General features: G+C 52.9%; 42 protein-coding genes and 1 tRNA gene (1 of these 43 cut by a window edge). 35 read left to right on the top strand and 8 right to left on the bottom strand.

Translation table 11 applies throughout. The features are described from left to right. Positions 1 to 298: 298 nt before the first annotated feature. The 5 genes from FYJ64_RS02330 to FYJ64_RS02310 all read right to left on the bottom strand — a co-directional run bounded on the left by FYJ64_RS02330 (position 299) and on the right by FYJ64_RS02310 (position 4,769). A tRNA-Arg gene (locus FYJ64_RS02330) sits at positions 299 to 375 on the bottom strand. 314 nt (positions 376 to 689) lie between these two features. After that, positions 690 to 2,207 carry a Na+/H+ antiporter NhaC family protein gene (locus FYJ64_RS02325; RefSeq protein ID WP_206045506.1) on the bottom strand — a complete coding sequence of 506 codons (1,518 nt, stop codon included), beginning with the start codon at positions 2,205 to 2,207 and terminating at the stop codon, positions 690 to 692. Between the two features lie 365 nt (positions 2,208 to 2,572). Continuing rightward, a complete protein-coding gene (locus tag FYJ64_RS02320) occupies positions 2,573 to 2,713 on the bottom strand; it encodes a hypothetical protein (RefSeq protein ID WP_154573623.1) in 141 nt (46 codons plus the stop codon). A gap of 42 nt (positions 2,714 to 2,755) precedes the next feature. Continuing rightward, a complete protein-coding gene (locus FYJ64_RS02315) occupies positions 2,756 to 4,318 on the bottom strand; it encodes an APC family permease (protein ID WP_154573622.1) in 1,563 nt (520 codons plus the stop codon). Positions 4,319 to 4,394: 76 nt separating this feature from the next. Continuing rightward, complete coding sequence (locus tag FYJ64_RS02310) at positions 4,395 to 4,769, bottom strand: hypothetical protein (protein WP_154573621.1); 375 nt, start codon at positions 4,767 to 4,769, stop codon at positions 4,395 to 4,397. A 314-nt stretch (positions 4,770 to 5,083) separates the two neighbouring features. Between FYJ64_RS02310 and FYJ64_RS02305 the strand changes: the two genes are divergently transcribed. The 6 genes from FYJ64_RS02305 to FYJ64_RS02280 all read left to right on the top strand — a co-directional run bounded on the left by FYJ64_RS02305 (position 5,084) and on the right by FYJ64_RS02280 (position 12,736). Next, on the top strand, positions 5,084 to 5,956 hold the full coding sequence (locus FYJ64_RS02305) for a helix-turn-helix transcriptional regulator (RefSeq protein ID WP_154573620.1): 873 nt from the start codon (positions 5,084 to 5,086) through the stop codon (positions 5,954 to 5,956). A gap of 18 nt (positions 5,957 to 5,974) precedes the next feature. Further along, positions 5,975 to 7,471 (top strand): glycerol kinase GlpK, encoded by a 1,497-nt coding sequence (glpK, locus tag FYJ64_RS02300; protein WP_154573619.1) that lies wholly within the window; start codon positions 5,975 to 5,977, stop codon positions 7,469 to 7,471. A gap of 113 nt (positions 7,472 to 7,584) precedes the next feature. After that, the gene (locus tag FYJ64_RS02295) at positions 7,585 to 8,670 is read left to right on the top strand and encodes a pyridoxal-phosphate-dependent aminotransferase family protein (RefSeq protein WP_154573618.1); all 1,086 of its coding nucleotides are present in this window, start codon (positions 7,585 to 7,587) and stop codon (positions 8,668 to 8,670) included. 90 nt (positions 8,671 to 8,760) lie between these two features. Beyond that, positions 8,761 to 9,348 carry a DUF3267 domain-containing protein gene (locus FYJ64_RS02290; protein WP_154573617.1) on the top strand — a complete coding sequence of 196 codons (588 nt, stop codon included), beginning with the start codon at positions 8,761 to 8,763 and terminating at the stop codon, positions 9,346 to 9,348. 216 nt (positions 9,349 to 9,564) lie between these two features. Further along, a complete protein-coding gene (locus FYJ64_RS02285; protein ID WP_154573616.1) occupies positions 9,565 to 10,971 on the top strand; it encodes an amidophosphoribosyltransferase in 1,407 nt (468 codons plus the stop codon). 76 nt (positions 10,972 to 11,047) lie between these two features. Further along, a complete protein-coding gene (locus FYJ64_RS02280) occupies positions 11,048 to 12,736 on the top strand; it encodes a putative manganese-dependent inorganic diphosphatase (RefSeq protein WP_154573615.1) in 1,689 nt (562 codons plus the stop codon). Here FYJ64_RS02280 and FYJ64_RS02275 read toward each other — a convergent pair. Continuing rightward, complete coding sequence (locus FYJ64_RS02275; protein WP_154573614.1) at positions 12,708 to 13,880, bottom strand: glycerate kinase; 1,173 nt, start codon at positions 13,878 to 13,880, stop codon at positions 12,708 to 12,710. The two genes, FYJ64_RS02280 and FYJ64_RS02275, sit on opposite strands and share 29 nt — an antisense overlap. A 379-nt stretch (positions 13,881 to 14,259) precedes the next feature. Here FYJ64_RS02275 and FYJ64_RS02270 point away from each other — a divergent pair, with 379 nt between their 5' ends. The 15 genes from FYJ64_RS02270 (at position 14,260) to FYJ64_RS02200 (ending at position 37,896) form a co-directional block, all read left to right on the top strand. Beyond that, positions 14,260 to 14,934, top strand: a complete 675-nt coding sequence (locus tag FYJ64_RS02270; protein WP_235897085.1) for a biotin transporter BioY — start codon at positions 14,260 to 14,262, stop codon at positions 14,932 to 14,934. A gap of 432 nt (positions 14,935 to 15,366) precedes the next feature. Then, positions 15,367 to 16,482: a 4Fe-4S dicluster domain-containing protein gene (locus FYJ64_RS02265; protein ID WP_154573613.1), complete on the top strand. Its 1,116-nt coding sequence runs from the start codon at positions 15,367 to 15,369 to the stop codon at positions 16,480 to 16,482. Positions 16,483 to 16,505: 23 nt separating this feature from the next. Next, complete coding sequence (gene nifJ / locus FYJ64_RS02260; RefSeq protein ID WP_154573652.1) at positions 16,506 to 20,012, top strand: pyruvate:ferredoxin (flavodoxin) oxidoreductase; 3,507 nt, start codon at positions 16,506 to 16,508, stop codon at positions 20,010 to 20,012. An 18-nt stretch (positions 20,013 to 20,030) separates the two neighbouring features. Next, positions 20,031 to 20,885 (top strand): sulfide/dihydroorotate dehydrogenase-like FAD/NAD-binding protein, encoded by an 855-nt coding sequence (locus FYJ64_RS02255; RefSeq protein WP_154573612.1) that lies wholly within the window; start codon positions 20,031 to 20,033, stop codon positions 20,883 to 20,885. Continuing rightward, positions 20,878 to 22,266 carry an NADPH-dependent glutamate synthase gene (gltA, locus tag FYJ64_RS02250; protein ID WP_154573611.1) on the top strand — a complete coding sequence of 463 codons (1,389 nt, stop codon included), beginning with the start codon at positions 20,878 to 20,880 and terminating at the stop codon, positions 22,264 to 22,266. Before FYJ64_RS02255 ends, gltA begins: the two co-directional genes overlap by 8 nt. Before the next feature lie 251 nt (positions 22,267 to 22,517). Further along, on the top strand, positions 22,518 to 24,221 hold the full coding sequence (locus FYJ64_RS02245) for a C69 family dipeptidase (RefSeq protein ID WP_154573610.1): 1,704 nt from the start codon (positions 22,518 to 22,520) through the stop codon (positions 24,219 to 24,221). 359 nt (positions 24,222 to 24,580) lie between these two features. After that, positions 24,581 to 25,474, top strand: coding sequence for a substrate-binding domain-containing protein (locus tag FYJ64_RS02240; protein WP_235897084.1), 894 nt, complete (start codon positions 24,581 to 24,583; stop codon positions 25,472 to 25,474). Positions 25,475 to 25,500: 26 nt separating this feature from the next. Beyond that, complete coding sequence (gene pstC, locus FYJ64_RS02235) at positions 25,501 to 26,361, top strand: phosphate ABC transporter permease subunit PstC (protein WP_154573609.1); 861 nt, start codon at positions 25,501 to 25,503, stop codon at positions 26,359 to 26,361. After that, a complete protein-coding gene (pstA, locus tag FYJ64_RS02230) occupies positions 26,354 to 27,202 on the top strand; it encodes a phosphate ABC transporter permease PstA (RefSeq protein WP_154573608.1) in 849 nt (282 codons plus the stop codon). The genes pstC and pstA overlap by 8 nt, the downstream gene beginning before the upstream one ends. Before the next feature lie 2 nt (positions 27,203 to 27,204). Beyond that, positions 27,205 to 27,957 (top strand): phosphate ABC transporter ATP-binding protein PstB, encoded by a 753-nt coding sequence (gene pstB, locus FYJ64_RS02225; protein WP_154573607.1) that lies wholly within the window; start codon positions 27,205 to 27,207, stop codon positions 27,955 to 27,957. After that, positions 27,957 to 28,643, top strand: coding sequence for a phosphate signaling complex protein PhoU (gene phoU / locus FYJ64_RS02220; protein WP_154573606.1), 687 nt, complete (start codon positions 27,957 to 27,959; stop codon positions 28,641 to 28,643). Before pstB ends, phoU begins: the two co-directional genes overlap by 1 nt. Positions 28,644 to 28,830: 187 nt before the next feature. Continuing rightward, positions 28,831 to 30,918 carry a sigma-54 interaction domain-containing protein gene (locus FYJ64_RS11490; protein WP_235897083.1) on the top strand — a complete coding sequence of 696 codons (2,088 nt, stop codon included), beginning with the start codon at positions 28,831 to 28,833 and terminating at the stop codon, positions 30,916 to 30,918. Positions 30,919 to 30,935: 17 nt separating this feature from the next. Further along, positions 30,936 to 35,732: a nicotinate-nicotinamide nucleotide adenylyltransferase gene (locus FYJ64_RS02210; RefSeq protein WP_154573604.1), complete on the top strand. Its 4,797-nt coding sequence runs from the start codon at positions 30,936 to 30,938 to the stop codon at positions 35,730 to 35,732. Beyond that, positions 35,729 to 36,781, top strand: coding sequence for a Rossmann-fold NAD(P)-binding domain-containing protein (locus tag FYJ64_RS02205; RefSeq protein WP_154573603.1), 1,053 nt, complete (start codon positions 35,729 to 35,731; stop codon positions 36,779 to 36,781). Before FYJ64_RS02210 ends, FYJ64_RS02205 begins: the two co-directional genes overlap by 4 nt. 20 nt (positions 36,782 to 36,801) lie before the next feature. Then, complete coding sequence (locus tag FYJ64_RS02200) at positions 36,802 to 37,896, top strand: flavodoxin family protein (protein ID WP_154573602.1); 1,095 nt, start codon at positions 36,802 to 36,804, stop codon at positions 37,894 to 37,896. Here FYJ64_RS02200 and FYJ64_RS02195 read toward each other — a convergent pair. Then, a complete protein-coding gene (locus FYJ64_RS02195; protein WP_154573601.1) occupies positions 37,878 to 38,450 on the bottom strand; it encodes a YfcE family phosphodiesterase in 573 nt (190 codons plus the stop codon). The two genes, FYJ64_RS02200 and FYJ64_RS02195, sit on opposite strands and share 19 nt — an antisense overlap. A gap of 144 nt (positions 38,451 to 38,594) precedes the next feature. Between FYJ64_RS02195 and FYJ64_RS02190 the strand changes: the two genes are divergently transcribed. The 6 genes from FYJ64_RS02190 (at position 38,595) to whiA (ending at position 44,237) form a co-directional block, all read left to right on the top strand. Continuing rightward, the gene (locus tag FYJ64_RS02190) at positions 38,595 to 39,848 is read left to right on the top strand and encodes an AI-2E family transporter (RefSeq protein WP_154573600.1); all 1,254 of its coding nucleotides are present in this window, start codon (positions 38,595 to 38,597) and stop codon (positions 39,846 to 39,848) included. Next, positions 39,845 to 40,711, top strand: coding sequence for a UDP-N-acetylmuramate dehydrogenase (murB, locus tag FYJ64_RS02185; protein ID WP_235897082.1), 867 nt, complete (start codon positions 39,845 to 39,847; stop codon positions 40,709 to 40,711). The genes FYJ64_RS02190 and murB overlap by 4 nt, the downstream gene beginning before the upstream one ends. A gap of 16 nt (positions 40,712 to 40,727) precedes the next feature. Next, positions 40,728 to 41,465 (top strand): PHP domain-containing protein, encoded by a 738-nt coding sequence (locus tag FYJ64_RS02180; RefSeq protein ID WP_206045505.1) that lies wholly within the window; start codon positions 40,728 to 40,730, stop codon positions 41,463 to 41,465. Between the two features lie 3 nt (positions 41,466 to 41,468). Continuing rightward, complete coding sequence (rapZ, locus tag FYJ64_RS02175; protein WP_235897081.1) at positions 41,469 to 42,341, top strand: RNase adapter RapZ; 873 nt, start codon at positions 41,469 to 41,471, stop codon at positions 42,339 to 42,341. A gap of 65 nt (positions 42,342 to 42,406) precedes the next feature. Next, positions 42,407 to 43,237, top strand: a complete 831-nt coding sequence (gene kce / locus FYJ64_RS02170) for a 3-keto-5-aminohexanoate cleavage enzyme (RefSeq protein WP_154573598.1) — start codon at positions 42,407 to 42,409, stop codon at positions 43,235 to 43,237. 58 nt (positions 43,238 to 43,295) lie between these two features. Next, positions 43,296 to 44,237, top strand: coding sequence for a DNA-binding protein WhiA (gene whiA / locus FYJ64_RS02165; protein ID WP_154573597.1), 942 nt, complete (start codon positions 43,296 to 43,298; stop codon positions 44,235 to 44,237). A gap of 120 nt (positions 44,238 to 44,357) precedes the next feature. Here whiA and FYJ64_RS02160 read toward each other — a convergent pair whose 3' ends face one another. Beyond that, positions 44,358 to 44,966: a TetR/AcrR family transcriptional regulator gene (locus FYJ64_RS02160; RefSeq protein WP_154573596.1), complete on the bottom strand. Its 609-nt coding sequence runs from the start codon at positions 44,964 to 44,966 to the stop codon at positions 44,358 to 44,360. A gap of 384 nt (positions 44,967 to 45,350) precedes the next feature. Here FYJ64_RS02160 and FYJ64_RS02155 point away from each other — a divergent pair, with 384 nt between their 5' ends. From FYJ64_RS02155 to FYJ64_RS02115, 8 genes are all read left to right on the top strand, one after another. After that, positions 45,351 to 47,480: an efflux RND transporter permease subunit gene (locus FYJ64_RS02155; RefSeq protein ID WP_154573595.1), complete on the top strand. Its 2,130-nt coding sequence runs from the start codon at positions 45,351 to 45,353 to the stop codon at positions 47,478 to 47,480. Positions 47,481 to 47,600: 120 nt separating this feature from the next. Beyond that, on the top strand, positions 47,601 to 49,619 hold the full coding sequence (locus FYJ64_RS02150; protein ID WP_154573594.1) for a YhgE/Pip domain-containing protein: 2,019 nt from the start codon (positions 47,601 to 47,603) through the stop codon (positions 49,617 to 49,619). Positions 49,620 to 49,935: 316 nt separating this feature from the next. Then, positions 49,936 to 50,211, top strand: a complete 276-nt coding sequence (locus FYJ64_RS02145; protein ID WP_154573593.1) for a hypothetical protein — start codon at positions 49,936 to 49,938, stop codon at positions 50,209 to 50,211. A gap of 288 nt (positions 50,212 to 50,499) precedes the next feature. Continuing rightward, positions 50,500 to 50,892, top strand: coding sequence for a V-type ATPase subunit subunit G family protein (locus tag FYJ64_RS02135; protein WP_154573592.1), 393 nt, complete (start codon positions 50,500 to 50,502; stop codon positions 50,890 to 50,892). Continuing rightward, positions 50,879 to 52,870 (top strand): V-type ATP synthase subunit I, encoded by a 1,992-nt coding sequence (locus tag FYJ64_RS11705; protein WP_206045504.1) that lies wholly within the window; start codon positions 50,879 to 50,881, stop codon positions 52,868 to 52,870. The genes FYJ64_RS02135 and FYJ64_RS11705 overlap by 14 nt, the downstream gene beginning before the upstream one ends. Next, a complete protein-coding gene (locus tag FYJ64_RS02125; protein WP_154573590.1) occupies positions 52,867 to 53,337 on the top strand; it encodes a V-type ATP synthase subunit K in 471 nt (156 codons plus the stop codon). Before FYJ64_RS11705 ends, FYJ64_RS02125 begins: the two co-directional genes overlap by 4 nt. Before the next feature lie 21 nt (positions 53,338 to 53,358). After that, the gene (locus tag FYJ64_RS02120) at positions 53,359 to 53,943 is read left to right on the top strand and encodes a V-type ATP synthase subunit E (RefSeq protein WP_154573589.1); all 585 of its coding nucleotides are present in this window, start codon (positions 53,359 to 53,361) and stop codon (positions 53,941 to 53,943) included. Between the two features lie 12 nt (positions 53,944 to 53,955). After that, positions 53,956 to 54,359 carry the 5' end (the start) of a V-type ATPase subunit gene (locus tag FYJ64_RS02115; protein WP_154573588.1) on the top strand. The gene runs 604 nt beyond the window's last position, so 404 of the gene's 1,008 nt are visible here — the first part of the coding sequence; the start codon lies at positions 53,956 to 53,958; its stop codon lies beyond the right edge, outside the window.

Below are 54,359 nucleotides of genomic sequence, written 5' to 3'. Positions count from 1 at the left end.
AACTGAATACATCAAAAGACCACTTGAGCTACGGTGCTACACTTGAATATTGTTTTAGTGTCCGGAAAACCGATCGAAAAGAATAGATGAATTCTACAGGAAACAAATCTTGCGGGATGCTCGGTAGGAGCCAGTGAAAACAGTCATTTTTTCAAAAAATAAAGAGGCTCTGAAATACTTAGAGTATCCTCCACCCCAACATATTTAACAGAGCCAGAATTCCCGCCCTGTAAACTGGTAAACCGTAAAATGCCGAGGAAATGAAACAACCCCTCAGCATATTGCAAGGGGTTGTTTCTGGTGCGCCACGGGAGACTCGAACTCCCAACCTACTGATTCGTAGTCAGGTACTCTATCCAATTGAGCTAGTGGCGCTTACGCATCTCACGTACCTTTTAATTATAGCGTGTTTAATGGCATTTGTCAAAGGGTTTTTCCATAAGTTCAGGATGTTTTTCATAAATTTACGATGATTTAAGAGCCTGCCTTTTTGGTTTGCCATACAGAGTTCTGGCTGATTCTTGGAACGATCATGAGATCGTTGACTGATGCCTGTGCCCAGGGATTCGGCCGATTTTGAATCCCGCTGCCGCAGGGTCCCGGACGAAACGCCTGAAAAGACCGCACCCCGTATCGTTGTCGTACAATACGGGGTGCGGCGCGTGTTTAAGGATAAACGATATGAGTTGTTATGCAGTGATAGCGTCTTCTTTCTTTACGTTCTTTTTCAGCTGTACGTCCGGTTCCTTCGGCAGGTGGAACAGCGGGATGAAGCGGTCCAGACCGGTGAAGGTCAGGATCAGCAGTGAGGCTACCGCGATGATCGCCATGAAGTTATACCGGATGAAATCGGTGTTCGCAAATTTGTACAGCGGGTAAACGTTGGCCGCAATTCCTACGTAGAATGCGAGGTAGACGTGCCACGGAATCAGCTGAGAACCGAATACGCCCATGGCATCGCCGAAGGTTGCGTTTCTGAGCTTGATACGGTACATATCTTCTTCGCTCGCTTCGATATTCTCTTCCGCGATATCTTTGATAATCGGTCCGACCGTTACGATCTGCGCCATTTCGTCGGACAGGATCGCGTTACCGATGATGCACAGCAGTCCGTTGCAGGTCATCAGCTGGCGTACGTTCCTGGAAATCGCAACGATGCCCTTGGCAATCGGGTCGAATGCGTTCATAGCAGCCATGATTCCGCCGAACGCGGCAACCCACATCATCATGACGACAACCCAGGAACCGGCGTCAGAGAATCCGCTCATGCACATATCCAGGTACTTCTGCAGACCGCCTTTGGCGAAGGACGTGGTTCCGGCCGGAAGCCCCAGGATGTAAGCGGACAGGATTCCGGAGCCGATGCAGATGAAGGTGTTCAGACCGATGACTGCCAGGACGATAACCAGAATCAGCGGGATGATCATGTACATTGCGACCGCGTTGTCAGTGCCGACCTGTGAAAGCAGGTCCACAGCCTGAGGACGCTTTGTCTTCAGGTACTCCATGGCGCTGTCCGGAATTGTGGACATGACGGCGGAGGTGTCTGCGTGCGTCGTGGGCAGGCCCATGACGATTCCCGCGATGATAAAGCAGATTGCCGCTGCGATCAGGCACATGATGGACCATACTCCCTGATACCGGATACGGTCGATGACTTCAACGCCCTGAATACCGGAGGATACGATCGTCGTATCGGAAATCAGACCGATGTTGTCGCCGAAGCATGCGCCGCCCGCAGTCGCGCAGGTAACCAGCAACAGACAGCCGTCCGTTGTGCAGGACGGGTCTACGATGTGGCAGAGCCACAGGAAAATCGGCGCACAGGCTGCGAATGTTCCCCAGGAGGTTCCGGTCGCAACAGACAGAACTGCGGTGGACAGCAGTCCGACAACGGCGATGTAACGGGCAGTGATACCCGCCTTCAGCGCCAGATTAATAACAGAGGCGCCGACGCCGGTGGACATGAATGAGTTCGCCATTGCGTAAGCGAACATCAGAATAAATAACGCTACAATAATGTTGGTAACGCTTTTGATGGCGGCAGACTGGCATTCCTTGAATGTCAGGTGCTCGGTGAAACGCGCGATGATAATTGCGGCGATGGTTGCCAGCGGCGCAGCGATCAGCGCGTCCTGCCCGGCGATCATGAGCCCCGCAAGGACGATGATCGGCAGGAATTTGATAATTGCTTTCAGGATTTTCATTCTCCCTCTCCTCGTTGATTAGTGATAACAAATAACAACTCGTTATATTTTTAACGCAAGACTTGTGCCATGACGGCAGGATCGGATAAAACGAGTCGATTCCAAGACGATTCGTCTCAGGTTGTGAGAATATGCGGACAGACAGAGAACGGATCCCTGGAATGAATCGAAAAAAACAGATATTGAATTGGAAGCGACCCATAAATGGAATTTATCAAAATAAAACGACCCGTAAACGGGTCAGAAATATGAAGAAGTATAAAAACCGCACTGTGAATCTCTGTTGCGAGATCCACAAGCGCGGTTTCCGAGTGCTTTGTCATATTGCAGCTATTATATCAGAGCTATTTACATCAGAACTTCCGTCACGAGTGTGAAATCATCTGAAAGAATTCCTTAAAGGTGATCGGTGCCTGAAAGGCCTCCTGCATGATGTAGGCCGCCAGACCCAGCGTTGCTACGATAATCAGGAACGCGAAGATTATAATTCTGATAAATTTCCACATTATATTACCCTCACTAACAGCCGTTACGGCTTCATTGTTTCACTAGTGGACAAGCCATGTGATGACGAACAGCAGTACGGAGAAAGCTGCGAAGCAGTAGGAAATAATTCTCCAGAGCTTGTACTGTTTGTCCAGCTTGGTTCTCTCTTCGGGAGATGGTTCTGCTGTGGCGAGAGCCAGAGCTTCCACGTCCAGAGCCTCCTGCGGGATCGGACGCTTGCGTACGTAGATCAGGTAGTATGCAATCGCCAGAACGTCCCAGATGATGTTGTACCAGATGGCGACAGGGTCGTAAGCCAGAACCAGCAGAATCGCGAATGTGATAATGCTGAACCAAGCGCCGAAGGTACCGGCAGGGCATTTCCACGGTCTCGGAAGATCGGGCTCCTTCTTACGCAGCATCAGGAACGAAAGGTAACCGATGATGTAGCACTGAATCTGGTTGTAGGAGCACATCATGGCAACGATCTTGATGGATCCGGAAAGAATGAAGAAGATTCCCAGAACGCCGCAGAGAACGACCGCGCGGTGCGGGCTCTTGTATTTCGGATGAACCTTGCCGAAGTATTTCGGGAAGTTGCCGTCTTCTGCCATGATATAAATGTAACGCGCCGGTCCGGCGATACAGGGGTTCATGGTAGAGAAGTCGCCGCCGAGAGTGATGCCCAGGCACAGGATGATCAGAGGCAGACCGACGATTCCTGCATACTGCATCGCAGACGCATACGGCGCCGCAGCGGTGTACAGGTCCGGAATGTGCTCGGACGGTGTCAGTGCACAGAGGAACCACTGGAACAGCAGGTTAACGGCCAGAACGCAGAACGGTGAGATCAGCAGTGCTCTCGGCAGAGTAATCTGCGGGAATTTGACCTCGGAGCCCATTCCGACGATGGTTTCAAATCCGAAGAAGCACCAGAGCACCAGCAGTACAGCCTGTGCGAATGCGTTTACTTCGTGGGGGATTCCTACGCCTGCGACCAGCGTGGTAACGCTGGAGAAATCTGCTCTGGCCAGCACAGTGGCAAACCATACCAGAGAGCAGGCCCAGAAGAAGAACATGAAGAAGTTCTGTGTCTTACCGTTCATTTCGATTCCTCTGTAGGAAATTACAGTAAACAGAATGAACAGTCCGATAGCGGGCATAATCTTCCACAGGAAGAGGTTCATATCCACATTCCCCTGGAACAGGTCGATCAGGGAATAATCGTTGTCATCCGTCGGAATGTGCATTCCGCATGCGTTCAGCAGTCTTACGAAGTAGTTGGAGAACGCCATGGATTCAGACGCGCCGATGCCGATCTGCGCCAGTGTGTAGTTCCAGCTTTCAAATACAGCAACAGGATAGTTGATTGCACGCTTGGCAAAGGAATACGTTCCTCCTGCCAGCGGCAGCGCCGCTCCCATTTCACCGTACATTGCGCACGGCCAGAGAATGAGAACGAACGAAATCAGTGATGCGAGAATAACGGTGCCACCCATAAGTCCGACGATCTGCGAACCTACGGTGAACAGTCCAACGCCGATGACAGCGCCGGCTGTTATGGTGACGCATTCCGCAAGTCCCAGAGTCCTGCTCAAGGATTGGGATTGAGCTTTGTCATCCATAAGATAATACCTCCTTACAAAAATAACAACTAATGGAAAACATATTATATATATAGTTCAGTTATATATATACGAATCAATGTGCGGCTCCGGAAGACGCTTCCTCCGGGGAGTTCCGCATCTGCTCCTGCTGCAGCCGGGAGGCCTTGAGCCGTCTGCGCTGGCTGAAGTAGGGAAACATGAAAACAATAGTGGGAATGTTGAAGGTGAGCCACATCCGCAGACAGAACAGGCCGAGACCTTCATACTGACCGGGAGCCGATACAAACAGAGGACGGATCGCGAGGATCGTGGCGGCGACAAAGCATACAACCGGAATGAGAAGTCCCGGATAGCGGCTCCTGAGTCCGCTGAGATATTTTTGCAGACTGATGATCAGATACATTGCGACAAGTGCCGACGGCAGAATGATGACCATCTGATTTGTGCTCATATTCAATAAAGCCTGCATCTTTGCGCTCTCCTTTCTCTGCACCTCTGGTTTACGCATGGTTCTGCAGTAATCTGTATGCGAAATCCCCGCAGTATGTGGGGATTCTGAATTTTATCTGAAGTTTCCAGAAATATTACATACAAATTTTATACTTCTTTCCGAATAAAGACATAGTACAAAGCGGAAATTGACAGAAAAAAATGAAAGTGATATGATTAAATTATAAAAAGACAGTTCCGATTTTTACTAATAATATAGCTATCATATCGACCATCGGTGCTGCGGATATAAGATGCAGGATGATGTGAGGACAGGAGGCGACGGGAGGCGATATGGCATACTTTATCAGCGACAGACAGGCCTTGGCATCGGATCGGGAGCGTTCGGCCTATACGCCTTTTGTTCCGGAGGTCCGGGGATGCAAAAGAACCGAGGAAATGATTGATAAAGGGCATCCTTTGTACACCGCACTCTGCAGTATTTCTACGCTGGAGAGCACATCAAATGAGATGGTTGTCTATCCGGTTGTTCCGGACGGCTGTATCAGCATGTTCTTTTATACGAGAGACAAACTGAATTATGCGAAGCTGTGCGGCGTGACGGACAGCATTCGGAAATTTATTGTTTACCCGGGGGATCAGATTCTGATTTTCCGGTTTATGCCGGGTCACTGTGAATCCTTTGTGAAATGCGATGGCTGTGAACTGACGAACAAGGCTGTTGACATTCAGGAGGTGATCCGTAACGGGCAGAGGCTGACTGAGATCGCGAAGAGAGAAATCTCTATCGAATGGAAGGCTCTTCTGATGTCCAGGGTTCTTCGCATGGAAACGAATGAGCGCGACACAGATTATCTGATCCGCTTCTGCACAGAGGCGATTCTGAAGAATAACGGCAACATCCAGGTGGCAGAACTGGCGAAGAAAAGCGGCTTCTCGCAGAGGTACCTGGGAAAGATTTTTGAGAGGTATATCGGCATTCCGCCCAAGACCTATGCGGAGATCATCCGGCTGCAGAGGTCGCTGCGTATGATTTTCGACCCGGAGAACAAATCCTCTCTGCTGGAGATCGCCATGGACAACGGGTACTTCGATCATGCGCACATGAACCGGGCGTATAACCGCTATCTAAACTGTTCATCGGGAGCTTTGAGGAGATCAGGGTTCTCAATTATAGATTACAACAAGGTTGAATCGTTGATTTAACAGGAAGGAGCCAGGAAAATGGCTGGAAAATATTATCTCGGTCTTGACAGCGGAACGACGGGAACCACGGCTCTTGTCATGGATCAGGACTGGAATGTGGCCGGCAGAGGCTACAAAGAACTCACGCAGCGTTATCCGCACCCGGGCTGGGTGGAGCACGATGCGATGGAGATCTGGGACAGTGTGCTGTACGCGGTTTCGGAGGCTTGCAGAAAGGCCGGCATTAATGCGACACAGCTGCGCTGCATCGGTATTGACAATCAGGGCGAAACGGTTGTGCTGTGGGATAAGACGACCGGCATCCCGGTCTATAACGCGATCGTGTGGCAGGACAGACGCACGGCCAAATATGCGGATTCCATCACGGAGAAATACGGGAATATGGTCCGGGAGAAGACCGGACTGATGATAGACGCGTATTTCTCGGCCACAAAGATTCGCTGGATCATCGACAATGTGCCGGGCGTCCGGGAAAAGATAAAAGAAAAGAAGATCCTCGCAGGTACGCTGGACACCTGGCTGATCTGGAAACTTACCCACGGGCAGGTCTTTGTGACGGATGTGACGACGGCAAGCAGGACAATGCTGATGAATATTCATACCGGTCAGTGGGATCAGGACATTCTGGACGCGCTTGACATCGACAAAAGCATGCTGGCTGAGATCTGCGACAGTTCTCATATCTACGGGAAGACTGATCCTCTGGATTTCTTCGGAACGGAGATCCCCATTTCCGGCTCCGCCGTAGACCAGCAGGCTGCGCTTTTCGGACAGGCCTGCTATAAGCCGGGAGCCATTAAATGTACCTATGGTACGGGCTGCTTCATGCTGATGAATACGGGAGACAAGCCGATTTATTCCAGGAACGGAATCCTGACAACGGTCGCCTGGGGACTGAACGGGAAGATGACCTTCGCGCTGGACGGAGGCGTGTACGTAACCGGAGCGGCAACCCAGTGGCTGAGAGACGGGCTGAAAATCATCGACAACGCTGATCAGACGGAGGCGATGGCGGTTGCAGCCGGAAACAACGGCGATGTATATTTTGTTCCCGCATTCTCAGGATTGGCGGCGCCTCACTGGGATTCCTACGCGAGAGGAACTATCATCGGCATCACCGGAGGCACCACGAGAGAACAGATCGTCCGGGCGTGTCTGGAAGCCACAGCCTATCAGGTTAAGGACAATCTGGACGTGATGAAGCTGGACGCCAACATTCCGATTACCGCGATGAGAGTAGACGGCGGAGCGGTTGCGAACGGGTTTCTGATGCAGTTCCAGGCTGATATTTTGGGAATTCCGGTCGATATTGCGGCGGTGCATGATACAACTCCTCTGGGTGCAGCGTATCTGGCGGCGCTGGCTATTGGCGATTTCCATGACCTGGATGAGATTCAGGCTAAGTGGAAACTGGAGCGCAGCTACGAGCCGAAGATGAGTGTGGACGAGAGGGAAACTCTTTTGTACAAATGGCACAAGGCCGTGGAGAGATCGAAAAACTGGGCTGAGGATTAAGGCACGGCCCTGTTGATAAATAGTGTCTGCTCATTAAGCTCCATCGGACTTAACGAGCACGCATTAAATATTACAACGACGACAAAAGTTTACAGCTTTATGGAGGGTAAAAAATGAGTAAGCAAATGCTGTTCAGTCCTGGCCCTGTTATGACCAGAGATAATGTGAGAGCATCCCTGATGCATTATGACATCTGTCATCGCAGCAAAGAGTTCGAGGCGATGTACGCCGGTCTGCAGCAGAAGATCCTGAAGATTTTTAACGCAGACGACACCTATAAGGCAGTGGTCGTATCCGGCTCCGGAACCGCCGCGAATGAGACTGTGCTGTCCTCTATTTTCAACGACGGGGAGAAGGCTCTGCTGATCCGCAACGGAGAATTCGGAAACAGGCTGAAGCAGATCCTGGATCAGTACAAGATTCCTTATGTAGACTGCTCTTTCGACTGGGGCAAACCGGTAGATGTTGATGCGGTAGAAAAGGCGCTGGCGGAAAACCCGGATGTTAAGGTCATCTGCATGGTCTTCCATGAGACATCCTCCGGCATGATCAACCCGGTTCCGGAAATCGGCAGGCTGGCGGACAAATACGGCAAAATGTATTCCGTCGACTGTGTATCTGCGGCGGCGGGACAGAATATCGATGTGGCGGAAAATCACATCACTTTTGCAACCTCCGTCGGCGGGAAATGCGTCGGAGCCTATCCGGGAAGCGCTTACGTCTGCTTCAAGGAGGACGTCGCGAAGACACTGACTCCGGAGATGGGGAAGAATGTCTACCTGAATCTGGCGAGACATTATCAGAAGGCTGTGGAATGTAACCAGACGCCGAATACGCCGAATGTGACTCTGTTCTGGGCGCTGGACAAGGCGATGGAGAACATCCTGACCGAGGGTCTGGACAAGCAGATTGCCAGATACCGGGAGTGTGCCGGAATCCTGAGGAAGGGCATGAAGGATCTGGGGCTGCGTATGCTGCTGCCTGAGGAGCAGATGTCCAACACTGTGACCTCCGTGTTCCTGCCTGAGGGCAAGGATCTGGAGTCGTTCCTGGCGGCGATGGAGGCCGACGGCTATACCGTTTACGCCGGCAAGGGCGTGTTCTATGAGCAGAACATGTTCCAGGTGGCGAACATGGGCGAGATTTATCCGGAGGACTGCAAGAAGTTCCTGGAGGTTCTGGCGAAGAACATCAAGTAGATTAGAACTAACTTAATCAGACCATACATATAATGCCTTTGAACGGCGTGTCGCTTTACCGCGGCACGTCGTTCGTGCTATAATGAGCCCATGAGATTACATTACAAAGGACAATTCAGCGGCGACCTGCGGTCCCTGCCGCGCGGAGAGCGGCGGCTGGGCGCGGTACCCTTCCGGGAGCCGGAGTCGATAGGCGAGTTGGCGAAGCTTACCTCCGTTATCGCGGTGGTCTGTTTCGTTCCGCTGTTTCTGCTGTATGAATGGCTGGGACATGTACCGCCGTTTTTCGCAGCCTGTTTCGGCGTGCTTCTCTCCTTCGCGGCGGCGCTGCCGCATGAGTTGCTGCACGCGGTCTGCTTCCGGGAGGACGTTTATTTGTACCACAACCTGAAGCAGGGCATGCTTTTTGTGGTCGGACCGGAAACCATGAGCCGGAACCGGTTTATCCTGATGTCGCTTCTGCCCAATCTGGCGTTCGGTGTTCTGCCGTTCGCAGTTTTCCTGCTGAATCGAGAGATGACGGTTCTGGGCGCAATGGGAATGACGGCGATTCCGATGGGTGCGGGGGACTACCTGAACGTCTGGCACGCAGCGCGTCAGATGCCGAGAGGAGCCCGGACTTACCTGGATGGATTCCATTCCTGGTGGTATATGCCGGGGGAGGATCGGGACAGATAAAAACGGGAACAATAGAACGCTGTAAAAATATTAAGTTCGTATATATACGAACAATACGGCCGAAGACGTTCGATTTTTCTCTTTTATGAGCAGGCTTCCGGGGGAGTTTCGGTCACCCTGTGATATAATGACTGTGTATTTTTTGACTGCACAAATCAGAGTCGGAAACGAGCATTAACCACGGATATATTGTAGTAGACAGAAAGGAAGTAAACTATGGGCGGTTTCTTTGGAGTGGCTTCTAAGACGAGCTGTACCAATGATTTGTTTTTTGGGATCGATTATCATTCTCATCTCGGCACGCGCCGGGGCGGCATGGCCGTGTACGGAGAGGACGGATTTCACAGATCCATTCATAATATAGAAAATTCTCCGTTCCGGACCAAGTTCGACGGAGATCTGGATGAGCTGGAGGGGAGAATGGGAATCGGATGCATTTCGGACATGGATCCGCAGCCGCTTCTGATTCGTTCTCACCACGGGAGCTACGCGCTGACCACGGTGGGAAAAATCAACAATGTGGAAGAACTGGTGAATCGGGCCTACGAGCGGGGGAATTCCCACTTCATGGAAATGAGCGGCGGCAAGGTCAATGATACAGAGCTTGTCGGCGTGATTCTGGATCAGGCCGGAAATCTTGTGGACGGACTTCGTCTGGTGCAGGAATCCGTAGACGGATCAATGTCGATTCTCCTGATGACGCCTACCGGGATATACTGCATGAGGGATCGTCTGGGCAGAACTCCGGTGGTGATTGGCAGAAAGGATGGCGCATTCTGTGCGTCCTTTGAAAGCTCCGCATATATCAATCTCGGCTATGAGGATCACTATGAACTGGGGCCCGGCGAAATTGTGCATATGACCTGCGAAGGAATCGAAACGCTGAGCCCGGCCGGAGAGGAAATGAAAATCTGCACCTTCCTGTGGGTGTATTACGGATATCCGACTGCCTCCTATGAGGGTGTCAATGTTGAGGCTATGCGGTACCGGTGCGGGAGCATGCTGGCGAAACGGGACGATGTGGACGCGGACATCGTTGCGGGTGTGCCGGACAGCGGCATCGCCCATGCTATCGGGTATGCAAATGAATCCGGGATTCCTTACGCCCGTCCGTTTATCAAGTATACTCCGACCTGGCCGCGATCTTTCATGCCGACCCGGCAGAGTCAGAGGGACCTCATCGCGCATATGAAACTGATTCCGGTTCAGTCGCTGATTCACGACCGTTCCCTGCTTCTCATCGATGATTCCATCGTCCGCGGCACACAGCTGGGACAGACCGTACAGTACCTGTATCAGAAGGGGGCGAAGGCGGTGCATATCCGTCCGGCCTGTCCTCCGCTGATGTACGGCTGCAGGTATCTGAATTTCTCCCGGTCCAGATCAGAGTACGATTACATCACCCGCCGCATTATCCGGGAGAGAGAAGGCGAGGATGTGAAACCCGAGGTTCTGGCGGATTATGCAGATCCCGACAGCACGAATTACTGCGAAATGCTGGAGGAAATCCGCAGGCAGCTGGGCTTCACGACCCTGGCGTACCAGCGTCTGGACGACCTGATCGAGTCCACCGGCATCGAACCCTGCAGGCTGTGCACCTACTGCTGGAACGGGGAAGCCTGACACGTCGAGTGGTATTCTACGGCGCGGAGGCCTAACACGTCGAGCCAGAAGCGAAGGTGGAAAGAGGTAATACAAAATGAAACAGAACGTGAAAGATATAACTGTGGTCATCGGGCATAAGAATCCGGACACGGATTCCATCTGCTCCGCAATCTGCTACGCGGAGCTGAAACACCGGATCGACGGCAGAGAATACATCCCCGCGCGGGCGGGCGAGGTCAACAATGAAACAGCCTTTGTGCTGGATTATTTCGGCGTTAAAGCTCCGAGGATCATCACCAATATCACCACACAGGTCAGAGATATCGAAATCCGGGACACCCCGGGAGTGAACAGGACTTTGTCGATTAAAAGAGCCTGGCAGATGATGCAGGAACGGGACGTGGTGACGCTTCCTATCGTTGACGGCGAGGGAGAGATGGAAGGTCTGATTACGGTCTCGGACATCGCTCACAACATCATGGATGTGTACGACAACCGGATTCTCTCGCGGGCGCACACTTTGTACTCCAATATCCTCGACACCATCGACGGCGAGATGATCCTGGGAGATCCATCGGTCGTTTTGGACGAGGGAAAGGTGCTGATCGCTGCAGCGAATCCGGATCTGATGGAAAACTATATTGAGAAAAACGACATCGTCATCGTGGGAAATCGCTATGAATCTCAGCTCTGCGCCATCGAGATGGAGGCGCGGTGCATCATCGTCTGCGAGGGCTCGCCTGTGTCCAAGACCATTCGGAAAATGGCTCAGGCACGAGAGTGCTACATCATCAGCACTCCCTATGATGCGTTCACGGTATCCAGTCTGATCAATCAGAGCATTTCCATCGGGTATTTTATGAAGGACGCCAAGAAACTGACCATGTTCGACGACACAGACTATATCGACGAGGTTAGTGACGTCATGAAAAACAAAAGATACCGGGATTTTCCGATTATCGGCGGAGACGGGAAATACATCGGCATGATTTCCCGTCGTAACCTGCTGGGCGCTCAGGGCAAGAAGGTTATTCTGGTGGATCACAATGAGCGGAATCAGTGTGTCAGCGGCATTGAGTACGCCGATATTCAGGAAATTATCGACCACCACAGGATCGGAGCGCTGGAAACCATCTCGCCGGTATTTTTCCTGAACAGGCCGGTGGGGTGCACCGCAACGATTATTTATCAGCAGTACAAGCAGTACGGATTTGATTTCGACCGGAAAACGGCGGGACTGCTCTGCAGCGCGATTCTTTCGGATACGCTGATGTTCCGTTCGCCCACCTGCACCGAGATAGATGAGGCGGCGGTCCGGGAGCTGGCTCCGATTGCGGGAATCAATGTGGAGGAGTATGCGGATCAGATGTTCTCGGCGGCCGGCGATCTGGAGGGAAAGTCCATCGACGAGATTTTCTATCAGGACTTCAAACGGTTCAACGCCGGAAACGTGAATTTCGGCGTCGGCCAGGTTGTGTCCATGAACCGGAACGAGCTGCTGGGGCTGAAGGAGCGCCTGCTGCCGTTCATGGAACAGGCGCGGGAGGATCTGAAACTGGATATCATCTATTTCATGCTGACGAACGTGCTCTCCGAGGCGTCCAGCATTATCAGTGCGGGCGAAGGCGCATCTGAGCTGATATATGATGCGTTCCGGGGCAGTGCGGTCAGCGCGGTTCCGCATCCGGAGGATCCGGAGCTGATTCATCTCATCGGAGTCATGTCGAGAAAGAAGCAGCTGGTTCCCAGAATCATCACAGCGCTGCAGGATCGGAAATCGTAGGAAACAGCGGAAGTCCGGCGAGGCGGTTCTGCTCTGCGCGCCGGAAGACATCTGTTGCTGTTTCGCGAAGCAGCGGAGCGGCGTTTTTAATCGCGTCCTCGATGCTTCGGCTGCCGCGCAGAGTGACGATTTCAGTCAGGCCCCGGGACAAAAGAAGATCCGCATCGGGCGTCCGGTCGCCGCACACGGCGACGCAGGGGACGCCGGCGGCTCTGCACCGGCGCGCGACGCCCTGACAGGCTTTGCCGCCGGCCGTCTGACCGTCAATCCGGCCTTCTCCGGTGACGACCAGATCGGCGCCGACAAGCTTTCGGTCGAACTCCAGAAGATCCAGAACGGCGTCGATGCCGGAGCGTATCTCCGCATGACAGAACGCCAGGAGGCCGAATCCTAGTCCACCGGCAGCACCGGAGCCGGGGATTTCATGGAGATCGGTTTCCGTATACCGTTCAACGATATCTGCATAATGTGTGAGCCCCTCCTCCAGCAGAAGCTGCTCGGCGGGGGAGGCGTTTTTTTGTGCGCTGAAAACCATGGTGGCGCCGTCTGGACCGAGGAGCGGGTTGGTGACGTCACAGAGAACCGTGACCGTGACGTTTTTCAGGAACTCATCGCAGGCTGTTTTGTCGAGGGATCCGATTTTCCTGAAACTGGACGGAAAGGGCGGCAGGACTTGTCGATGAGAGTCCAGAAAGCGCACTCCGAGAGCCGCCGCCATGCCCATGCCGCCGTCATTTGTAGCGCTTCCGCCGATTCCGATGAAAATGTTACAGCAGCCCCGCAGCACTGCGTCCTGCAGCATTTCTCCGGTTCCGTATGTGTTGGAGCGGAGGATGTCGCGGTCATACGGAGATACCCGCATCAGACCGGAGGCCGCGGCCATTTCCATCACGGCAGTATTCCCGTGTATTCCGTAATCCGCTGTAATTCTGCGTCCGAGAGGATCGTGGAGACGCGCGTGGATCCGGCGCGCCCCTGTGGCGGACAGAATACAGTCCATCGTGCCCTCCCCTCCATCCGCCAGCGGGAGGGTCAGAATTTCCGCATCAGGCCAGACATCGGCTGCGGCGCGCGCGATGATGCCGGCGGCGTCAGTGGCACACAGCGATCCTTTGAATGAGTCCGGTGCGATAATGATTTTCATAGCAGCCTCCTTCTGTAACAGTAACTTCCTTTCTGCTACAGTATATTTATGGTTAATAATTCTTACAGACAGCAAGGAATTATCTTCAGTTTACCTGATGTGTACGCATTTTTCAATCAATTCCCTTTACGCATTGTGCGCTCAGCCGTTGTGTGCACAGCCATCGAATGCGCCTCAGATATCAATAATACAAGGAGCCTGTTCGATGGCCTGCCGCAAGGTTTTTAGGAGATTCATCCAAACAGCCCTGCGACAGCGGAATTCGTAAACGTCTGAGCGGAATTTTGATTTGGAAACGACCGGCCGGGATTTTGTTGACAAATCGGGATCCGGATGCTAAGATTATTGTTAGCCAATGAAAAATTAAAAGGGTGACAATATGAAGAGGGATGACGGAGTGCCGCCGTCCGGCGGGAAGATGCCGGGCTGCAGCCCTCCGGAAATGTCCCGGGAGGAGAGAATCATGAACAGAAACCATACACAATACCTGATTCTGACTGCTTTGTTCACAGCGCTGACGGCAGTCGGAGCGTTCATCAGAATTCCGGTGGGACCGACGCCGATTACGCTTCAGCTCCTGTTTATCGCGCTGGCCGGGGTGCTGCTGGGGCCCCGGTGGGGAGCATTGTCCCAGCTCCTCTATGTGGGAATGGGACTGGCCGGCGTTCCGGTTTTCACCGGAGGGGGCGGGTTTTCCTATGTGTTCAGCCCCAGCTTCGGGTATCTCATCGGGTTTATCTTTGTGCCCATCATCATAGGGTTTATCACTCAGAGGGAGACAAGTCCGGGATTCCTGCGGATTTTCCTGGCGACTATGCTGGGAATCTTCGTCTGCTACTGCATCGGCGTTCCATATATGTACATAATTATGCGGAATGTGATGAACGTGGACATCAGCTTCGCCCGGACAGTCATGATCGGATTCGCGGTATTCATTCCGGGAGACATCGCCAAGAGCCTGATTACGGGATACCTTGGGAAACGGCTGGTGCCGGCCGTTCGGAGAAGCACCGCCGGAGCGGGGAAGGAACAAAGAAAGCAGCGGGCGGCGTAGGGCAGACGGACCGAGGAGTGCGGCACGCTACAGAGAAATGATTCAGAGGAAAACGTCCGCGGGAGTGATATGGAAAAACCTTCCATGACCGACCTGCCGGTCCGCAGAGAGTGCCGGTGCGAGTGAAAAATTGGTAAAATGTCCAAACCTGTCATTTATCAGAAAGTTCACGTTAGATGTCTTAAACTTCAGAGTCAAGTGTTTGCAAGGGAAGCATGAAAGGTTGAAATTCCGTGACTCCCCTTTTTTGTGTAGGAAAAAATACATTGTATACCGCCTTAATTTGCAACTGATTCCGTTGACTTTGAGAACCATAAAGAGTAAACTAAAGTTGACTTTGTATACACAATAATGGTCAGACTTATTCGTCGCCGCCACAGGCTGATGCGGCGGGACGTAATTTACTATTAAGTAAAGGAGGAGTTAGTAGTTATGAGTACTAATCAAGGCGGAACAACTACGGGCAACGAAAACCTGATCGCTTTTGTTTTCTGTAGTGGCGATGCTGCCGGCAAAGAGAGACTTGCGAACTGTGGTTCCTGCAAGGAAGCCGTTGAGAGCGGATTCCTGCGTGACGAGTGCAAGAACGGATGCGTGGGAATCGGATCCTGCATCGAGGCCTGCAAACAGGATGCAATGAAACTCGTAGACGGCAAAATCATCATCGATCCTGAGAAGTGCGACGGATGTGGCGATTGTGCCAAGGAGGACGTCTGTCCGCAGCTTCTGATCCGGATGATCCCCAGAGATGCGACCAACTTCATCCCATGTTCTTCCAAGGAAGAAGATGACGATCGGACAAGAGAGATCTGCGGATACGGCTGTATCGCATGCGGGGACTGCGTAAGAGCATGTCCCGAGGGCGCTGTTGACATCATTGACAACCATGCGGTTATCGATTATGACAAATGCGTCGGCTGTGTTTCCTGTACAGTTAAATGTAAGAAAAAGATCATTGTAGATACGCTGCACGATCTGACCGCTCTGAAGGAGAAGGTCGCCTTCGTGAGATGCAGCGGCGGCTACAAGCCCAACAAAAAGTATCAGGAGCTGGGATACGAGGACTGCTGTGACGTTGTGAACAATGTGAATCCTAAGGACTACGATCTCTGCACTACAGGCTGCACCGGTCTGGGGAACTGCACCAGAGTATGCCGCTATGACGCCATCCATGTCGTAGACGGAACCGCGATCGTTGATCCTGACAAATGCGTCGGCTGCAAGGACTGCACCTATGCATGTCCGAAGGGCCTGATCACGATGGTTCCGTATGGCGGGACCAAGCTCGTTCCGTGCTCCTCTACAGCAGATTATGAAGATAAGGCGGCGGTATGTGATTCCGGATGCATTGCCTGCGAGGACTGCGTGAACAACTGTCCGAACGACGCAATCTATATGGATGAGAAGCACGCGGTCGTCGATCCTGAAATCTGCGAGGACTGCAACATGTGCCAGTACATGTGCACCAGATACGTTATCAAGGAACAGGTCGTTCCAGAGAGCATCTTCCTGCAGAGAGAAGCTCTCGGCCTGACGGAAGGAGAGTGATCACGGTGAGAAATCTCAAGACAATGGACGGAAACGCGGCAGCAGCTCACGTAGCATACGCATTCTCGGAAGTTGCGGCTATTTATCCGATCACGCCATCCTCGCCAATGGCTGAGAATATGGATGAATGGGTTTCCCAGGACAGAACGAACATCTTTGGTGAAAAAGTCAAGATCATTGAAATGGAATCTGAAGCGGGTGCGGCAGGCGCTGTTCACGGCTCCGTCGTAACCGGATCGTACACGTCCACGTTTACGGCTTCGCAGGGTCTTCTGCTGATGATTCCGAACATGTATAAAATCGCGGCAGAGCAGACGCCGACTGTTTTCCATGTTGCGGCCCGCTGCGTATCCACCCATGCGCTGAATATTTTCGGCGATCATTCCGACGTCATGGCATGCCGTCAGACCGGCTTTGCGATGCTGGCTTCCAACAGCGTTCAGCAGGTCATGGATCTGGCAGCCGTCGCTCATCTGTCGACCATCGGCGGACATCTTCCTATGCTGCATTTCTTTGACGGGTTCAGAACCTCTCACGAACAGCAGAAGATCGAGACATGGGATTACGATGAACTGAAATCCATGGTGGACTGGGATGCGGTCAGACGCTACAAGCAGAACGCCCTGAATCCGAATCATCCGAAGGCGATGGGTTCTGCGGAGCAGCCGGAGGCATTCTTCCAGCACAGAGAAGCGTGCAACACCGTTTACGATGAAACTCCGGACATCGTCAACAAATATATGCAGATGGTCAACGAGAAGATCGGTACCGACTACAAACCGTTCAACTACTATGGTGCGCCAGACGCGACCGACATCATCGTCGCGATGGGTTCCGTGTGCGACGCCGCAGAGGAATTGATCGACCATATGCTGAAGGACGGCAAGAAGGTCGGCATCCTGGAGGTGCATCTGTACAGACCGTTCTCCGCGAAATACATGCTGGCGGAGATGCCGGAGACCGTAGAAAGGATTTCGGTCCTCGACAGAACCAAGGAGCCGGGAGGCATCGGCGAACCGCTGTATCTGGATGTTGTTTCCGCTCTGAAGGGAACAAAGTTCGAGACAGCGATGGTCTGCAGAGGCCGTTACGGATTGGGCTCCAAGGATGTACAGCCGGGTGACATCCTCGCAGTGTATGAGAACATGGCCGCGGCGGAGCCGAAGCCGGAGTTCACTTTGTCAATCAACGACGACGTTACTCACCTGTCGCTGACGCCGAGCCACTATCCGGACACCGCTCCCGAAGGCACAAAGGCCTGCAAGTTCTGGGGTCTGGGTGCAGACGGCACAGTCGGCGCCAACAAGAACAGCGTCAAGATCATCGGCGACCATACCGACAAAAAGGTACAGGCATACTTCCAGTATGACTCCAAGAAGTCGGGCGGCGTCACCATTTCGCATCTGCGTTTCGGCGACAAACCGATCAGATCCACATATTATGTCAAACAGGCAGACTTCGTGGCGTGTCACAATTCTGCGTATCTGCAGAAATATGACATGGTGCAGGATGTCAAACCGGGCGGATTCTTCCTGCTGAACTGCGTCTGGAATGACGAGGAGCTTGAGGAGCATATTCCGGCAAAGGTCAAGAGATATATTGCAAAGAACAACGTTCAGTTCTACACCTGCGACGCCGTTTCCATCGCAAAGGAAATCGGTCTGGGCGCACGGAGAACGAACTCCATCCTTCAGGCTGCATTCTTCAAACTTGCGGATATCATTCCGATCGATGAGGCGGAAGGCTACATGAAGGAAATGATTAAGAAGAGCTACGGCAAGAAGGGTCAGAACATCGTCGATATGAACTGCGCTGCCGTGGACGCCGGAATCAAGAACGTCCACAAGGTGGAGGTTCCCGCTTCCTGGGCGGAGGCACCGGACGACCCGGCTCCGGAGAAACTGGTCGGACGGGATGAAGAGATGTCTACATTCCTGAATGACATTCTGGTGCCGATGGCAACTATGAACGGAGATAATATTCCGGTATCGGCATATATGACATCTGCAGACGGAACCGAGCCTTCCGGCACGGCTGCCTTCGAGAAGCGCGGCATTGCCACAGATGTTCCAAAATGGATCAAGGAAAACTGTATGCAGTGCAACCTGTGCTCCTATGTCTGCCCCCACGGCGTTATCCGGCCGTTTGTCATGGATGAATCCGAGGTCGCGGGAGCGAACGGTGATTACCTGCCGATGAAGGGCACAAAGGACAAGTTCTTCTCCATCGGTATTTCCGCTCTGGACTGCTCCGGATGCGGATCCTGCGCGGATGTATGCCCGGCCAGAAAGAAAGCCCTGGAGATGAAACCCGCGGAGGACGAGATCGTTCAGAGCAGCCAGAAGAAATTCGATTATCTGTTCAAAGACGTTCCGGAGAAGGAGGTTCCCTTCAAGTCGAATACCGTCAAGGGATCTCAGTTCCTGCGGCCGCTGCTTGAGTTCTCAGGCGCCTGCCCGGGATGCGGAGAGTCTCCTTACGCCAAGCTGGTTACACAGCTTTTCGGAGACAGAATGTACATCGCGAATGCGACGGGATGCTCCTCTATCTGGGGGCACAGTGCTCCGAGCACGCCGTACACGGTCAACAAGGACGGACGCGGTCCGGCATGGTCCAATTCCCTCTTTGAGGACAACGCGGAGTTTGGACTCGGTATGGCAACGTCTGTAAACAACAGAAGAGATGAAGTGAAGCATGCTGCGGAAAGACTCGTTGAGACCATCGGCGTACCGGCCAAGGCGTGGCTGGCGACCATGGATGATGCGGAATCCTCCGGCATTACCGGTGACAATCTGGTCGCTGCCTGTGAGAAGATCGCGGACAGCAATGAGGACGCCCGGTTCGTTCTGGACAATAAGGATATGCTGGTCAAGCCGTCCATGTGGATCTTCGGCGGCGACGGCTGGGCTTATGACATCGGCTACGGCGGACTGGATCACGTCATCGCCTCCAGACAGAACGTGAATATCCTGGTATTCGATACTGAGGTTTACTCCAATACAGGCGGACAGGCCTCCAAGTCCACCCCGACCGGCGCTGTGGCGAAATTCGCAGCTTCCGGCAAAGAGGTCAAGAAGAAGGATCTGGCGCAGATCGCCATGGCTTACGGGTACGTATATGTCGCCAAGATCGCGATGGGAGCCAATCCTGAGCAGACGCTGAGAGCGCTGAGAGAGGCCGAGGCTTATGACGGACCTTCCCTGATTCTCGCGTATGCGCCGTGCATCAACCACGGAATCAAGAAGGGCATGAACAAGGCCATGCTGGAGATGAAGGAAGCGGTACGCTCCGGATACTGGAATCTGATGAGATTCAACCCGGCAGTTGCTGAAGAAGGCGGAAATCCGCTGTTCCTCGACAGCCACAAGCCGACCGACAGCTTCCGTGACTTCATCATGGGCGAAGTCCGTTACAACTCGCTGAAGCTGAAATTCCCGGAGAGAGCGGAAGCTCTGTTCACGCAGTCCGAGAAGGAATCTGTGGAGAGGTATGAACATCTGCTTCAGGAAAAGAAGAGCTACGACAATTAGGAAAGGAGGGTTCTGAAGATGAAAAGGTTTGAAATTCTAAGTAAAAGAAAACTTAATGATAATATCACCTGGCTGGTGATCAGCGCACCGCTGGTCGCCAGAAAGGCGAAACCGGGTCAGTTCATTATCCTTCGTACTGACGAATATGGTGAGAGAGTTCCTCTCACCATGGCGGGACATGACTCCGAGAAGGGCACTATCGACCTGATTTACGCGGCGGTCGGCAGATCCACCATGCTGATGGATCAGATGGAGGTCGGCGACTGCTTCGCAGACATCGTCGGACCGCTGGGAAAACCGACGAACATGGAAGGACTGAAAAAGGTCTGCGTTGTCGGCGGAGGCACCGGAAATGCTCTGGCGTATCCTCTCGCAGTCGGGATGCATGACCACGGCATCCACGTGGACATGATCACCGGTTTCAAGAACAAAGATCTGGTCATCCTGCAGGATGAGTTCGCGGCGGGAACAGATCGTCTGTTCCTGGTGACCGATGACGGAAGCGCGGGCGAGAAGATGTTCACCACTGAAAAACTGGAGCAGCTGATCAGCGAAGGCAACGAATACGACGAAATCGTCGCGATCGGACCGCCGATCATGATGAAGTTCACCTGTCAGATTGCAGAGAAGCATGGAATCAAATCCATTGCGTCCCTGACGGCATATATGATCGACGGAACCGGAATGTGCGGCGGCTGCCGCGTCAACATTGACGGCGAGGACAAGTTCGTCTGCGTGGACGGACCGGAATTCGACGGCTCCAAGGTTGACTGGGACGAGGTGCTTCAGAGAAGCGCGTACTATGGCGAGCAGGAAAAATACGACAGAGAACACGTTTGCCGTCTGACAGGAGGTGTACGTTACTATGATTAATTTGAGAAACACCAAGAATCCGATGCCGGAGCAGGATCCGAATGTCCGCAACAAGAACTTCCTGGAGGTGACCCTGGGATATACCCCGGAGATGGCTATCAGTGAAGCGATGAGATGCGTCCGGTGCAGGAAAAAACCATGTATGTCCGGATGTCCGGTCATGATTAAGATTCCTGATTTTGTGGCAAAGGTCGCCGAGGGAGACTTCGAGGCGGCGTACCAGATCATCAGCGAGGACAGTTCTCTTCCTGCGATCTGCGGACGTGTCTGCCCGCAGGAGAACCAGTGTGAAGGCGAGTGCGTCCGCGGCGTCAAGGGCGAGCCGGTTTCCATCGGCCGTCTGGAGCGCTTTGTTGCGGACTGGCACGCTGCGAACTATGGAGACGAGGAGATTCCGAAGGCAGAGAGTAACGGCCATAAGGTTGCGATTATCGGAGCGGGTCCTGCAGGACTGGCGTGCGCCGGCGATCTGATCAACAAAGGCTATGAGGTGACGGTCTTCGAGAGTCTGCACAAAACCGGCGGCGTACTGGTATACGGTATTCCGCAGTTCCGTCTGCCGAAGGAAATCGTGGCTGCAGAGGTGTCCAAGCTGGAGGCGAAGGGCGTCCGGTTTGTTACAGACGCCATCATCGGAAGAGCGATTACGGTAGATGAGCTGATCAAGGACGAGGGATATGAATCCGTATTTATCGGAACCGGCGCGGGACTGCCGTCCTTCATGCATATTCCGGGAGAGAACCTGCTGGGCGTTGTCTCCGCGAATGAGTATCTGACCAGAATCAATCTGATGAAGGCCTATAAAGACGAATATGATACTCCGATCATGCACCGCAAGCGCATCGCAGTCGTCGGAGGCGGAAACGTTGCGATGGACGCCGCCAGATGTGCCAAGAGAATGGGCGCGGACGATGTGTACATCATTTACCGCCGTTCCGCTGATGAGATTCCCGCCAGAGCTGAGGAAATCCATCATGCGGAGGAAGAAGGCATCATCTTCCACTATCTGACGAATCCGGTTCGTATCCTGGACGATGGCAACGGCGACGTCAAGGGCATCGAGTGCGTCAAGATGGAACTGGGTGAGCCGGATGCCTCCGGAAGAAGACGCCCGGTTGAGATTAAAGGCTCCAACTTCGTCGAGGACGTGGATTACGTCATCATGGCGATCGGAACCAAGCTGAACAAGCTGATTCTCGATACCACGGAGAATCTGGAACCCAACGAGAGAGGCGGAATCGGAACCGACGAGAAGGCCAACACCAACCGTCCGGAGATCTTCGCAGGCGGAGATGCGGTAACAGGAGCCGCAACCGTCATCAAGGCGATGGGCGCAGGCAAGGTTGCCGCGGCCGGAATCGACGAATATCTTTCCAGATAGGTCTGAACAAAGGCTGATTCAGACGCGGGGATGCGCCGGAATCGGAAGCGGATGAAATGCGAAATGCAGGGGGCTGTCCTAAAATAGGGCAGCCCTTTTCGTATGCCGGGTGTGCGGTTCTGCCAGGTCCTCGTCGCAGGCATGTCAGGATACTCAGCTCATGAAGAATAGATTTCCGGGAAAACGCTATAATATAACAGAAATTTGTGTTATAATAATACCGTGGTCTAATCATTGAGAGGAGAAAGCTCATGAAAAGAAGAATCAGACTGATCGTGTGTATGACGGCATTTGCCATGGTCATGACGACTGCGGGCGCGTTCGCCTGCACGGGGATGTACGTTGGCAGGGATGTCAGTAAAGAGGGAACAACACTTATCGCGCGGAGTGAGGACCAGGGCAGCGGAGCCTATAATAAGATGTTCAAGGTTCAGAAGAGAATCACCAAATCCGGACGGTATTATAAAGACACCGGTACCGGTTTCAAGGTCAAACTGCCGAAGACCACCTACAAGTTCACCTACGTTCCGGATTCCTCCGATGCAGAGGACGGTCAGTATCCGGCTTCCTGCACCAACGAATACGGTGTAGCGGTGGTCGGCACAGTTTCCACGGAGGTCAGTGAGGAATACGAGAAGGCCGATCCGGTAAAGGACACCGGAAAGGGTCTGCGTGAGGCCATTCTTCCGGGACTTGTGGCGTGCCAGGTGAAGTCCGCGAAACAGGGAGCACAGCTGCTTGCCCGCCTTCACGACAAGTACGGTGCAGAGGAATGGAACACCATCCTCCTGTCTGACAAAAAAGAAGCGTGGATCTTCGAAAATTACGGGGGACACACATACTGCGCCATGAAACTTCCGACGGATAAGGTGGCGGTATTCGGCAATCAGATCATGATCGGCACAGTGGATCCCGGCGACAAGTCGAATTACATTTTCTCAAAGAATCTTTTCTCTACAATCGACAAGGTGGGAGCCGTGAAAGAGGACGGAAAATATAATCTGGCCAAATCCATCGCAGGATTCAGGGAGGAATACTCCAATATGAGAACCTGGGAGGGCCATAGAGTTCTGGCGCCGTCTGACGCGGGAGATTATGACAATGACAAGTTCTATCCGCTTCTGTATTCTCCGGACGAAAAGGTTTCAGTGACACAGATTATGAAGCTGTTCCGGGATCGTTATGAGGGAACCAAATATGATATGTCGGATGCGGCCAATGCGACAAGACGGCCGATCGGCACCACGCGATCCTCCGACGTTCATATCATTCAGACCTATGCGAAGCTTCCGACAGACGCCTGTCAGGTACAGTGGCTACTGATGGGGAATGCGGAGCATTCGGTCTTCGTTCCCAGCTTCAGCGGGATCACGGATACTGCTGCGGAATACAAAGTGGACGGCTCTGCGGCAAGCACCGGGAGCGCATACTGGATGTTCAAGAGAAACGCAACTTTGGCGCAGTCCGACCGGAAATTCCTGAGTAAGGGTACCAAAGACTTCTGGAGCAGACAGGAAGCGAAAGAAAACGAACTGGTGAAGAAGCAGCTGAAGACGGTGACGGCGAAGTATAAGAAGAGCAAGACGGCCGGACGTGCGTATGTCACATCCGTCGGAAAGGCGGCCGCAAAGAAGCAGCTGAACAATTCCACCGTTCTGTACCGGGCGCTGGAGTATACTGCGACGTATAACGACAACGACCGCGGCAGCGACAAAGGCAAGGTCACATTTACCAGACCGGTATCCCTGAAGACATACGCTCAGTCCAAGGGCTTCAAGGTCACGGTGAAAGGAAACCGCTATACACTGAAAAAAGGCAAAGATACTTTTGTTCTGAAAAACAAGGCAAAATCTGTTTACAAAAACGGCGAATACACGGACGATCTGATCTACCCGGTTTATAAAGTCGGAAAGACCGTCTACGCTCCGGCAGGTTTTACCGGATATCTGAAATAAACAGACATGAGACGCTGTTGCAGAATTTGAATTGAAGATGATCAGACCACATATCGGAGGGCTTTCGCTCCGGACAGGCATGACGAAAGGGCATGTCTGCCGGAGCGGGGCTCTCTTTTTCTGCTTTCCTTTTCTGTTCGCTCTTCTGTGTTTCTCCTGTGTCCCACATCCACTGCAGGACTTTGCCTGTATCCCTGTTCACTTTTTTACATTTTTACGTTCATTTAACACTACTATGGTTACGGTCTTTACATTCGATCGCTATTATATAGCTGTAAACAGAAAAACGATCGCCGGTCCAAAAGCGTGGCTGGTCGGATCGGTGAAAATGAAAATAATAAATTAGGAGGAATATCATAATGGAACTGAAGAGAATGAAAAAGGTACTTGCAGTCGGCGTGATCGCCGCGATGGCAGCCACAATGTTCACTGCCTGCGGAAGCAGCTCATCCGGGTCGTCCGACTCAGACGCATCAGGGAAGATCAGCGTCATCTCCAGAGAAGAGGGATCCGGAACAAGAGGCGCGTTCATCGAGCTGTTCGGCATTGAGACGAAGGACAAGGACGGAAACAAGACGGACAATACGATCAAGGATGCAGAGATTACCAACAGCACAGCGGTCATGATCCAGACTGTTCAGGGTAACAAAGCCGCTATCGGTTACATCTCGCTGGGTTCTCTGGCAAGCTCTGTAAAGGCTCTGAAGGTTGACGGAAATGAAGCTTCTGTCGAGAACGTCAAGAAGGGAACCTACAAGGTATCGAGACCGTTCAACATCGTTATCGGAAAGAAGACCAACGCTGCAGCGAAGGACTTCATCAACTACATCATGAGCAAGGAAGGCCAGAAAATCGTTGAGAAGGAAGGATATGTTCCGGAAGACACAAGCAAGACCTACAGCAAGAGCGATGCATCCGGAAAGATTTCTGTAGCAGGGTCCTCTTCTGTAACCCCGCTGATGGAAAAGCTGGCGGAAGCCTATCAGAAGGTTAACAGCGATGTCAAGGTCGAGGTACAGGAGTCTGACTCCACTACCGGAATTACTTCCGCGACCGAAGGCGTCTGCAACATCGGTATGGCGTCCAGAGACCTGGAGAAGGAAGAGACCGACAAAGGCGTTAAGTCCAAGGAAATCGCCAGAGACGGAATCGCGGTCATCGTCAACAAAGACAACAGCCTCTCTGAGATCACCAGCGAGCAGGTTCAGAAAATCTACACCGGTGAAATCACCAAATGGGACGAGCTGAAATAAGACGTGAAAAAGACGGAGTAACGTAAATGGACAATAGCTTGAAAGAAAAGGGCATGCGGCTGGTATTCTTACTGGCGGCATGCGCCTCTATTATAGCCGTCGCGCTGATCTGTATCTTCATCTTCGGAAACGGCGTGCCGGCTATTCATGAAATCGGATTCGTCCGGTTCCTGACCGGAGTCAACTGGGAACCATCCAAGGATGTATACGAGATACTGCCGATGATTATCGGAAGTATCTATGTAACCGCAGGTGCGATTATCATCGGAGTGCCGGTGGGGATCCTCTGCGCCACATTTATGGCCAGATTCTGTAATGACCGGCTGCATCGTCTTCTGAAGCCGGCGATTGATCTGCTCGCGGGCATTCCGTCTATCGTCTACGGATTTTTCGGGCTGACGGTGATTGTGCCCCTCATCCAACAGATGTTCGGAACGAACGGAAAGGGTATCCTGACTGCCTCGCTGATGCTGGGCATGATGATCCTTCCAACGATTATCGCGGTTTCGGAATCCTCCATCCGGGCCGTACCGGAAAGTTATTATGAGGGTTCCCTTGCACTGGGAGCGACCCATGAGAGAAGCGTGTTCTGCGCAGTTCTTCCGGCGGCGAAGTCGGGAATCGTGGCGGCGGTGATCCTCGGAATCGGCCGTGCCATCGGAGAGACTCTGGCGGTATCCATGGTAATCGGAAATCAGGCACTGGTGCCGAACAGCATTCTGGCAGGAGCCCGTACCATGACAACCAATATCGTGTTGGAAATGGGGTATGCCACAGGGCTGCACAGAAGAGCGCTGATCGCGACGGCGGTGGTGCTGTTCACCTTCATTCTGATCATCAATCTGCTGTTTGCGATTGCAAAGGAAAGGAGTGAGAAGAATGACTGAGTATTACAGAAACCACAAAGGATCGCTGGCGCTGCGTCTTCTTGTCTATCTTTCAGCTGTGCTTACAGTGCTGGTTCTGGTAGTTCTGATCGGATATATTCTGATCAAAGGAATCCCCAACATCACGCCGGAGCAGTTTCAGTGGAAATATACGACCCAGAATGTCTCCATGATGCCGGCCATCATCAATACATTGACTATTACCGTTCTGTCATTGCTTGTAGCCGTGCCCTTCGGGGTGTTTTCCGCGGTCTACCTGGTAGAGTATGCGGAGCGGGGAAATAAACTGGTACGGGTGATCCGTCTGACCACGGAGACCCTGTCCGGAATACCATCCATCGTCTACGGACTGTTTGGATTCCTGTTCTTTGTCGTCGCCCTGGGATGGGGACTTTCCATTCTGGCGGGAACCATGACGCTGGCAATTATGATTCTGCCGCTGATCATGAGAACGACAGAGGAAGCGCTGAAGTCTGTACCGGACAGTTACCGGGAAGGAAGCTTCGGCCTTGGCGCGGGAAAGCTGAGAACCGTTTTTCACATTGTACTGCCATCAGCAGTGCCGGGAATACTGGCCGGTGTTATACTTGGAATCGGCAGAATTGTTGGCGAAACGGCGGCTTTAATTTATACAGCAGGTACAGTTACAGGCGTTGCGACGGGTCTGCTTCATTCCGGAAGGACCCTGTCTGTTCACATGTACGCGCTCTTATCAGAGGGCCTTTACATGAAGCAGGCCTACGCAACGGCTGTGATTCTGCTGGTCATGGTAATTATTATCAATGCGGTCTCCGGCCTGATTGCCGGAAAGGTCGCCGGAAAGAATAAAAAGGAAAACTAGAAATGGACAAATTTACGATAAGGGATTTGAATCTTTATTACAGTGGGTTCCATGCGCTGAAGTCCATCAACCTGAATCTGCCGTCCAATGAGATCACGGCGTTTATCGGACCCTCCGGCTGCGGAAAATCCACGCTGCTGAAGACATTGAACCGAATGAACGATCTGGTCGAGGGCTGCCGCATCGAGGGCGATGTGCTGCTGGACGGACAGGATATCTACGATTCCCGGATGGATGTGAACCACCTGAGAAAGCGTGTCGGAATGGTGTTTCAGAAGGCGAATCCCTTTCCGATGAGCATTTATGACAATGTCGCTTACGGTCCCCGTACACACGGCGTCAAGAACAAAACTCAACTGGACGAGATTGTGGAATCTTCTCTTCGGGGAGCCGCCATATGGGACGAACTGAAGGACCGGCTGAAGAAAAATGCTATGGGTCTGTCCGGCGGTCAGCAGCAAAGGCTCTGTATCGCACGGGCTCTGGCTGTGCAGCCGGAGGTTCTTCTGATGGACGAGGCGACCAGCGCCCTGGATCCGATCTCCACCTCCAAGATTGAAGATCTGGTTCTGGAACTGAAGAAGAAATACACGATCATCATGGTGACGCACAATATGCAGCAGGCGCTGCGTGTTGCGGACAACACGGCGTTCTTCCTGCTGGGTGAGATGATCGAATACGATCGGACTGAGAAACTGTTCTCAGTACCGTCAAACAAGAAAACAGAAGAGTATATTACAGGGAGGTTTGGCTGATGAGAAACCGATTTGACGCACAGCTCGCACAGCTGAATGTGGAACTGATCAAGATGGGAAGCCTTTGTGAGCTGGTGATCTCCAACTCGATGAACGGACTGCTGGAGGATAATGACGAGCTGCTGAAAATCGTCGAGGAGACTGATCCGGAAATCGATGAGAAGGAACGCGAAATCGAGACGATGTGTTTCAAGCTGATGCTTCAGCAGCAGCCGGTAGCGCGGGATCTCCGTACGATTTCCGCCGCGCTGAAGATGATTACAGACATGGAGCGAATCGGCGATCAGGCGTCGGACATCGCAGAGATCGCGAAATACATAGAGGGTGAGGATTCCAAGCATCATACCCATCTGAAGGCGATGGCGGAATCCGCTGCAGATATGGTTACCGGAGCGATCCGTTCCTTTGTGGAGAGAGATCTGGATCTGGCTTATGAGGTCATGAGATCAGATGATGTGGTAGACCGGCATTTCGATGAAATGCGGGAAGATCTCATCTCCATGATACGCAGTGGAGAGGATTCTCCGGAGCTGTGTCTGGATCTGCTGATGATCGCCAAATACTGCGAGCGCATCGGAGACCACGCAGTCAACATCGCCGAATGGGTGGAGTTCGCGATTACCGGCGTGCACATCAGCGAGGAACTCAGAAACGAGAATGCGAAGCAGAAAGGCGAAGAAAGATAATTCCGACCCAAAAATGGAACAAAAAACACAATACTCCTGTCATCTATGCTATAATAAACAGAGTCTGTTCATCAAGTCCCCGCAGGACCTGGTGGATGCTGACGGCAGTCTGACGGCAGCTCCGCGGTGCGCAATCCGGCGCCAGGGCGCATGAGTGACTGCATAGCTGAGGATGGGAGTATTTTTTATGGAACGAGAATTTGGACTTGGCAGAGTGCTGGAGCCGAAGGGAGTCTTTCCGCCTATCGCCTGGAGGCTGGATACGGATCGGGAAATCCGGCGGGGAGAGGCGCGTATCCGCCTTGAACTGATCAATATAGAGTGGGACAGCTTTCAGCAGATCTGCAGCAGCAGCGGCTATGCAGAGGACAAGATCCGGGCGCGCATCTTCGACATTGTGGAGAAGAGGGGCAAGCTGCAGAACCCGTTCACCCGTTCCGGAGGCGTGCTGATGGGAACTGTGGAAGCAGTCTCCCCCAGTTTTAATGCAGATGTTGCGATTCAGCCGGGTGACCGGATATACTGTCTGACCTCGCTGACATCTCTTCCGCTGCATATTGACGAGATTACAGAAATCGACTTCGACTACGGGCAGATCCGCTGTTCCGGCTACGGAATCATCTTTGAAACATCACCGGTATATCGGCCTAGTATGCTTTTGAATCTGAGTGACAAAGCCATGATGGCGGCTTTCGACGAGTCAGGAAGTATTTACGGCTCTTATATTGCGGCACAGGAGCAGGACTGCCGTACGGTGGCGATTCTGGGGAACAATCTCCATACGATGCTGCTGTACGCGGCGTCCATGCGGGAGGCCATCGGACCGGAATATCAGGTCATCGGAATCGTGGACGATTACTATAACGACAACATTTCCAGAGAGGAGATCGTCCGCGTGCTGACGCCACTGATTAAAGACATTCATTTTGTGAACTTCAGCGAGCCGGTGAAAACCTACGAAACTCTGAAACAGGATCTGAAGATACGCAGCCCGATCGACATGGTGATCGTTACTGACGATATCGCGGGAACGGAAACGATGGCCGTAGAACTGGTGAAAAACCGGGGAGCCATTTACTTTACTTCCTTTGACAGCAATTACAACATCGCGGCGCTCTGTGCGGAAGCCCTCGGAAAGATGGTAATCAGCTACGCCTTCGATCAGTTTATTGACGGGTTCTTGGACTTTTCCCGGCAGATTTTGTATGTTCTGGCGCCCAAGCTGGAGGAAATCGACGGAATGTACCGGAGTTATTCCGGAAGCCGGCACCAGGTGCAGAGCAGAGCGAAGAGCCGAGCCGTGGAGAACGCGGGACGGGACGACGGCTTCATTTATCAGGACATTGTGACCCGCAATATGGTAGAGGACGTTCTGAATATCGCCCATTACGACTGTAACGTGATTATTCAGGGAGAGACCGGTGTCGGAAAAGAGAAGGTGCTGGAACTGATTCATCAGAACAGCGAGCGGTGCGCCAAGCCCTGCGTCCGGATTAACTGTGCCACGATTCAGGAGAATCTGGCGGAATCCGAATTCTTCGGGTACGAGTCCGGCGCGTTCACCGGGGCACAGGCCGGCGGAAAAGCCGGATACTTCGAGGCGGCTAACGAGGGTATTCTGTTCCTGGATGAGATCGGAACTCTTTCCATGAACATGCAGTCCAAGCTGCTGCGGGTACTCCAGGAAAACCAGTTCTACCGGGTGGGCGGAACGAAACAGATCAATGTGAATGTGCGTGTGATCTGCGCCAACAACGTGCCGCTGCGCCAGCTGGTGGATCAGGGCAAATTCCGGGAGGATCTGTACTACCGGCTGAATATCTGCACCATCGAGGTTCCGCCGCTGCGGGAACGGCGGGCGGATATCCTCGTGATGGCGGAATTCTTTGTGGAGAAATGTAACAAGCGGTATGGTACGGCCAAGGAGCTTTCCCCCGAAGCGTTGAACCGATTGTATGATTACTATTGGCCAGGCAATGTGCGGGAACTGGAGAACGTGGTGCATCGTCTGGTGATAAGCACCAGAGGAAATGTCATCGGCGACGAGGATGTTGACGCGCTTCTGAATGAAAGCGCCTACGGCGATCTGGTCCGGAGCATCCGCAAGACTTATGACCGGAATGATCGACTGGATTTCCATCAGATCATGGAGCAGCAGGAAAAACGTTTAATCGAATACGCACTGAAGAAAGAGAAGACTACGCGTAAGGCGGCGGATATGCTGGGGCTTCCCCAGACGACCTTAGCGCGAAAAAAATTGAAATACGGGCTGTAGGATGCCGGAGGAAATTGATGAGAAGAGAATCTCTGATTTACAGAGCATTGAACAAAGCATTGCTGGATCGGGCGTTTCTGAAGGAAACGGGAAAGACCCGCAGGGAGATGGAACGGAAAATCGCATCGGCGGGACTGTGGGAGATGGCGCAGGAGCTGTCGGACCTTCTGCTGGAGAACCCGCGGTTCGATTCCCGGGAGGTGGTGAAGGTCGCTGCGGAATATTTCGGCACGCTGAATGAGGAGCCTCCCGAGGGGTGGCTGTCCTGGTGCTTCAGGGATATTCTCCACCAGCTTTTCGAGACGATGCCGGAGCCGGAGCACCGGGCGGTTTATGAGGAAGGGAGTGTGCTGCTCCTCCAGATTCTGAGGGGACTGTACGCCTATGAAGAGGAAAATCTTCCCTTTGATCCGACCCGCAGCATGGTGTTTCTGACAGACGACGAAATTGAAGAGGGAGGCTATACGCGTGAGTACATCAAGCTTCATCATCTGGTGAAGCACCGCTATTTTTATGAGTTCATGCGTATCGGCACAGACATCACGCCGTTCAATACTTTGGGGCACATCGGAGGCGTGCACTATGTTGCGATGCATGTGGCCCGCCAGCTTGCGGAAGCCGGAGCTCCGGTGGATCTGGGAATCGTATCCGGAGCGGCGGCGGGGCACGATATCGGGAAATACGGCTGTCGAAAAAGCGAGGAGCGGCGCATCCCGTATCTTCACTACTACTACACGGACCGATGCTACGACCGGTTCGGAATGCCGACTATCGGCCACATCGCGGCCAATCATTCGACCTGGGATCTGGAGCTGGAGAATCTGTCCGCGGAATCCCTGATTCTGATTTATGCTGATTTCCGGGTAAAGAGCTGCCGGGACGGGAACGACAGAGAGCGGGTCTGCTTCTATACGCTGGCGGATGCCTTCGATGTGATCCTGGACAAGCTGGATAATGTGGATGAGGCAAAGAAACAGCGGTATCAGAGGGTGTACGACAAGCTGGAGGACTTCGAAGACTACATGAAGGAACGGGGAGTAGACGTTGCCCTGCCGGAGATACCGTCCCGCTACCCTGCCCATTGCGGGAAACCCCGGAAACGGGAGATGGTGTTGCTGGAGGGAGAAGAGGTTATCGAACAGCTGCGGTACAAGGCCATCGACCACAACATCCGTCTGATGAGCCGTTTCCATGTGGACGCTGAATTCGGAAACCTGATTGAGGCGGCCCGCAGCGAGCAGAACTGGAAGAACATCCGGACATATGTGAGCATTCTCGGAGAATATTCCACCTACATGACCGAACGTCAGAAACTGATGACCATTCGCTTTCTGTATGAGCTGCTGGCTCATAAGGAGGGAGACATCCGAAGTCAGGCGGCGGAGCTTCTGGGGCAGATTGTCGGGACCTTCAACGAGGAATACAAAAAAGAACTGCCGGAGGGTGAATCCCTTCCGGACAAGGCCGTGACGAACCTCACTTTGTTCGCGGAGTATCTCCAAAAAATCATCGAGCCTGACTATAAACTGACGGATCAGCATAAGAAATGGATACGCAACAGCCTGAACAGTTTCTCAGCCGCGGTGCTTCGCTTCTGCAAGCCAAGCTGTCTGTATAACTACATGAACATCCTGATCGATTATTACCGGAGAACGGATTATGATGAGGAAATCATCATGATCCTGCTGAAGACCATTATGGAACTGAGGGAGGAGGAATGCTCCCGGCAGGAAATCACAATTCTGGACAAGTTTATCCGCAGTGCCGGCGAGAGCGGAACGGAGAAGCTGGCTGTTGCCGCGGTTCATGCAGACAGTGCGTTGCACGGTCGTGGCGTGGGTCGGGAGCACGTGGAGCATCTGAAAAAAGTTGTAGGGATCACCGAGGAGCAGTCCTTCACGGAACGCATGAGCAATATGTTCCTGGATGACCTGAAGGCCGGAACGCCCTGGGTCGTCAAGGTCGCCAACATCGAGATGATGATCGATTACGTGATACGGCCGGAGAACAAAGGCGAAATTCTCCATGTGGCGACGCATCTCTCCAATCTGATCAAGGTCAGCGAGACGGTGACGGTGAGGAGAACCGCAGGACGCGGGCTGCTCACAATTGTGGATCGGATGAGTCCGGAGCAGCGGAACGAACTTTCGGTGGAACTGTTCAACGGATTGGAAATCGGCGACTACCAGTTCTCCAAGTACATACCGGACTATCTGGGGAATGTGGTGCTCCGTCTGCCTCCTCAGGAGCTGGATGAGTTTATCAACACACTGGAACGCGTCGTCGGAACAGGGAACGACAAGCTGATCTCCGCGACCATCAACACCATTGGCGTGATTCTGGAGAACTACAGTGAATACAGAGACCGCTTCCGTGAACCGGAGAAGTGTTGGAACAGCAGGCGCATCCGTCTGCTGTACATGCTGATAAGAGGGTACGCCAACTACGATAAGCTGGCGAGCCGGGAGGCCTTCTGGGTCATGGGGAAATATCTTTTCGGGAGCACGGAGATGTCCCTCGATGAGAAGGATGAACTCTTTCTGCACTGTCACAAAAAACTCCTGGCGCTGCTCCATGAGAAAACCGAGGATGCTCTGGAATTCTATAACAACGCAGCTGTGCTGAACAGCCTCTATCGGTACATTTGCGAGCACCGGGCGCAGAAGGGGGAATTCTGTTTTCCGGCCCGGCGGAAGGTTGCGTTTTACCCGGGCACCTTCGACCCGTTCAGTCTGGGGCATAAGGCAGTGGCCAGAACTATCCGGAATATGGGGTTCGACGTGTATCTGGCGCTGGATGAGTTTTCCTGGTCCAAGAACACGCAGCCACGGCTCCAGCGCCGCAAGATCATGAATATGTCGGTGGCGGATGAAGAGGGGATTTATCCGTTTCCGGATGATTTTTCCGTGAACATCGCGAACAATGACGATGTGCGGAGACTGAAGCAGGCCTTCGAGGGACGGGAACTCTATATCGCGGTCGGATCCGACGTGGTCCGTCACGCCTCCTGCTACCGGAAGACGCCGGCAGAGGATTCTATCCACGGGATGAACCATATTGTCTTTGCCAGGGAATCCAAGGAACAGGAACGCGGTCCGCAGGACGCCAGGATCTATCCGATTACCGGAAAAGTGATCACGCTGACTCTGAAAAAATATTATGAGGACATCAGTTCCACCAGGATTCGTGAGAATATTGACCTTAACCGGGATATTTCCAATCTCATCGACCCGGTGGCGCAGAACTATATCTATGAGAAAAGCCTGTATCTGCGGGAGCCTGCGTACAAGCACGTGCTGCAGGCCAGAGAAATCAGCATCAGCTCCTATAGCAGCCAGTCTCCGGAGACGCTTGAGCCGATTCGCAGAGATCTGGAGGGAATGGGCTATGACTTCGGAAAAATCGCAGAATATCTGGAACGGGAAAAGACACGGGGACTTTATATCGAATCTGCAGGACGCAGCAGGCGGTGTGTCGCGTATGCGGCGGCTCACCGGCTGGAAACCAATCAGCTGCTGAGGGAATTCGGCGACCTGAAGATTGCCTCGCATATCCGGGAGGCCGCAGCAGGCGGCATCGCAGCGATCGGGTTTTTGTACACCAAGAAGAGTCGGAGCATCTCCAACATCAGCCAGATTGTGCTGACGGAAATTCTGACAGAGCTGATCTCCCGGGATTTTGCCTATGCGGTATATCATCCTGTGGACGCCTCAGGGATGAATCCGAGAATCATCGACGCGCTGAAGAAGCAGGGATTTGTGAACATCGCGGAGGGACGCGGCGGAAAGCCCGTCTATGCGGTGGACATGCGTTCCCCCATTGTGATTTTCAGGGATGTGGAGACGATGATCAAGAATCCGCTGAATAAGCGGTCTGCCGTGCTCCGGGCGATTGACGAGGCCCACGGAAATCTGCTGAAGGTGATGACGGAGATTCATCCGGGGCAGCTGGTGCTCTCCTTTAACACCAGCGCGGTGCACAATAAAATCATCCGGAGGGTGGCTGAGATTAACGGAGTTCCGCCGGTGCACGACAAGAGCGGGTTGAGAGGACCGTATATGACGGTACCCTTCGGAAAGGCGCTGGCTGACGTACTGGTGCCGAACACTGTGACCAAGGTGCTCCACACGGAGAAGTATTTCAATTCGGATCTGGACGGCTTCACGATCCGAGAGTCCCGGTATTACTCGCCGCTGGATTCCCAGGCGAGAGCCATCCGATCTTTCGATCGCCCGGTGATTCTCATAGACGATCTTTTGCACAAAGGATACCGGATGAACATCATCGATCCGATTCTGAAGAAGAACGAGGTTGATGTACGAAAGATCGTTGTGGGAGTCATGACCGGAAACGCCAGAGATGCTATGGAAGTTCGGGGGCGTGAGGTGGAGAGCGCATATTTCCTGCCGACGCTGAAGATCTGGCTGAATGAGCGGGACTGCTATCCCTTTATCGGCGGGGACAGTCTGACGCCGGCGAACGACAAGGACGGGCTCAGGAGCGGTTCAATCAATCTGATTATGCCTTATACCACGCCGGTGTTCATCGCGGACGGAAATGTCGGGGAGATATTCAGGTATTCCATGACGTGCCTGGAAAACGCCCGGAATATCTGGCAGGTCATTGAAAAGGAATATCAGTCCATCTATGAACGAAAGCTGACACTGAAGAGGATCGGAGAGGTAATCACCTATCCGCGGATTCCGGAGATGGGAACCGGAATTGAGCTGGATGAAAATCTGGCGCCGACCGCCTTTATCGATAATGCGATCGCCCGGCTGATCCGGCTGAAATGGGGGAAGAAAAAGGCATGAAAAAAATAAGTGAGATTCTGAGGGAGCAGGGACTGGACGCCGGCGCGGTCACCGGTCTTGATCCCCGGAACGGAAAGAAAAAGCTGCGGCTGAATATCATCGCGCTCGGTGACGTGGGGACCACCATGCTCATCGGGCTTCGTCTGCTGGGCGGAGATGTGCTGGAGAGCATTGGAATCTGTGATCTGAATGAAGCCAATCTGGCCCGTCTGGAGATGGAAATGAATCAGATCCGGTATCCGGGACCGGAGGAAGCCCGCACCGCGAAGGAGACCGCGAAAGAAATCCGCAGACCGGAGGAGCATGCTGAATCAGTGGCTGACGTATATCCCGTGCTCCCGCCGATCAGGGTCGTTCCGCAGGAACAGATCTGTGACTGTGACATTCTGGTCTTCTGTGCCAGCCGGGGCGTTCCTGCGATCGGAGCGAAAGGGGATGTGCGGATGGCGCAGCTTGAGACGAACCGCACTCTGGTCCGGCAGTATGGAGCGCTGGCCGCAGAAGCGGAGTTTTCAGGGCTTGTGGCGGTGGTGTCGGATCCTGTGGATCCCCTCGCGAAGGTCTTTGTGCGGAGCTCGGGACTGGATGCCCGGCAGTTCCGCGGCTATGGGCTCGGCGTGATGAACGCCCGGGCGTCCTATTACGCAGAGCGGGATGATCGTTTCTCCGCTTATCTGACGGAAGGACGGGCATTCGGCCCCCACGGACGGGACCTGGTCATTGCGAACAGCATCGAGCACTATGACGACGGGCTCTCCCGGGAGCTGACCGATCTGACGGTGAACGCAAATCAGATTGTACGGCGGCTGGGATATAAGCCGTACATTGCGCCGGCTCTCTCCTCGGCGGCGCTCTCAATTTTGCTGACGCTGCGGGGCCAATGGCATTACAGCTCTCTCTGGTTCGGGAACAAAGACGGAGACGGCGCGTTCCTCGGGATCCGCAACCGGCTGACCGACAGCGGAAACGAGTTTGAAGATCTCATGGTGGAGGATGCTCTGTATGAACGGATCCGAGGCGCATATATGCACCTGCGGGAACTGGAATAAGAAGGAAACGAGGCGAAGAGATGTTGACGGTTCTGAAGATCGGATGGGAGGAAGGCGGAAACACGCGGCGCATCGATTATGTGCTGAACCGCGCCCTGCGGGAAATCCCCGCGGAGGAGTTTTGCGGATGTGCAGCATTTACCGGTGCGATTGAGAATAAGCGCTGGAATGGAGGCCCTCTGCTCATTGCCGTATGTCTTCCGCATTGCGGCGTATGTCTGGATGCTCAGCGGCTGATCGGCTGGCTGAATGAGAACCGGGACAGCCTCCGGGGGACGACAGCGGGTATCCTGATCGATGGGAAGGGAGAACTGTACACCAAGAATCTGGCACGGCAGATGGTATTCTCTGCGAACAGAGCGGGCGCTGCGTTTCCCGGCAAAGCGCTGGTGGAAGCTACCGGAGACCTGTACAATTTCAACGTGATGAGTAAAATCAGCCGGGTGGGGCATTACGAAGCCTACGCCCGCAGCGTGGAAAATCTGGTGCGTAAGATTTTGTCCTTTCGGATGCCGTTCTCACCGAGGCCGAAGGTTCTGGCGGTACACGCCAGCAACAGCACCACATCCAATTCCCTGCTTCTGTGGGAAATGATCCGGCAGGGTATCGGAGGCCGCTGCGATATCACGGAAATTTCTCTGCGCAACGGAACTGTGGTGGACTGCAGCGGATGCAGCTACGAAACCTGTGTCCACTTCGGCGAGCAAGGGGACTGCCTGTACGGCGGCGTAATGGTGGAACAGGTGTATCCGGCCATTCTGCGCTGCGACACTCTGGTCATGATCTGCCCCAACTACAACGATGCGGTCAGTGCCAATATCACCGCCTTTATCAACCGCCTGACGGCACTGTTCCGCACCAACGACTTCTCCGGGAAAAAGGTATATGCGCTTGTCGTTTCCGGATACAGCGGCGGCGACATCGTGGCGGAACAGATTATCGGCGCCATGTGCTTCAACAAAAACTTTATTCTGCCCGGCAACTTCGCACTGGTGGAGACTGCCAACGATCCCGGCAGCATCCTGGAGAGACTGCGCATCCAGAAGCGCGCGGCAGAGATGGCAGCCAGGATCTGCGGGAAAGAAAAAGCGGCAGATCAGAATCTGTCGCTGTAATTAATCATCCCCCGGAGGAATCCTCCCCGGGATTTTTTTCGGTCCTTCCCGCCGAAAAGATGTTCATAGTAATAAATGCCGCCGTCGAACCCGTTTTCTGTGGCGTTCAGCAGGGCGCAGGAGCCGGTGGTCCCGTCCCGGGGGAAGGTCAGGCTCCCCGGATTGATCATCAGAACGCCGCCGATATCCTCGAATACCGGAACGTGGGTATGTCCGAAGCACGCGGCTCTGCATCCGTTTTCCTGCGCCAGATAGCGAAGCGTGGACAGATCGTAGTCGACTCCTTCCAGATGCCCGTGCGTAATCAGAATTTTTCCGGCGGGCGACGGAACGACCCGGAAATCCCGCTTCCGACAGCCGTCGCAGTTTCCGGCGACGGAAACCGCCGGTACGGCAAGCCGCTCTCCGATGATTTCCCCGTCCCGCAGGTGATCCCCGCAGTGAAGGATCATATCGACAGGTTTCCCGTCGATAGTCATTTCAGAAAGACGGTCGAACATATCGTAGACCTTTTCCAGATGCCCGTGCGTATCGCTTATTACAAAAAAATTCATAGTCTGCTCCTTTTCCGGTTTCTCATTGTATCACAAAAAAGCAAAAAGTCATAGCTGGGCATGTAAAAAGTCACAGCGGGGCCGGAACCGCTGTGGTAAAGAGTATTTTTTTGTGGTAGAATAACCGTGAATACCATAATATTTTTGAAGAGAGGTAGCAAATTGAAAGAGCGCTTCGACGAAAAGTATCTGAAGCTTGGGGCGACGCTGTTCCTGACGGCGGTGGCGATCATTCTGTTTTACTTTATACTGCAGAATATGTCTCACATTTCATCGGCCATCGGCACGCTGGTCAATATTCTGAAGCCGTTTATTTACGGCCTCATCATGGCGTATCTTTTGTGCCCGGTATTCAATCTGGTCACCAGACGAACATATCACAGATTGGAGAACCGGTGCAAGAATAAAAGACGGGCGTTCATCTTCGCGAAGGTCATGGGAACCACCGCGGCGCTGGCCGTTCTGATTGCCGTGTTCGCAGCTGTGGCGGCGCTTCTGATCCCTCAGATTGTGAAGAGTATCGTGGCACTGGTGACGGTGATGCCCGACCGAATTCAGGACTTCAGCCAATGGGTAACGAAGATGCTGGCGGGGAGCAGGTATGAAGCATTGTCAGATTCCTTTACCAATACGGTGAATCATGCTTCTGAATATCTGATGAAATTCATTCAGAAGAGGGTTATGCCGAATGTAGGCGGATATGTGGAAATGATTTCTCAGGGATTGTACATGACGATTAAGACCTTCCTGAACATTCTGATTGGAATCATCGTTGCAGTGTACTTTCTGAACAGCAAAGAGAAATTCAAAGCGGAGATCTGCAAAATCATCTACGCACTGTTCCGGCGGGATAAAGCGGAAGAGATTTTTGAATTCGGCAATTTTACAAACAGAACATTCGGAGGCTTTATCAACGGAAAGATTATCGACTCGCTGATTATCGGACTGATCTGCTTCGTGCTGATGAAGATCCTTGGCCTTCCTTATGTTGCGCTGTGCTCCACCATCGTGGGAGTGACGAACATCATTCCGTTCTTCGGGCCATTTATTGGTGCGGTGCCGTCGGCTATCATCATCTGCGTTATTGATCCGATCAAGGCCGGAGAATTTCTGATTATGATCTTCGCGCTGCAGCAGTTCGACGGAAATATTCTGGGACCGAAAATTCTGGGAGGAACCACGGGTCTGTCCAGTTTCTGGGTCATGTTTGCCATCATTCTGGGCGGCGGGCTGTTCGGGTTCCTGGGAATGATTCTGGGCGTTCCGGTGTTCGCCATCATATATCACTACTTCAAGATCTACACAGAAAAGCGGCTGAGACGTAAGGGTCTCGCTGAGGAAACAAAGGATTATCAGGAATTTAATAAATATGACATCGATCGAAGGGATATTTTATGAGAAAGTTTTATGATGTTGACATGAGAGAATATACAACGTTCCGGGCCGGGGGAAGAGCTGCGGAAATGGTGGTCTGTGATACCGCTGAGGAACTTGCGGAGACGGTTCTGTCTCTGAAAAGGGAGGGTAAACCCTGTATAATGCTCGGGAAGGGGTCGAACACGCTGTTCACGGACAGGGGCTACAAAGGAACCGTGATCCGCCTCGGCAGAGACTTCCGCGCCGTCGCCGTTCACGGAGTCTCCGTGGTCTGCGGTGCGGATGTATCGGTTGCTGCAGCAGCGAAGGCGGCTCTTGCGGCAAATCTGACCGGATTCGAGTTCGCAAGCGGAATTCCGGGAAGTATCGGCGGAGCTCTGTTCATGGACGCCGGCGCCTACGGCGGAGAGATGAAAGATGTAGTGACAGAGGCGCAGATTCTCCGCATCGGGACGGGACAGGTCGAAACCGTTGCCGCAGAGGAAATGGAACTGTCCTATCGTCACAGTGTTTTCCAGACTTCCGGGGACATCATCCTTTCGGTGACCCTGGGTCTGAAGCCGGGTGATCATGACGCCATTGCTGCAGAGATGAACGAGCTTACCCGAAGGCGGAATGCGAAGCAGCCGGTGCAGTATCCAAGTGCCGGAAGTTTTTTCAAACGTCCGGAGGGCTACTTCGCCGGAAAACTGATTCAGGATGCGGGGCTCAAGGGACTGTCAGTGGGCGGAGCACAGGTTTCCGAGCAGCATAGCGGATTCATTATCAACAAAGGAGACGCCACAGCTGATGATATAATCCGTTTGATGCACCTGGTGCAGAACACAGTGAGGGATAAGTTCGGCGTCGTACTGGAACCGGAGGTTCGCATCATTGGAGACTGATTTCAGCAGATACAGAATGACTTTTGATATTCATACCCATACTGTGTACTCGCCGGGAACTCTCCGGCCGCACGGGAAGGGCACCATGGAGGAAAATGTCCGGGCGGCGGTGGAGAAGGGGCTGGACGCTGTTGCGATTTCCGATCACGGACCGGGGCATCTGTTCTACGGCGAGGACCGGAACAGGCTTCCGGAGATGCGGGAGGAGATCCGGCGTCTGCAGGAGAAATATCCGCAGATCCGCATATTCCTCAGTGTCGAGGCGAATGTGATTCAGAACTACGGAAACTGCCTGGATGTGCAGCCGGAGGAATTCGGCCGGTATGACTTTGTTCTCGCGGGATATCATTTCGGCACACTTCATGCGCATATGCTGGGGAACTGGCTGGACAGCCGCGGAATCCGGCTTCCGGGAACGCGACGGGCGCTTACGCGGGCCAATACCGCCATGAACATCGCAGCGATCCGCAATAACAATCTGAGGATGCTGACCCATCCGGGAGACAAAGGCAGGGTAGACATGGCCGCACTGGCGCGAGCCTGTGCAGAGACGGACACCTGGATGGAGATCAGTACCTGGCACAGCCACCTGACGGTGGAGGAAATCCGGATCGCGATGAAAGAGGATGTGAAATTCGTCATCAGCAGTGATGCCCATACGCCGGACCGGGTCGGAAGCTTTGAGGGCGGGCTTGCGAGAGCCTTCGAGGCAGGACTTCCGCTGGAACGGATCGTGAACATAGAGGAGAGATAGCTCATGAGTAAAGAAGAAAAAATGAAAGTAGTCATTATATCCGGACTTTCCGGCGCAGGGAAGACTCACGCTGCAGACTGGTTTGAAGATCACGGCTACTACTGTATCGACAATATGCCTCCGGCGCTGATCAAAAGCTTCCTGGATCTCGCCATGTTCCGGACGATCCGGATGACGAAGGCGGCCTTTGTTGTGGATATCCGCAGCGACGAGTTCTTCAGCGGACTGAATGATACCATCGACTATCTCAGGATGCGGGAGGATATCGAGTTCAGCATTCTGTTCATCGAGGCCTCGGACTCCACACTGATCCGCAGGTACAACGAAACACGGAGGAATCATCCTTTGTCCACGGGAAGGACAAGCAAGGCAGTGATCGAGAAGGAACGGAGTATGCTGGCGGATCTGCGGGCCAGGGCCAATCATGTTCTGGACACCACCAACCTGAAGGTTGCGCAGTTCAATCTGGAAATGAGCAAACTCTACAATCCGGACGGCGACATCAGCAGTACCTTCGCGATTAACGTGATCTCCTTCGGCTTCAAGTACGGAATTCCCCAGGAGACCGACATGGTGTTCGACGTGCGGTTCATCCCGAATCCCTATTATGTGGAGAGCCTGAAACATCTCACCGGCAATAACAAAAAAGTCCAGCGGTATGTGCTGCGGCACGATATCGCTCAGAAATTCATCGAGCAGCTCACCGTGATGATCGATACCATCGTTCCCTGTTATGTAAAGGAGGGAAAGAATCATCTGAATATCGCCTTCGGGTGCACCGGAGGGCAGCATCGCTCGGTGACCCTCGCCAACGAGATGGCGAGAATCTTCCGTGAGGAAGGTTATCGTGTTACACTTGAACACCGGGAGCTTTAGTGATAGAATATGTGTGTAGAACCAATCAACCAAATCATATTTTATTGTTAAAGGAGTAATCAGTTATGGAAAAGTTAATCATCAGTGCCTGCATCTGCGGCGCGGAAGTTACGAAGGAACAGAATCCGAACGTACCTTATACAGTGGAGGAAGTTGTCAGAGAAGCCAAGTCGGCTTATGATGCCGGCGCTGCGCTGATTCATCTTCACGTCAGAGAGGATGACGGAACTCCGACCCAGAGCAAGGAACGTTTTCAGGTCTGTGTAGACGCGATCCGCAAGGAATGCCCGGACGCCATCATTCAGCCGTCTACCGGCGGAGCGGTAGGTATGACCGATCTGGAGAGACTGGAATCCACAGAGATCACGCCGACGCCCGAGATGGCGACGCTGGACTGCGGCACCTGCAACTTCGGCGGAGACGACATCTTTGTCAACACCAATACTACGATTGAAAACTTCGCGAAGATCCTGAAGGAGAGAGGGATCAAGCCGGAGCTGGAAGTATTCGACAAGGGCATGATCGACCTGGCGATGAAGGTTGCGGACCGCAAGGGGCTTCTGGTTCACCCGCTGCACTGGGACTTCGTGCTGGGCGTGCAGATGAATGCGACCATCGAGGATCTGGTGATCATGAAGAATGCCATTCCGGCAGGATCCACCTGGACTGCGACCGGAATCGGCAAGACCGCGTGGGATATTGCGGCGGGAACCATCGCCATGGGCGGACACGTCAGAGTCGGCTTCGAGGACAATCTGTACCTGGAGAAGGGCGTTCTGGCCAAGAGCAACGGCGAGATGGTCGCCAAGGCTGTGGAGATCGCGAAACTTCTGGGAAGACCCATCGCGACGCCGGCAGAGGCAAGGGAGATCCTGAGCCTGCCGCCGCTGAAATAATCATAGCAGATACGAGGGCAGCCGGTTCGGCTGCCCGATTTTTTTAGGAGAGCAGGAAATGTCGTTTTCATCGGAGACAAAGAATGAGCTGGCGCGTATAGAACCGGAGCGCAAGTGCTGCCAGTTGGCGGAAATCGCGGGATTTCTCCGCGTGTCCGGCAGTATCCGGCTGGTGGGCGGCGGAAAATTTCAGATCGTTGTCACCACCGACAGTCCGGCGGTAGCCCGGCACTACAAAAAAATGCTTCAGGAATATTTCCGCATTGAAGCGGAACTGCTGATCGGAGAAGCTTCGGCGCTGAAAAAGGGACACACCTATATTCTGACGATTGATCCTGAGATGCGCAGCGAATCGATCCTCCGCGAGACCGGAATCCTGCTGGTCCGTGAAGGGAATAACTATATCAGTGACGGAATCTACGACGGAATTGTGAAGACCCGATGCTGCCGGAAGGCGTATCTGAGGGGGATCTTTCTGGGAACCGGAAGCGTGAATTCTCCGGAGAAAGGCTATCATCTGGAGTTTGTCTGCGGCAGTGAAAATCTCGCCAGGGATCTGCGGCGGCTGATTAATACTTTTGACGATCTGTCCGCTAAAATCACGCAGAGAAAGGACCGGTATGTGGTCTACATGAAAAACTCGCAGTACATCAGTGATACGCTTGCGATTATGGGCGCTCATTCCAAAGTTCTGGAATATGAGGATGTGAAGATAAAAAAAGAACTGGTGAATCAGGCGGTACGGATGACGAACTGCGACACAGCCAATACAGACCGGACGCTGGACGCCTCTCAGCGACAGATGGAAGCGATCCGGCGAATTGAAAAAACCGGTGGCTTGGATGCGCTGCCGCCCAAACTGCGGGAACTGGCGCTTCTGCGGCAGTATAATCCGGAGGCGAGTCTGACTCAGCTGGGAGAAATGATGAGTCCGCCACTGAAAAAATCCGGCGTGAACAACCGGATGAAGAGGATTCTCGATTTCGCCGCAAAGCTGTAGGTCGATGTGCCGGTTCAGCGGTTCCTGTGGCCGTACTCGCACAGCACACGCCGGCGACGGTCGCCTTGTGTTCGTACCGCGCACGGCCGACGACGGTCGGTTCGGACTTTGTGTCCGACGCTATTCCGGATCGAAAAGCCTGCGGATGCAGCGGAAAAGATAGGGCTTGTATTCACTGAGCGTTACGGGCTCACCGTTGAGGATCACGCTGTAGCAGGTGGAGCCGACTAGTTCTATGGTGGTGAAAATGGCGAGTTCCATCTCTCGGGTGGGCTGTACATTATCCTCCTCCAGCAGCTGCCGTATGAAGTCCCGGAAACTCAGTGGCGCGCTGTTCTCGCCCGTCGGCTGATAAAGGTTCGAACGGGTGAAGAGTCCCCAGGACAGGTTCTTGGCGATGAAACGCAGCAGAGCGATGTCCCGTGACAGACATGTGATCACATAATCCACGATGTAAATCAATTTGTCAAGGGGGGACATCTCCCGAGGTGCATGCTCCAGTTCTGCAAGCGCGGCAGTTAGAAGCTCCGAGGATTTCTCGATGATCAGAGCGTTGCGTATATCCTCCTTGTCTTTGAACCACAGATAGAAGGTCCCTTTTGCAACTCCGGCTCGGAGAGCAATGGCCATGATGGTAGTCTTATGAAAACCCACCGTGGTAAACAGATCATAGGCACTGTTCATCAGCGCCTTTTTTTTCTGCTGCTTTTTTTCTTCAACTCTACCCATCTTTTTTCTCTTTTCTCTCCTTATGCGAACGAGGCGGTCGTTAGCCGCAGCGCAGCATGTTTTGACGGAATCCGCCGACTGTATACTGTTCGACGCAGTCTGTCGGTCTTTCCATCGGGATACGATGCGTTCGTCCCGACACGGTGCATTTTTCGTAATCCGCTACCTTTACTTAATACAATAGTAGCATTGAATTGACTTTTGGTCAAGTTAATCACGGTAAACTTAAGTAATGCCTATATGCGCTGGGAACACAGCGTTACGACAGATTCGTGATATTGTATAAAAAAAGAATACGGATAATTATTGACTGACGGTCAATAATGTGGTAATGTGGTCTGTGAAATCAAGGAGAAAACCTTGCAGTATTATTTGGAGGACAGAATGAAATTCGGACGTGGATTTGGCAAGAAAGTGGTAAAGTACAGGATGGTGATCCTGGTGGTGAGCCTGTTGCTCCTGATTCCATCGGTGTTCGGGTATCTCAACACGCATATCAATTACGATATGCTGACATACCTGCCGGATACCATGGAAACCATGAAGGGACAGGATCTTCTGTTGAAGGACTTTCATAAAGGAGGCTTCACCATCGTCGTTACGGAAAACATGAGCAAGAGCGATGTGAGCCGTATGGCGAAAAAGTATAAGACAATCAAGCACGTGGATTCAGTGGTCAATCTGCAGGACGTCATCGATCCGTCGGTACCCCGCAGCATGTATCCAGAGAAGGTAAGAGAGGACTTTGACAACGAGAACGCCTCGATGATCGTAGTGTTCTTTAACCGCTCCACCTCGGATGAAGGCTCGCTGAACGCCATCAAGGAGATCCGGAAGGTCAGTACCAAGCAGTGCTATGTGTCCGGCATGAGTGCCTGCGTGCAGGATCTGAAGGCTCTGTGTGAGCAGGAGGAAGCCAAATATGTGTTTATCGCAGTAATCCTTTCGCTGATCGCGATGATGCTTCTGCTGGATTCCTACCTTGCGCCATTCTTGTTTCTGGCAAGCATCGGCATGGCAATCATGTACAACCTCGGGTCGAACATTTTCATGGGGGAGATATCCTATGTAACAAAAGCTATCGCGGCGGTGCTGCAGCTGGGCGTTACAATGGACTATTCCATCTTCCTCTGGCACAGCTATGAAGAGCGGTTGGACAAAGGAGAAGAGGATCTGAAGGCTATGGCCAACGCCATCGACGATACGCTGGTTTCGGTGGCCGGAAGTTCCATCACCACCATCGCCGGTTTCCTGGCACTGTGTTTCATGACATATACGATGGGCCGTGATCTGGGAATCGTAATGGCGAAGGGCGTTGTTTTCGGCGTTTTGGCCAGCGTTACGGTTCTGCCGTCTCTGATGATGCTCTTCAACAAGCTTCTGAAAAAGACGAGACACCGCGGACTGATCCCGAACACAGAGAAACTGGCCCACGGGCTCACCGCCCGTTACGGCGTATATATCCTGATTTTCTGTGTATTGCTGTTCCCGGCGATTTACGGTTACAATCATGACAATACAGTCTATGATTTTGCCAAGATCCTGAACGGAAGCCAGGGTCTTTCGGAAGAACAGGCTCCATTCTTGAAGGCGAACGACAAGCTGGAGGAGGATTTCCACATCGGCACGACGCACATGGTTATCGCGGATGCAAATCTCTCATCCAAGAAGGGCTATGCGATGAGCAAGGATATGGAGAATGTCAAGGGTGTTGAAAACGTACTGGGACTGGACGCCTTCACAGGAACTGCTATTCCTAAGGAAATACTGCCCAACGAGATTACCGACGCGATGATTGCCAAGGGGCATCAGCTGATCATGGTCAACTCCAATTATAAAGTCTCGACTGATGCGTGCAATACGCAGATCAAGACACTGAAGAAGGTGGTTGCCAAATACGATCCCACCGCCAAGGTCATTGGCGAAGGCCCGGCGACCATGGATCTGATCAACCTGACTGCCAAGGATTTCCGGGTGGTGAACATCATATCCATCGCTGCGGTGTTCCTGATCATCCTCATTGTACTGCGGTCCGTGACCCTGCCGTTCATTCTGGTGGCAGTCATCGAGTTCGCGATTTACGTAAACCTGGGGATTTCCGGATTTACCGGCCTGGAACTTGCGTTCATCGTTCCGGTTTGCATCAGCACGATTCAGCTCGGTTCAACGGTCGATTATGCGATTCTGACATCCACCCGGTACAAGACGGAGCGGATGGCCGGCAAGGCCAAGCGGGAAGCGGTTATGATCGCCTCCTCAACGTCGATGCCGTCCGTAATCACCAGTGCGGTGGGTTTCTTCACCGCAACCTTCGGTGTATCGCTGTATTCCGATATCGGCGTCATCAGCGTCCTCTGCGGACTGATGGCACGGGGAGCGATTATCAGTATGCTGACCGTAATCTTTATCCTGCCGTCCATGCTCATGGCCTTTGATAAACTCATCTGCAAGACGACCGGCGGGCTGAGAGATATTTACAAAAAAGAGAAAAAGCAGGTCGTTCAGGAGGCCTGATCCACAAAGAACAAGTACGGAGAGATTCCCTCGCGGAACCCGGCGGGTTTCTTTTGTAACCGCTGCCGCGGAGGAATTCAAAGGTTATAAAAAGTAAGTATTATTGGAGGAGTAAGTAAAATGAAAGGGAAAGGAATCACAGAGAGAGGAAGGCTCACCGCTGCATTGGCGGTAACGCTGATCGTCGCAGTCGTCTGCTTCTTCAGCCTGAACAGTTTCTCCTTTGGAGCGACCTCGGAGAAGAGCGGCAAGAGCAGTTCAAACAAGGTCTCGACGACGGACAGCTCCGGCGGAAACGACGGAAAAGAGACAGTTTACATCATGCAGAAGGCCAACGGAAACGAATATAAACGTGTGGTCAGCGACGAGGGTAACCTGAAGTACAAAGGCTATGACGACGCGCAGCTGCCGGTCACCATGAAGGTGTCCTACACGCTGGACGGAAAAGCCATCTCCCCTGCCGACCTTGCGGGGGAAAGCGGTCATGTGAAAATTCACATCACCTATACAAATAATATCAAAAGGAACAACGTCTATGTACCGTTCGCGGTCATGACAGCCTTCATCTTCGACAACGATGATTTCTCCAACGTGTCCGTCGATAACGGCAAGGTGATCGATGACGGAACCAGAAACACAGTGGTCGGATACGCCCTACCGGGACTGAGCGAGAGCCTGAGCCTGAATCTGTCAGAACTGGATTCCGGCGCGAAGGACATCGATATTCCGGAGAGCGTCACGATCGAGTGCGATACCACAAAGTATAACGTGGAGAATGCTTATTCTGTAGTTACCGATGAAATGTTCCAGGATATCGATATGTCCGATGTCAACAATGCCTCAGACCTTAAAGATAAAATGGATGAGGTGAAGAGTGCTGCGAAGAAGCTGGCAAATGGAACGAGTCAGCTCTCGAACGGAGCGGATAAGGTCGCTTCAGGAGCCGGAAAGCTTTCCGCAGCCAGCAAGACTATTAAAAACGGTGCGAAGGACGTGGCGAGCGGAACAAATCTGCTTAAGTCCAAAACGCCGGCACTGGCGGGAGGTGTCAGCAAGTTGGCTGCCGGTTCTAAGCAGGTCTCGGACGGCAACGCGGCTCTGCTCGCAGGGCTAAAAGAAATGCATGGACAGGTAAATGTTCTGGCATCTGGGGCAAGCGATGTCAGTAAAGGCGCGAATGACGTATCGAAGGGCATTCCGCAGGTTATTTCAGGGATCACAGATAATCTAGAGGAAATCACTGCAAATAACGATAGTATCAATAAGGGAACAGATGAGGTTGTAGATACAATTATTACATCTGTAAACCAACAGATGAAAGCCGCAGGATTGAATAATATTTCAATTACTGAGGAAAACTATGCCGCTCAGATCGGAAGTGCGATTAGTAAGGCGGACAGCGGCATTTCTCAATACGACGCGGCAATAAAAAAATTAGAGGCCGCCGGGCAGAGTGATTCGGATACCTATAAAGAAGCAGTTGCCGCCAAAGCGAAGCTAGAGGTTGAGAAAGCGAACTTGCAGGGGACTAAGAAACAGTTGGATGCTTTGACTAACTATCATTCTGGTGTTAAGTCGTATACTCAGGGTGTCAGTGATGTGCTGCATGGAATTGAGAAAAGTAAGGACATTTCCAAACTTGAAGCTGGCGCTAAATCGGTTGCTTCCGGTGCAGACAGTGTATCTGGAGGCGTAAACAAGGTAAAAGATGCGCTTTCTGATGATGGCGACTTAGTCAAAGGAGCTCAATCGTTAAGTCAAGGTTCTAAAGAGGTTTACGACGGAGTTGTCGCTCTGCAGGGCGGAAGCACAGAGTTGGTCAGCGGCGTGAACAAGCTGGCGTCCGGCTCTATGCAGCTGTACAACGGCACAGTGACTTTCAGCAGCAAGGAGGCTGAGCTGGCCTCCGGTGCGGCAGCGCTGGCAAAAGGCGCGAAGACTCTGGACAAGAGCGTTGACAGCGCTATGAACAAAGCGAAGAGCGAGATTGACAAGCTGAACGCCAGCAATCTGCTGGACGTGGTGGACAACGCCAAGGCCATCCAGAAGGCTGCGCAGGACTACAACAGCTTCGGCAATACAAAAACTTACAAATCAGTAACCTTCATCTACAAGATGGATGAGGTTTCTCCCAAATAATACTAACTAAATGAAAAAGCCCCGACGTTCAATACGCCGGGGCTTTTTCATTTGGTTAAGTTTTGCTTCTGAAGAAAGAGAGAGGCCGTAGCATATAGGATTCAGGATTTCTTCGTGCTTACTCCCGTGTTCTCCGGCGCATCGCAGACCGTGCAGAAATACAATGTGTAAAAGATAGGTTAAAATATTGTATAAATTTTTTAATTCCTGTGTACAAAAACAGAATTTGGTGTATATTATAGATAAGGAGAGGTGTACTAACAGTGTGAAGCAGAATATATTCGTTGTTTCATGGAATTGGAACAGGAGGGTAGTCATGCAGCAGTTACCATTTAAATTCCGGATTGTAGAGTATGCCGTCAGCCTGGGCAGACCGCTGACATCCATCGATGTCTGCAGAGGCCTGAAGAATGAGTATCAGGAAAAACAGTGTAACGCGAGGAACATCGAGGACATCATGCAGACGCTGCAGAAGACCGGCATCCTGACGGGAGTGGATCAATATTTCGACAGAGAAGGACGGATCAGAACCCGGTATGCGGTTACCGATCAGGGCAGAGCCTACTACGTAGGCATGCCGCAGGAGTCCTGAAATTTCAAGTTTTGCGGAGGGAACTGCTGAACGCCGGCAGTTCCCTTTTTTTGTGCGCGGCGCTTCGCGGCAGCTGCTCTCGTCGCGGGAGTCGCCGCCTTCTCTCTTGAGGTCTTTGTACAAAGTACAAAGTATTTTTTGTTCCGGCCTCGCGGTTCCCGTACAGAATTGAAAAAATGTACATATATTTGTTGCCGAACAACAAATCACATGGGGTGATTTGTTCTTGATAAACTAATAACTATCGTTGATTCCTGGCGGGAAATAAAGTATACTATAGATTAAGAATTGTGCGCATTTTATTTTGTTAAAGGAAGACGTGTTAAAGAATTTTATGAAAGGGAGGTGAGCAGCGTGTTCGTCGAGGAACTCTCGAAGATAAAAGAGTGTGAAGACCGGGCGGATCAGGTGCAGCGGGACGCGCGCACGGAGGCTCGGAAACGAATCGAAGACGCAGAAGCGGAGGCCGGAAGGATCGCAGAGGAGGCGCAGACTAAAGCGAAGGATATCTACGACGCCTTTATGAAGGAAGGACAGGAGGAATCGGACCAGAAGTACGCCGCCGCCATGAAGCAGGCAGAATCGGACAGTACACAGCTGGTCGAAGCGGCGAAGAAGAATAAAGAAAAAGCTATCGGTCTGATAGTAGAAAGGATTGTGAGCACCAGTGTCAATCGCTAAAATGGAAAAACTGGCTGTCATTGGCCTTGACACGGTGAAGGAAGAACTGATTTCCAGACTGATGGATCTGGGAATGGTGGAGATAACGGATCAGTCGGCACGGCTGGCGGAGGAAGACTGGGTCGGCCTGGGTGTCCGGGACGGAAATGAAGATGAGGTCGCCGCACTGGACGCGGAGATCAACCGGGTCGATACAGCGATCGAGCTTCTCGAGAAGTACAGTACCGCCAAATCGCCGCTGTTCTTTACAAGAAAAGCCATGAAAAAGTCGGAGTTCGAAAAGATCATGAGGGACAAGGACCGGATCTCGCAGAATGTCGACTATATCATGGGACTGAACGAGAGACTCCATTCCTGCAGGGAAATCATCAACAAGAGGAATTCAGAGCTCGCCTCATTAACGCCGTGGGTCAGCTACGATCTGCCGCTGGAGATCAGCGAGACGCAGTGCACCAGAATCGATCTGGGCGTTGTGCCGTCTACCGTCGATATCGACGGACTCCGGAAGGCGATCGGAGACGACAGCGAATACGTGTCCCTGCACGAAATCAACAGGGACAAGGATATGATCTACCTGGTGATCATATCGCTGAAGGAAGACCAGGACGCCGTCATTGCCAGGCTCAAGCAGTGGGGCTATTCCCCTGTACCGTTCCGGGAGTTCCGGGGTACGGTGACGGAAAACACAGAGCGGATCACCCGGGAGGTTGCCGAGACCAGAGGACAGGTCGCCGAGATTGAGGCGGAGATCACCGCCCACGACGATATGCGGTTCGGCATGCAGTGCCTGCAGGACCGGCTGGTCATGCAGCGCGATCGTGAGAAGGTGAAATCCCGGCTGCTGAAAACCAAGAGAACTTTCAATCTGGAGGGCTGGATTCCTTCCGAATGCAGGAAATCCGTGGAGGATGTCCTGGAAGAGAAGGGATGCTGCTACGAATATCGCGATCCGGAAGAGAACGAGGAGGTTCCGGTTCTGATCCACAACACCAGGTTTGGAACGCCGTTCTCCGCAATTACGGAGATGTATTCCCTGCCGGATTACAGAGGTTTCGATCCGACGGACATCTTTGCGATCTTTTATGCATTGTTCTTCGGACTGATGCTGTCAGACGCGGGCTACGGTCTGGTCATGACCATCTTCTGTGCGGTGGTGCTGCACAAATATGATCTGGAGGGGATGACCCTCAAGATGATCAGGATGTTCCTGTACTGCGGCATTGCGACTGTATTCTGGGGAGCGCTGTTCGGAGGATGGTTCGGAGACTTTCTGCCGACCTTCACGCAGACGGTGTTCGGACATAAGGTTCCGCTGAATCCGATCTGGTTCAATCCTATCGAGGATCCGACGAAGCTGCTGATTTTCTCGCTGCTGTTCGGCGTGGTGCATCTGTTCATCGGTATGGGGATCAATGCATACATGCTGATACGGAGAGGCCACCTGTTCGACGCGTTCTGCGATGTGTTCGCCTGGTATATGATCATCGCCGGAGCCGGCCTCTGGCTTGGCGGAGGATCAATCTCCGCAGCGCTCGTCGCCCCGGGGAAATGGGTGTGCATCGCGGGCTGTGTGATCGTCCTGCTGACCGGCGGACGGAAGAAGAAAGGCGCCGGCAAGGTAATCGGCGGTCTGGGCGCGCTGTACGGCATTACCGGATATATTTCCGATATTCTGTCCTACGCCAGACTGCTGGCTCTGGGACTCGCGACCGGCGTAATCGCCAATGTGGTCAACCTGCTGGGCTCCATGCTGGGCACAGGTTTCAAGGGCTGCATCGCCATGATTATCGTCGGAGTCATCGGACATGTGTTCAATATGGCGATCAATGCTCTGGGATCCTTTGTACACGCTAGCAGACTGCAGTACATTGAGTTCTTTGGAAAATTCTATGAGGACGGCGGAGAACCCTTCGACCCGTTCCGTAAAAATACAAAATATGTCAGATTAGTAAATGATACAGACGGAGGTATGAAATGATTACAGGTAACGTATGGGCACTGATCGGTGCCGCGGTGGCAGCGCTGGCAGGTATCGGAAGCGCAATGGGTGTTGGTATCGCAGGACAGGCTGCGGCAGGTGTACTGGCGGAGGATCCGAAAAAATTCGGTAAGACGCTGATTCTGCAGGCACTTCCGGGCACACAGGGAATCTATGGTCTGCTGATGGCTTTCCTGATTTTCATCCGCATTGGACTTCTGGGCGGCGGAATGCAGGATCTTTCCGTGGCACAGGGACTGTATGTGTTCGCATCCGCACTGCCGATCGGGCTGATCGGAATCTGGTCCGGTATTGCGCAGGGCAAGGCTGCCGCGGCGGGCATCATGCTGCTGGGCAAGAGACCTGATCAGATGGCGAAGGGAATCATTTATGCCGCGATGGTGGAAACCTACGCGATTTTCGGATTGCTGGTATCCATTCTGATGCTGTTCAACCTTGGAATTTAGTGATTGACAGGAAGTGACAAAATGGGCATAGAGAAGATTACATCAAAGATCATGAGTGAAGCGGAAACCGTTGCGGGCTCCATTCTCAGCGAAGCCGATTCCGGCAGTGATGCAATCATCGCGGAGGCCAGAGAGAAGGCGGAAGCCGTTGTTTCCGAAGCGCGGGAACGTGGCGCCGCGGACAAAGTCAGAACGGTGAACCGCCGCGAGGCGGTTGCGGCCATAGACGGACGCAAGCTGATTCTGGCCAGGAAACAGGAGATGATCGCGGACTGCTTTGACGGAGCTATCGGACAGATTGCGTCCATGGACAAAGACAGGTACGTGGAGTTCCTGGCCGGTATTGTGAAGAGCACTGGGAGCACCGGCGGCGAACTCGTCTTCAATGAGAAGGACGCCGCGGAGGTCGGACCGCAGCTTGCAGAAAAGCTGAATCGTGAAACAGAGGGAGGCGCTTTTTCCGTGTCGGACGAAACAGAACCGATCCGGGGCGGCGTGCTCCTGAAAAACGGACAGGTATATGTCAGCGGCAGTATCGAGTCTCTTGTGGACGAGGTGAAAGGCGAGCTGACAGCAGAAGTTGCAAAGGTGCTGTTTGGCGAATAGGAGCGGAGGAACATGGCAAAAAGAAAAGAAAATGATTATATCTTTGCCGATGCGTTCATTGGCTGCTACGTCCGGAATCTGATGAAGCGTCAGGACCTCATGAGACTGGCGAACTGTACGGATTTTGACGCGGCAGAGGCCCTCCTTCAGGAATTTGGCTACGGAGAATCGCCGGAGGTCAAGGAAGGCGATGTGGAAGCGTTTATCAGAAGAGAACAGAACAAACTGTTCGATATGATCTACAATACATTGCCGGAGCGCAAAGAACTTGCGCTGTACCTGTACCCCTACGATTACCATAATGTGAAGGTCTGCCTGAAATCAGAGCTTCTCGGAATCACGCCGGACGACACGTTTCTGATGTCGACGGGCGATATAGAATGGAATAAAATGATGGCGATGATCCGGGACCGGAA

This window comes from Hornefia butyriciproducens (assembly GCF_009695915.1).
GTDB classification, from domain to species: domain Bacteria; phylum Bacillota; class Clostridia; order Peptostreptococcales; family Anaerovoracaceae; genus Aminicella; species Aminicella butyriciproducens.
This window is presented reverse-complemented; position numbering and strand designations above follow the sequence as displayed.

Coding starts and splice junctions, on each gene's coding strand:
- gltA (WP_154573611.1), top strand. CDS start 20,878: ATGATTAATTTGAGAAACACCAAGAATCCGATGCCGGAGCAGGATCCG.
- rapZ (WP_235897081.1), top strand. CDS start 41,469: ATGAGTAAAGAAGAAAAAATGAAAGTAGTCATTATATCCGGACTTTCC.
- glpK (WP_154573619.1), top strand. CDS start 5,975: ATGGCTGGAAAATATTATCTCGGTCTTGACAGCGGAACGACGGGAACC.
- FYJ64_RS02295 (WP_154573618.1), top strand. CDS start 7,585: ATGAGTAAGCAAATGCTGTTCAGTCCTGGCCCTGTTATGACCAGAGAT.
- FYJ64_RS02245 (WP_154573610.1), top strand. CDS start 22,518: ATGAAAAGAAGAATCAGACTGATCGTGTGTATGACGGCATTTGCCATG.
- FYJ64_RS02120 (WP_154573589.1), top strand. CDS start 53,359: ATGGGCATAGAGAAGATTACATCAAAGATCATGAGTGAAGCGGAAACC.
- FYJ64_RS02205 (WP_154573603.1), top strand. CDS start 35,729: ATGAAAAAAATAAGTGAGATTCTGAGGGAGCAGGGACTGGACGCCGGC.
- FYJ64_RS02290 (WP_154573617.1), top strand. CDS start 8,761: ATGAGATTACATTACAAAGGACAATTCAGCGGCGACCTGCGGTCCCTG.
- FYJ64_RS02315 (WP_154573622.1), bottom strand. CDS start 4,318: ATGGATGACAAAGCTCAATCCCAATCCTTGAGCAGGACTCTGGGACTT.
- FYJ64_RS02145 (WP_154573593.1), top strand. CDS start 49,936: ATGCAGCAGTTACCATTTAAATTCCGGATTGTAGAGTATGCCGTCAGC.
- whiA (WP_154573597.1), top strand. CDS start 43,296: ATGTCGTTTTCATCGGAGACAAAGAATGAGCTGGCGCGTATAGAACCG.
- nifJ (WP_154573652.1), top strand. CDS start 16,506: ATGGACGGAAACGCGGCAGCAGCTCACGTAGCATACGCATTCTCGGAA.
- FYJ64_RS02180 (WP_206045505.1), top strand. CDS start 40,728: ATGACTTTTGATATTCATACCCATACTGTGTACTCGCCGGGAACTCTC.
- FYJ64_RS02195 (WP_154573601.1), bottom strand. CDS start 38,450: ATGAATTTTTTTGTAATAAGCGATACGCACGGGCATCTGGAAAAGGTC.
- FYJ64_RS02255 (WP_154573612.1), top strand. CDS start 20,031: ATGAAAAGGTTTGAAATTCTAAGTAAAAGAAAACTTAATGATAATATC.
- FYJ64_RS02310 (WP_154573621.1), bottom strand. CDS start 4,769: ATGCAGGCTTTATTGAATATGAGCACAAATCAGATGGTCATCATTCTG.
- murB (WP_235897082.1), top strand. CDS start 39,845: ATGAGAAAGTTTTATGATGTTGACATGAGAGAATATACAACGTTCCGG.
- FYJ64_RS02285 (WP_154573616.1), top strand. CDS start 9,565: ATGGGCGGTTTCTTTGGAGTGGCTTCTAAGACGAGCTGTACCAATGAT.
- kce (WP_154573598.1), top strand. CDS start 42,407: ATGGAAAAGTTAATCATCAGTGCCTGCATCTGCGGCGCGGAAGTTACG.
- FYJ64_RS02160 (WP_154573596.1), bottom strand. CDS start 44,966: ATGGGTAGAGTTGAAGAAAAAAAGCAGCAGAAAAAAAAGGCGCTGATG.
- FYJ64_RS02275 (WP_154573614.1), bottom strand. CDS start 13,880: ATGAAAATCATTATCGCACCGGACTCATTCAAAGGATCGCTGTGTGCC.
- FYJ64_RS02150 (WP_154573594.1), top strand. CDS start 47,601: ATGAAAGGGAAAGGAATCACAGAGAGAGGAAGGCTCACCGCTGCATTG.
- FYJ64_RS02320 (WP_154573623.1), bottom strand. CDS start 2,713: ATGTGGAAATTTATCAGAATTATAATCTTCGCGTTCCTGATTATCGTA.
- phoU (WP_154573606.1), top strand. CDS start 27,957: ATGAGAAACCGATTTGACGCACAGCTCGCACAGCTGAATGTGGAACTG.
- pstB (WP_154573607.1), top strand. CDS start 27,205: ATGGACAAATTTACGATAAGGGATTTGAATCTTTATTACAGTGGGTTC.
- FYJ64_RS11490 (WP_235897083.1), top strand. CDS start 28,831: ATGGAACGAGAATTTGGACTTGGCAGAGTGCTGGAGCCGAAGGGAGTC.
- pstC (WP_154573609.1), top strand. CDS start 25,501: ATGGACAATAGCTTGAAAGAAAAGGGCATGCGGCTGGTATTCTTACTG.
- FYJ64_RS02210 (WP_154573604.1), top strand. CDS start 30,936: ATGAGAAGAGAATCTCTGATTTACAGAGCATTGAACAAAGCATTGCTG.
- FYJ64_RS02240 (WP_235897084.1), top strand. CDS start 24,581: ATGGAACTGAAGAGAATGAAAAAGGTACTTGCAGTCGGCGTGATCGCC.
- FYJ64_RS02125 (WP_154573590.1), top strand. CDS start 52,867: ATGATTACAGGTAACGTATGGGCACTGATCGGTGCCGCGGTGGCAGCG.
- FYJ64_RS02325 (WP_206045506.1), bottom strand. CDS start 2,207: ATGAAAATCCTGAAAGCAATTATCAAATTCCTGCCGATCATCGTCCTT.
- pstA (WP_154573608.1), top strand. CDS start 26,354: ATGACTGAGTATTACAGAAACCACAAAGGATCGCTGGCGCTGCGTCTT.
- FYJ64_RS02155 (WP_154573595.1), top strand. CDS start 45,351: ATGAAATTCGGACGTGGATTTGGCAAGAAAGTGGTAAAGTACAGGATG.
- FYJ64_RS02270 (WP_235897085.1), top strand. CDS start 14,260: ATGAAGAGGGATGACGGAGTGCCGCCGTCCGGCGGGAAGATGCCGGGC.
- FYJ64_RS02265 (WP_154573613.1), top strand. CDS start 15,367: ATGAGTACTAATCAAGGCGGAACAACTACGGGCAACGAAAACCTGATC.
- FYJ64_RS02200 (WP_154573602.1), top strand. CDS start 36,802: ATGTTGACGGTTCTGAAGATCGGATGGGAGGAAGGCGGAAACACGCGG.
- FYJ64_RS02280 (WP_154573615.1), top strand. CDS start 11,048: ATGAAACAGAACGTGAAAGATATAACTGTGGTCATCGGGCATAAGAAT.
- FYJ64_RS02305 (WP_154573620.1), top strand. CDS start 5,084: ATGGCATACTTTATCAGCGACAGACAGGCCTTGGCATCGGATCGGGAG.